This window comes from Thalassobacillus devorans (assembly GCF_900176565.1).
GTDB lineage: Bacteria > Bacillota > Bacilli > Bacillales > Halobacillaceae > Thalassobacillus > Thalassobacillus devorans_A.
Genome location: NZ_FXEH01000005.1, coordinates 57,672 through 115,342 on the forward strand (window position 1 = coordinate 57,672; position 57,671 = coordinate 115,342).

61 protein-coding genes and 1 riboswitch (2 of these 62 cut by a window edge) are annotated in these 57,671 nt (G+C 38.7%); of the genes, 11 read left to right on the forward strand and 50 right to left on the reverse strand.

Annotation, left to right across the window (positions count from 1 at the left end; all coding sequences use genetic code 11):
* Nucleotides 1-303 carry the end of a purine-nucleoside phosphorylase gene (deoD, locus tag B9Y67_RS05115; RefSeq protein WP_085505714.1) on the forward strand. Its footprint begins 408 nt before the window's first position, so only the last 303 of its 711 coding nucleotides appear in the window; the start codon falls outside the window, past its left edge; it ends in the stop codon at nt 301-303.
* Between the two features lie 39 nt (nt 304-342).
* Here deoD and B9Y67_RS05120 read toward each other — a convergent pair whose 3' ends face one another.
* Both B9Y67_RS05120 and B9Y67_RS05125 read right to left on the reverse strand, forming a co-directional pair.
* A complete protein-coding gene (locus tag B9Y67_RS05120; RefSeq protein WP_085505715.1) occupies nt 343-1,830 on the reverse strand; it encodes a leucyl aminopeptidase in 1,488 nt (495 codons plus the stop codon).
* A gap of 20 nt (nt 1,831-1,850) precedes the next feature.
* Nucleotides 1,851-2,246: a DUF309 domain-containing protein gene (locus B9Y67_RS05125; RefSeq protein ID WP_085505716.1), complete on the reverse strand. Its 396-nt coding sequence runs from the start codon at nt 2,244-2,246 to the stop codon at nt 1,851-1,853.
* 98 nt (nt 2,247-2,344) lie between these two features.
* On the opposite strand from B9Y67_RS05125, the gene B9Y67_RS05130 reads away from it, so the two are divergent.
* On the forward strand, nt 2,345-2,821 hold the full coding sequence (locus B9Y67_RS05130; protein ID WP_085505717.1) for a divergent PAP2 family protein: 477 nt from the start codon (nt 2,345-2,347) through the stop codon (nt 2,819-2,821).
* 53 nt (nt 2,822-2,874) lie between these two features.
* Here the strand turns inward: B9Y67_RS05130 and B9Y67_RS05135 are convergent, their stop codons facing one another.
* The 3 genes from B9Y67_RS05135 to B9Y67_RS05145 form a co-directional block, all read right to left on the reverse strand.
* The gene (locus B9Y67_RS05135) at nt 2,875-3,561 is read right to left on the reverse strand and encodes a 3D domain-containing protein (protein ID WP_085505718.1); all 687 of its coding nucleotides are present in this window, start codon (nt 3,559-3,561) and stop codon (nt 2,875-2,877) included.
* A 142-nt stretch (nt 3,562-3,703) separates the two neighbouring features.
* On the reverse strand, nt 3,704-4,021 hold the full coding sequence (locus B9Y67_RS05140; RefSeq protein ID WP_254901713.1) for a YuiB family protein: 318 nt from the start codon (nt 4,019-4,021) through the stop codon (nt 3,704-3,706).
* 222 nt (nt 4,022-4,243) lie between these two features.
* Entirely contained in the window at nt 4,244-5,464 is a 1,221-nt protein-coding gene (locus B9Y67_RS05145; protein ID WP_085505720.1) for an NAD(P)/FAD-dependent oxidoreductase, read from the reverse strand.
* Between the two features lie 322 nt (nt 5,465-5,786).
* Between B9Y67_RS05145 and B9Y67_RS05150 the strand changes: the two genes are divergently transcribed.
* Complete coding sequence (locus B9Y67_RS05150) at nt 5,787-6,776, forward strand: NAD(P)/FAD-dependent oxidoreductase (RefSeq protein ID WP_085505721.1); 990 nt, start codon at nt 5,787-5,789, stop codon at nt 6,774-6,776.
* Between the two features lie 73 nt (nt 6,777-6,849).
* Here B9Y67_RS05150 and B9Y67_RS05155 read toward each other — a convergent pair whose 3' ends face one another.
* The 5 genes from B9Y67_RS05155 to B9Y67_RS05175 all read right to left on the reverse strand — a co-directional run bounded on the left by B9Y67_RS05155 (nt 6,850) and on the right by B9Y67_RS05175 (nt 9,788).
* Nucleotides 6,850-7,461 (reverse strand): hypothetical protein, encoded by a 612-nt coding sequence (locus B9Y67_RS05155; protein ID WP_085505722.1) that lies wholly within the window; start codon nt 7,459-7,461, stop codon nt 6,850-6,852.
* A 226-nt stretch (nt 7,462-7,687) separates the two neighbouring features.
* A complete protein-coding gene (locus B9Y67_RS05160; protein WP_085505723.1) occupies nt 7,688-8,050 on the reverse strand; it encodes a HesB/IscA family protein in 363 nt (120 codons plus the stop codon).
* 70 nt (nt 8,051-8,120) lie between these two features.
* Complete coding sequence (gene dapF, locus B9Y67_RS05165; protein ID WP_085505724.1) at nt 8,121-8,972, reverse strand: diaminopimelate epimerase; 852 nt, start codon at nt 8,970-8,972, stop codon at nt 8,121-8,123.
* A 165-nt stretch (nt 8,973-9,137) separates the two neighbouring features.
* On the reverse strand, nt 9,138-9,374 hold the full coding sequence (locus B9Y67_RS05170) for a YuzB family protein (protein ID WP_085505725.1): 237 nt from the start codon (nt 9,372-9,374) through the stop codon (nt 9,138-9,140).
* Nucleotides 9,375-9,458: 84 nt separating this feature from the next.
* A complete protein-coding gene (locus B9Y67_RS05175; protein WP_085505726.1) occupies nt 9,459-9,788 on the reverse strand; it encodes a YuzD family protein in 330 nt (109 codons plus the stop codon).
* Between the two features lie 380 nt (nt 9,789-10,168).
* Between B9Y67_RS05175 and B9Y67_RS05180 the strand changes: the two genes are divergently transcribed.
* A complete protein-coding gene (locus B9Y67_RS05180) occupies nt 10,169-10,390 on the forward strand; it encodes a NifU family protein (protein WP_062440865.1) in 222 nt (73 codons plus the stop codon).
* Between the two features lie 96 nt (nt 10,391-10,486).
* Here the strand turns inward: B9Y67_RS05180 and B9Y67_RS05185 are convergent, their stop codons facing one another.
* Both B9Y67_RS05185 and B9Y67_RS05190 read right to left on the reverse strand, forming a co-directional pair.
* Nucleotides 10,487-11,452 carry a 2-hydroxyacid dehydrogenase gene (locus B9Y67_RS05185; RefSeq protein WP_085505727.1) on the reverse strand — a complete coding sequence of 322 codons (966 nt, stop codon included), beginning with the start codon at nt 11,450-11,452 and terminating at the stop codon, nt 10,487-10,489.
* A gap of 106 nt (nt 11,453-11,558) precedes the next feature.
* Nucleotides 11,559-12,524 (reverse strand): protein kinase family protein, encoded by a 966-nt coding sequence (locus B9Y67_RS05190; RefSeq protein WP_085505728.1) that lies wholly within the window; start codon nt 12,522-12,524, stop codon nt 11,559-11,561.
* A gap of 132 nt (nt 12,525-12,656) precedes the next feature.
* Between B9Y67_RS05190 and B9Y67_RS05195 the strand changes: the two genes are divergently transcribed.
* Nucleotides 12,657-13,157 (forward strand): phosphatidylglycerophosphatase A family protein, encoded by a 501-nt coding sequence (locus tag B9Y67_RS05195; RefSeq protein WP_441007549.1) that lies wholly within the window; start codon nt 12,657-12,659, stop codon nt 13,155-13,157.
* Nucleotides 13,158-13,270: 113 nt separating this feature from the next.
* Here the strand turns inward: B9Y67_RS05195 and B9Y67_RS05200 are convergent, their stop codons facing one another.
* From B9Y67_RS05200 to B9Y67_RS05210, 3 genes are all read right to left on the reverse strand, one after another.
* Nucleotides 13,271-14,041, reverse strand: coding sequence for a TIGR01457 family HAD-type hydrolase (locus tag B9Y67_RS05200; protein ID WP_085505730.1), 771 nt, complete (start codon nt 14,039-14,041; stop codon nt 13,271-13,273).
* Between the two features lie 61 nt (nt 14,042-14,102).
* Nucleotides 14,103-14,732 (reverse strand): helix-turn-helix transcriptional regulator, encoded by a 630-nt coding sequence (locus B9Y67_RS05205; protein ID WP_085505731.1) that lies wholly within the window; start codon nt 14,730-14,732, stop codon nt 14,103-14,105.
* Between the two features lie 87 nt (nt 14,733-14,819).
* Nucleotides 14,820-15,257, reverse strand: coding sequence for a DUF86 domain-containing protein (locus tag B9Y67_RS05210; protein WP_085505732.1), 438 nt, complete (start codon nt 15,255-15,257; stop codon nt 14,820-14,822).
* 149 nt (nt 15,258-15,406) lie between these two features.
* Here B9Y67_RS05210 and glpX point away from each other — a divergent pair, with 149 nt between their 5' ends.
* Nucleotides 15,407-16,381, forward strand: a complete 975-nt coding sequence (gene glpX / locus B9Y67_RS05215) for a class II fructose-bisphosphatase (protein WP_085505733.1) — start codon at nt 15,407-15,409, stop codon at nt 16,379-16,381.
* Nucleotides 16,382-16,394: 13 nt separating this feature from the next.
* Nucleotides 16,395-16,664 (forward strand): DUF3055 domain-containing protein, encoded by a 270-nt coding sequence (locus tag B9Y67_RS05220; RefSeq protein ID WP_139823736.1) that lies wholly within the window; start codon nt 16,395-16,397, stop codon nt 16,662-16,664.
* Between the two features lie 48 nt (nt 16,665-16,712).
* On the opposite strand, the gene B9Y67_RS05225 is transcribed toward B9Y67_RS05220, so the two are convergent.
* A complete protein-coding gene (locus tag B9Y67_RS05225) occupies nt 16,713-16,985 on the reverse strand; it encodes a YutD family protein (protein ID WP_062440890.1) in 273 nt (90 codons plus the stop codon).
* Between the two features lie 135 nt (nt 16,986-17,120).
* On the opposite strand from B9Y67_RS05225, the gene B9Y67_RS05230 reads away from it, so the two are divergent.
* Nucleotides 17,121-17,768, forward strand: a complete 648-nt coding sequence (locus tag B9Y67_RS05230; protein WP_085505735.1) for a YhcN/YlaJ family sporulation lipoprotein — start codon at nt 17,121-17,123, stop codon at nt 17,766-17,768.
* Nucleotides 17,769-17,891: 123 nt separating this feature from the next.
* Nucleotides 17,892-18,881, forward strand: coding sequence for a M23 family metallopeptidase (locus tag B9Y67_RS05235; protein ID WP_085505736.1), 990 nt, complete (start codon nt 17,892-17,894; stop codon nt 18,879-18,881).
* A 47-nt stretch (nt 18,882-18,928) separates the two neighbouring features.
* Here B9Y67_RS05235 and B9Y67_RS05240 read toward each other — a convergent pair whose 3' ends face one another.
* The 34 genes from B9Y67_RS05240 to B9Y67_RS05395 all read right to left on the reverse strand — a co-directional run bounded on the left by B9Y67_RS05240 (nt 18,929) and on the right by B9Y67_RS05395 (nt 55,875).
* Nucleotides 18,929-19,033, reverse strand: coding sequence for a methionine/alanine import family NSS transporter small subunit (locus B9Y67_RS05240; protein WP_085505737.1), 105 nt, complete (start codon nt 19,031-19,033; stop codon nt 18,929-18,931).
* Nucleotide 19,034: 1 nt separating this feature from the next.
* Nucleotides 19,035-20,570, reverse strand: a complete 1,536-nt coding sequence (locus tag B9Y67_RS05245) for a sodium-dependent transporter (RefSeq protein WP_085505738.1) — start codon at nt 20,568-20,570, stop codon at nt 19,035-19,037.
* 230 nt (nt 20,571-20,800) lie between these two features.
* Nucleotides 20,801-22,384, reverse strand: a complete 1,584-nt coding sequence (locus B9Y67_RS05250; protein ID WP_085505739.1) for a Na+/H+ antiporter NhaC family protein — start codon at nt 22,382-22,384, stop codon at nt 20,801-20,803.
* A gap of 170 nt (nt 22,385-22,554) precedes the next feature.
* Nucleotides 22,555-22,739: riboswitch (Lysine riboswitch) on the reverse strand.
* A gap of 81 nt (nt 22,740-22,820) precedes the next feature.
* The gene (yunB, locus tag B9Y67_RS05255) at nt 22,821-23,606 is read right to left on the reverse strand and encodes a sporulation protein YunB (protein WP_254901714.1); all 786 of its coding nucleotides are present in this window, start codon (nt 23,604-23,606) and stop codon (nt 22,821-22,823) included.
* A gap of 219 nt (nt 23,607-23,825) precedes the next feature.
* The gene (locus tag B9Y67_RS05260; RefSeq protein WP_085506696.1) at nt 23,826-24,137 is read right to left on the reverse strand and encodes a YunC family protein; all 312 of its coding nucleotides are present in this window, start codon (nt 24,135-24,137) and stop codon (nt 23,826-23,828) included.
* 100 nt (nt 24,138-24,237) lie between these two features.
* Nucleotides 24,238-25,629 (reverse strand): bifunctional metallophosphatase/5'-nucleotidase, encoded by a 1,392-nt coding sequence (locus B9Y67_RS05265; protein WP_176223916.1) that lies wholly within the window; start codon nt 25,627-25,629, stop codon nt 24,238-24,240.
* 12 nt (nt 25,630-25,641) lie between these two features.
* Nucleotides 25,642-26,469 carry a sulfite exporter TauE/SafE family protein gene (locus B9Y67_RS05270; RefSeq protein WP_085505741.1) on the reverse strand — a complete coding sequence of 276 codons (828 nt, stop codon included), beginning with the start codon at nt 26,467-26,469 and terminating at the stop codon, nt 25,642-25,644.
* A gap of 816 nt (nt 26,470-27,285) precedes the next feature.
* Nucleotides 27,286-27,813: a hypothetical protein gene (locus B9Y67_RS05275; RefSeq protein ID WP_254901715.1), complete on the reverse strand. Its 528-nt coding sequence runs from the start codon at nt 27,811-27,813 to the stop codon at nt 27,286-27,288.
* A 114-nt stretch (nt 27,814-27,927) separates the two neighbouring features.
* Entirely contained in the window at nt 27,928-28,803 is an 876-nt protein-coding gene (locus tag B9Y67_RS05280) for a hypothetical protein (protein ID WP_085505742.1), read from the reverse strand.
* Nucleotides 28,804-29,865: 1,062 nt separating this feature from the next.
* Nucleotides 29,866-30,618 carry a 2-phosphosulfolactate phosphatase gene (locus B9Y67_RS05285; RefSeq protein WP_085505743.1) on the reverse strand — a complete coding sequence of 251 codons (753 nt, stop codon included), beginning with the start codon at nt 30,616-30,618 and terminating at the stop codon, nt 29,866-29,868.
* A complete protein-coding gene (nagB, locus tag B9Y67_RS05290; RefSeq protein ID WP_369668741.1) occupies nt 30,611-31,405 on the reverse strand; it encodes a glucosamine-6-phosphate deaminase in 795 nt (264 codons plus the stop codon). The genes B9Y67_RS05285 and nagB overlap by 8 nt, the downstream gene beginning before the upstream one ends.
* A gap of 18 nt (nt 31,406-31,423) precedes the next feature.
* The gene (locus tag B9Y67_RS05295; protein ID WP_085505744.1) at nt 31,424-32,569 is read right to left on the reverse strand and encodes an alanine racemase; all 1,146 of its coding nucleotides are present in this window, start codon (nt 32,567-32,569) and stop codon (nt 31,424-31,426) included.
* A gap of 52 nt (nt 32,570-32,621) precedes the next feature.
* A complete protein-coding gene (locus tag B9Y67_RS05300) occupies nt 32,622-33,830 on the reverse strand; it encodes a phosphopentomutase (RefSeq protein ID WP_085505745.1) in 1,209 nt (402 codons plus the stop codon).
* Entirely contained in the window at nt 33,827-34,942 is a 1,116-nt protein-coding gene (locus B9Y67_RS20405) for an aminotransferase class V-fold PLP-dependent enzyme (protein WP_139823737.1), read from the reverse strand. The genes B9Y67_RS05300 and B9Y67_RS20405 overlap by 4 nt, the downstream gene beginning before the upstream one ends.
* 12 nt (nt 34,943-34,954) lie before the next feature.
* Nucleotides 34,955-35,869, reverse strand: a complete 915-nt coding sequence (locus tag B9Y67_RS20410) for a phosphotriesterase family protein (protein ID WP_139823738.1) — start codon at nt 35,867-35,869, stop codon at nt 34,955-34,957.
* A gap of 12 nt (nt 35,870-35,881) precedes the next feature.
* Nucleotides 35,882-37,201, reverse strand: coding sequence for a YhfT family protein (locus B9Y67_RS05310; protein ID WP_085505746.1), 1,320 nt, complete (start codon nt 37,199-37,201; stop codon nt 35,882-35,884).
* 11 nt (nt 37,202-37,212) lie between these two features.
* Nucleotides 37,213-37,578: a DUF2620 family protein gene (locus B9Y67_RS05315; RefSeq protein WP_085505747.1), complete on the reverse strand. Its 366-nt coding sequence runs from the start codon at nt 37,576-37,578 to the stop codon at nt 37,213-37,215.
* A gap of 67 nt (nt 37,579-37,645) precedes the next feature.
* Nucleotides 37,646-38,011 carry a PRD domain-containing protein gene (locus B9Y67_RS05320; protein WP_085505748.1) on the reverse strand — a complete coding sequence of 122 codons (366 nt, stop codon included), beginning with the start codon at nt 38,009-38,011 and terminating at the stop codon, nt 37,646-37,648.
* Between the two features lie 81 nt (nt 38,012-38,092).
* Nucleotides 38,093-39,025, reverse strand: coding sequence for a GntR family transcriptional regulator YhfZ (gene yhfZ / locus B9Y67_RS05325; RefSeq protein ID WP_085505749.1), 933 nt, complete (start codon nt 39,023-39,025; stop codon nt 38,093-38,095).
* Nucleotides 39,026-39,297: 272 nt separating this feature from the next.
* A complete protein-coding gene (locus B9Y67_RS20415) occupies nt 39,298-39,435 on the reverse strand; it encodes a SpoIIAA family protein (RefSeq protein ID WP_139823739.1) in 138 nt (45 codons plus the stop codon).
* Between the two features lie 760 nt (nt 39,436-40,195).
* Entirely contained in the window at nt 40,196-40,609 is a 414-nt protein-coding gene (locus B9Y67_RS05330; protein WP_254901716.1) for a phospholipase D-like domain-containing protein, read from the reverse strand.
* 397 nt (nt 40,610-41,006) lie between these two features.
* Nucleotides 41,007-41,969, reverse strand: coding sequence for a 2-hydroxyacid dehydrogenase (locus B9Y67_RS05335; protein WP_085505750.1), 963 nt, complete (start codon nt 41,967-41,969; stop codon nt 41,007-41,009).
* Nucleotides 41,966-42,682: an RraA family protein gene (locus B9Y67_RS05340; protein WP_085505751.1), complete on the reverse strand. Its 717-nt coding sequence runs from the start codon at nt 42,680-42,682 to the stop codon at nt 41,966-41,968. The genes B9Y67_RS05335 and B9Y67_RS05340 overlap by 4 nt, the downstream gene beginning before the upstream one ends.
* Nucleotides 42,683-42,709: 27 nt before the next feature.
* Complete coding sequence (locus B9Y67_RS05345; protein ID WP_085505752.1) at nt 42,710-43,477, reverse strand: enoyl-CoA hydratase/isomerase family protein; 768 nt, start codon at nt 43,475-43,477, stop codon at nt 42,710-42,712.
* Complete coding sequence (locus B9Y67_RS05350; protein ID WP_085505753.1) at nt 43,474-45,225, reverse strand: FAD-binding protein; 1,752 nt, start codon at nt 45,223-45,225, stop codon at nt 43,474-43,476. The genes B9Y67_RS05345 and B9Y67_RS05350 overlap by 4 nt, the downstream gene beginning before the upstream one ends.
* 3 nt (nt 45,226-45,228) lie before the next feature.
* Nucleotides 45,229-46,821: an acyl CoA:acetate/3-ketoacid CoA transferase gene (locus tag B9Y67_RS05355; RefSeq protein ID WP_176223917.1), complete on the reverse strand. Its 1,593-nt coding sequence runs from the start codon at nt 46,819-46,821 to the stop codon at nt 45,229-45,231.
* 28 nt (nt 46,822-46,849) lie between these two features.
* A complete protein-coding gene (locus B9Y67_RS05360) occupies nt 46,850-47,989 on the reverse strand; it encodes an acyl-CoA dehydrogenase family protein (protein ID WP_085505755.1) in 1,140 nt (379 codons plus the stop codon).
* Nucleotides 47,990-48,243: 254 nt separating this feature from the next.
* Nucleotides 48,244-48,579 (reverse strand): GntR family transcriptional regulator, encoded by a 336-nt coding sequence (locus B9Y67_RS05365; protein ID WP_085505756.1) that lies wholly within the window; start codon nt 48,577-48,579, stop codon nt 48,244-48,246.
* Between the two features lie 225 nt (nt 48,580-48,804).
* Nucleotides 48,805-50,316, reverse strand: coding sequence for a tripartite tricarboxylate transporter permease (locus B9Y67_RS05370; protein ID WP_085505757.1), 1,512 nt, complete (start codon nt 50,314-50,316; stop codon nt 48,805-48,807).
* Nucleotides 50,317-50,331: 15 nt separating this feature from the next.
* Complete coding sequence (locus tag B9Y67_RS05375) at nt 50,332-50,772, reverse strand: tripartite tricarboxylate transporter TctB family protein (protein ID WP_085505758.1); 441 nt, start codon at nt 50,770-50,772, stop codon at nt 50,332-50,334.
* Nucleotides 50,773-50,864: 92 nt separating this feature from the next.
* Nucleotides 50,865-51,872 carry a tripartite tricarboxylate transporter substrate binding protein gene (locus tag B9Y67_RS05380; protein WP_085505759.1) on the reverse strand — a complete coding sequence of 336 codons (1,008 nt, stop codon included), beginning with the start codon at nt 51,870-51,872 and terminating at the stop codon, nt 50,865-50,867.
* A 259-nt stretch (nt 51,873-52,131) separates the two neighbouring features.
* The gene (locus tag B9Y67_RS05385) at nt 52,132-53,592 is read right to left on the reverse strand and encodes an aldehyde dehydrogenase family protein (RefSeq protein ID WP_085505760.1); all 1,461 of its coding nucleotides are present in this window, start codon (nt 53,590-53,592) and stop codon (nt 52,132-52,134) included.
* 11 nt (nt 53,593-53,603) lie between these two features.
* A complete protein-coding gene (locus B9Y67_RS05390) occupies nt 53,604-54,773 on the reverse strand; it encodes an iron-containing alcohol dehydrogenase (RefSeq protein WP_085505761.1) in 1,170 nt (389 codons plus the stop codon).
* A gap of 64 nt (nt 54,774-54,837) precedes the next feature.
* Nucleotides 54,838-55,875 (reverse strand): TRAP transporter substrate-binding protein, encoded by a 1,038-nt coding sequence (locus B9Y67_RS05395; RefSeq protein ID WP_085505762.1) that lies wholly within the window; start codon nt 55,873-55,875, stop codon nt 54,838-54,840.
* Nucleotides 55,876-56,147: 272 nt separating this feature from the next.
* On the opposite strand from B9Y67_RS05395, the gene B9Y67_RS05400 reads away from it, so the two are divergent.
* Together B9Y67_RS05400 and B9Y67_RS05405 are read left to right on the forward strand one after the other, a co-directional pair.
* Nucleotides 56,148-56,720: a TRAP transporter small permease gene (locus tag B9Y67_RS05400; protein WP_085505763.1), complete on the forward strand. Its 573-nt coding sequence runs from the start codon at nt 56,148-56,150 to the stop codon at nt 56,718-56,720.
* Nucleotides 56,717-57,671: the 5' portion of a TRAP transporter large permease gene (locus tag B9Y67_RS05405; protein WP_085505764.1), read on the forward strand. Its footprint extends 326 nt past the window's final position; only the first 955 of its 1,281 coding nucleotides appear in the window; the start codon lies at nt 56,717-56,719; its stop codon lies off the right edge, out of view. Before B9Y67_RS05400 ends, B9Y67_RS05405 begins: the two co-directional genes overlap by 4 nt.

Sequence of the window (57,671 nt, forward strand, 5' to 3'; positions counted from 1 at the left end):
GCTTATGATACTGGTGAAGAAAAAGGCTTAAAGCTTCGTGTCGGTAATGTTTTCACAAGTGACAGTTTCTACCGTGACAATGCGATGGACCTTTTTAACCAATTGGCTGACTATAATGTGCTTGGGGTTGAAATGGAAACTACAGCCCTTTACACACTGGCAGCTAAGTATAATCGCCAGGCATTGTCCGTGTTGACTGTTAGCGACCACATCCTAACCGGAGAAGAAACTTCCGCAGAAGAAAGACAAACCACCTTCAACGATATGATTGAAGTAGCTCTTGAAGCTGCTATTAAGTCTTAAAAGAAAAAGATTGGTTCCATGACCGGAACCAATCTTTTTTTATGCCTTTAAAATATAATTTGCCAGTGTTCTAGCCATAACGCCGGTTGGCCCTTTTGGTCCTAAGTCATGATCGGACTCCGCCACGGATGTCCCGGCGATATCAATATGCACCCACGGAGTATCTTCCGCAAACTCTGCCACGAAAGCACCGCCCATGATTGGGTGAGCTTTTCTAGTTGGTGAGTTATTAAGATCAGCCACACTGCTTTTCCTGACTTGTGCTTGATAGTCTTTATTATAAGGGAGCAGCCACATAGGCTCGCCCACATCCTCCGAAGCTTTATTCAACTGGGCGAAAAAGCTTGGATCATTTGTCATTGCCCCTGTCATCCATTCACCGAGAGCCGTTACCATACCTCCAGTCAATGTGGCAACATCAATCAGTTTTTGGGCGCGGTGATGTTTGGCATAGGTAAGACCATCCGCTAAAGCCAAACGACCTTCTGCATCGGTATTCAATACTTCAATTGTTTTTCCACTTAAAGAAGTAATGACGTCATCTGGTTTGAACGCCCCGCCTGAAATCATATTATCTGTTGAGGGGATGACCGCCACTACATTTTGAGCAGGCTTCAGCCGCCCAATTATATCCATTGCCCCCAGGACAGCTGCTGCACCTCCCATATCACCCTTCATACCTGGCATACCTGTTTTCGATTTAATCGAATATCCTCCCGTATCATAAGTAATGCCCTTGCCTACCAGACCGATAACATCTGTCCACTCTGTACGTCCTTGATACTTTAGCACGATCATTTTAGGGGGTTCTTCAGAGCCTTGATTCACCGCAAGCAAAGCACCCATTCCGAGATTTTGCAAATCTTCTTTTTCCAGAATTTCTGCGTCAAATCCATGTTCTTCAGCTAATGTAAGGGAGAATTCAGCCATATCATTAGCTGTCAATAAGTTAGCCGGGAGATTGATCAAGTAACGTGATGTGTTGGCTCCTTTACCAAATGCTTCTCCAACAGTAAGCGATTGCAGCAGATCTTCTTCCTTTTCTTCCCTGGTGACCAACACTAAGTCATCGATTACCTTTTTTGGCTGGTAATTACTCGTTTTGTAATGAGGGAATTGATAGGTTGCCATAAGCATTGCTTCCGTTAATGCTTTTGCCGTCAGCTCCTCCTTTGTATCAGCAAATGAAAAGCTATCATAAGCAATCGCAGCTTGGGTCAGACCATCTTTTTGCAAATGTTGAAATAATTTCCCAAAAGCATGTTTTAGTTTCGTTTGTGTCAACTCTTTCTTCTTCCCAAGCCCTAGAAAATAAACGCGCTTAACCGGGATTTTTCCGTATGTAAGAATTTTAGATACAGATTTATAGTTGTTGGAAATATCTCCGCTTTTCACATAACTATCTAAGCTATCATCAAACTGTTCATTAAGTAATTGGTAGATCGGCTGCTGGTTTTTGTTTTCATGAAAAAGTCCTATGATTAGTGCTTCGTCTTGTTCTAACAGAGTCTTACGAATGGTATACAATATTTCCACCTCCATAGTTATTAAAAGATTTCTCCGTCTTCCCGGATGTTCAAATAAAGCCGAGGAAAATCGGGGAGTTCATCCCAGTCTTTGCAGTCATCCTCTGTTAAAAGTTGTGATATAATAGTCAAGCAATCATCTATATAGTCAACTACCTCAGAAACTGCTACCCCCCAATACACACCATCGTAATTCGACAGGTAGGTATGTGATGATAAGAGCATCGCGTGGGCACCTTTTACATTACCGTAACTGTAATGATATAATGCCACACTTAAATGAAGCAAACCTTTGATAAACAGATTTTGCCGATCTGTCAACCATATTTCCTCAAGCAGATCATGGCAGGTGTAAAAATCACCTTCATTGAAGGAAATGAAAAATTCATAATAAGACATTGGGTATAAGTTACACATCAGCAACCCCCGATGGAAGAATAGGATGTTACACCTATCATACCAAAGGGAAGTATAGAAATTATAGTCATACTAGCTGGAAAGGATGACAGGAAATCATGGAGTTATTGTATAACTTTCCATTGTGGTCTGCTATCATAGCGATTTTATTCGCTCAAGCAGTAAAAGTACCGATTCGAATGATTGCAACAAGAGATTTCAACCCCGGACTTGCTTTCAGCACTGGCGGCATGCCCAGCAGCCACTCCGCTGCAGTAACAGCCCTGGCGACAGCAGTAGGCTTGCAAGAGGGTTTTGATTCTTCTATGTTCGGCATTGCCACTGTGTTCAGTATCATTGTCATGTTCGATTCGACTGGTGTAAGGCGACAAAGCGGAGAACAAGCGATTGTTTTAAATTTATTGATCAATGATTTTCAGCGCTTTGTCGATGAAGCCAAACTTTGGAACAAGAAACAAGAATTTGAAAAGCGCGAGGAAATAAGAGAATTGCTTGGTCATCAACCGATTGAGGTGTTTTTCGGTGGTGTGACTGGAATTCTATTGAGCATTATTCTTTACTATGCGATTTTTTAAATCATCTATTAACAAAAATACCCGCCTGCATAAGATACAGGCGGGTATTTACATTAGTTCTTTATGATATCTTTCCGAAACACTTGTAAGGCTTCATCATTGTTCCACTCATGAAATTGCTCTTCCGTGAGCGTACCATTTCCTTCTTCGATTACGTAAACATCAACTGTTTGTTTACCCCATTCGTTATAAACATCATCTACAGTGTGGTAGTAAAGGTCGATCTTATTCCCTTTAATAGCAGACCCTATATCAGCCACTACCCCGTAACCATATCCCGGGATAAATAAAATGGTTCCAATCGGGAATACATCTAAATCTGCAGCAATCGTGGAATATAAATCTCTTTTTACTTCGATACCAGAATAAGTGATTCCATAGCCAGGATGCTCTGGCGTTTTTCCAGTTGACTCAGCACCTGCTGTATAACCGGTCGCTATAACAGTAGTAGTGGGATACTTTGTGACATCTATGGTTTCTTCTAATGTGGCTGCTGCCCCAGTCGAGGCATTACTGATATACTGCTGATCTGGCTGCTGCTCATTCAGGGATTTTTGATTTAATACTGTTTTTCTGATTTCCAGACTATTACTTTTCAATGATACCGCTTCATGATCCTCTGTTAACCATAATTTCAAGTCATTTGCAGAAACGTTGGATATGTTCGTTGCTGTTGTGTACAGTGCCCCCACAAACAATAGATTAAAAACAACGCGAAATATCCATTTTTTCCATTTCATTGTTAACACCTCTCTCGGTGTCAGCTTGTCCAAGGAGACCATGAATTATTCATTTCTGCATAAAATGTAGGGCAACATACAATTGATATACAAGAAAAAAACCACCTCAGCGCCCTTTTTTTGGCAAGAAGGTGGGTGAATATTAAAACATCTGATAACCACTTTTTCTTAACATACGTATGACGATTCCCGCAGCAATCGTACCGGCAAAGCCCCCGGATAAAATTAAAATATCAAAAAGCTTCAAGTCAGTAATCATACTGAACACCCTTGGGAAAGCCCAGGAGGGGTCAGTGAAATAGTTACCAAATGAAAAATCATCGACGATTAAGAATATGATCACTGGGTAGACAAAAGCCATAAACCAGGTCGACCTCAACAGCATATTCAAAAGAAAAGCAATGGAAAAAAACAGCACAAAATACAATAATATCCCTATCACTAGTTGAACAATATCCAACATGCTCCCCCTCTATGTATGTAAACTTGTTATACAAGAATTCCAAACTACATTTTATTATGAGTGTAAGAAAAGCGCAAGCGCCCTGAAACACACGACATGCATTAGCGATACGGCTGGAGAAAGGTGTTCTTCCCTTACGCAAAACGGATTGCTTATTTCACGAGTGTCTGGCCAATAAGAAAAAAAGCAAAGGCGGAATAACGCCTTTGCCTTGTATGATTAATGAAAAATATTGAATTTACCTTTTTTAAGCAGTAGTCCGATGCCGCCAAGCTTCAATAGATAACGATTATCAATCACTTTCTTCATAACGGAAGCAGACCATCCGAATAACTTTTTGCCATTGAAAACCACACCAATAGCATCATCATGCCCTAGAGAAGCAACCGTTCCCTGAATATTAGGCTCAAATGGTTCCAGTTCTTTTTCTCCTCTGGCTAATACTTTTACGTTATGAGCTACTGTATCAGCCTGTTGAATAGCCATTTGTGCGGTTGGCGGGTAGGGGCGATCTGTTTCTTCATTAATAATCAGCGCACAATCCCCTACAACGAATACGTCATCATAATCAGGGGTACGCATGTCTTCGCGTACTTTGACACGACCGCGCATAGCTTCAAAACCGGACTCTTCTACGATAGAGTTACCACGTACACCAGCAGCCCAAACGACCGTATTGGAAGGAATTTCGACTCGTTCTTCATCTTTTTCATAGACGAGCCCTTTTGGAGTAACTTCTTTAATCATAGCACCGATTTTAAATTCTACACCGCGTGATTCCAAGGAATTCATCGCATACTCTACTAGAGCAGGGTCAAAACCTGGAAGTGCTGTAGGTGCCGCTTCAACGTTAATGATTCTTACCTTTTCACGCGGAATGTCGTATTCCTTGCAAAGTTCTGGAACTCGGTTCGCTAATTCTCCAACAAACTCAATTCCAGTAAAGCCAGCTCCGCCTACTACGATGTTAAGCAGCTCTTCCCCTGGATCTTTGATATTATTGTATTTAGCAAAGTTGTATTCAATATGCTGACGGATCAAACGGGAACTGTTGATGTTACTGATTCCAAATGCATGCTCTTTCAATCCTGGAATTCCAAACGTCTCCGCTTCAAAACCTAGTCCAATAACCAGGTAGTCATAGTCCAGAGTTGTATTCTCAAGCGTAACCTTTTTCTCATCAGGCTGAATCGAGAGCACTGTATCCTGGATGAAGTCAACTTTGCTTGTATCGACCACATCTTTGATTTGGATACGCGTACGGTCATGATGCAATGTACCGGCAGCATTTTCATGAAGCCAAGTAGTCTGGTAATGATAGCTGTGCTTATTGACTAGCTTGATGTTTGCTTCATTTACACCTAAACTCTTTTGCAATTTGACTGCAGTCATAATCCCGCCATAACCGGCACCGAGAATGACAATATTAGGTTTCTTCATCATAATCACTTCCAATTAGTATTTTTCTGCATGTTTTCCTACGCTGCTTCATAGAGATATACAATGTATGTGACAGTTTTCACACATGATTCCATAAAAAAAGAGCAGAATCATCTGTTATTTTGTCACAAAATCGTAATAACTTTTTCTAGTCACCATCTTAGACTCTTTTAAAATAATTTTCAACCCTTTCTTTATTAATCCGAATGTTAAGAATTTTCCTTTTTGCGTAATTGGAATAATTCCACAAGAGCCCATAAGGTTTTGTTTTATGATAAAATGGAAAAGGCTGCACAATTTAGTTGGAATAGGGGGAAGAGTTATGAGTAAAAAAGTACATGACATTACGGTCATCGGGGGAGGACCGGTCGGCTTATTTACTGCATTTTATGGTGGAATGAGGCAAGCAAGTGTAAATATTATAGAAAGTCTGCCAGAACTTGGCGGACAATTGACTGCCTTATATCCGGAGAAGTATATCTATGATGTCGCAGGCTTTCCTAAGGTAAGAGCTCAGGAGCTTGTTGATAATCTAAAACAACAAGCGATGGCTTTCAATCCTACTGTTTCTCTGGATCAAGCTGTGGAGAAAATAGAAAGATTAGAGGATGAAACGTTCAAGCTGACTACGACAAAGGGAGAGCATTATTCCAGAACTATTATTATTACAGCTGGTAATGGCGCGTTCAGCCCGCGTAAACTGGAGCTTCCTAATTGTTCCGATTACGAAGGAGTAAACCTTCATTACCACGTGCCCGATATGAATAAATTCGCAGGGAAGAAAGTAATGGTTTGCGGGGGTGGAGATTCTGCTGTCGACTGGGCTTTAATGCTGGAACCCATTGCAGATGAAGTTACACTCGTACACCGGCGCGATAAATTCCGCGCTCATGAACATAGTGTGGAGAAATTGATGGCATCATCTGTCAATGTCAAGACACCATTTGCCCCGGAAGAAGTAATTGGCGAGGACTGCATCAGACAGGTTGTCCTTAAAGAGACGAAGGGTGACCGTGTGGAAACTACTGATGTTGATGACCTCATCATCAACTACGGATTCATATCTTCCTTAGGTCCGATTAAAGAATGGGATCTCGAAATAGAAAAAAACAGCATTGTCGTCAATTCAAAAATGGAAACGAACATCCCTGGCATTTATGCAGCGGGTGATATTTGTACCTACCCTGGCAAAGTAAAACTTATTGCCTCCGGCTTCGGTGAAGGTCCAACCGCTGTGAACAATGCAAAAGCATATATGGATCCTGACGCAAGAGTACAACCGAAACACTCAACCAGTATGTTCGGACAATAAATTGAAATGACAGAAGCCGCGATTCTTTGGAGTCGCGGCTTTATTATAAAGAAACACTCTTGGTTTATTTCGGTTATTTCAGCTCAATTTTGACCTTATGGCTACCATCTTCAGTGGAGTTTTCGTTTTCAGCTATACTTGATTTCCAATTTAACTCAATCCACTCTATATCAGCGGCTTTACCATTCTCAGGATAGAAAATAAGCTGCCCTTCTTTTTTCTCTTCTTCATGGAGATCTCCTCCTATATCATCAGAAAAAATCTCATCAGCCTCTACTTTTTCACCTGTTGAAGTGACTAAAATAGATTCATCTATATTTGTAGAATAGACGTTAGAGGCCGAATTGTTTTCCACCTTTATAGTCATACCCAGAACCGATGTGGACACTCGTTCTCCTTCATCATTAATCATAGGAGCATCATCGCTTACACCGATATCCTGAATCGTATAGCTTACCTCTTCAAATTCTTCGGATGCTCTTACCTCTTCATAGTAAGTCCATGTATCCCCTGGTGCCTCTTCTTTTGTTTCTTCACGATGACTATTTTCCTCCTGCGTATCTTCATTCATTTCCGTCGTTTTATTGTTATTATCATCTGTTTTATCTACTTTTTCGTCTATATTGCAGGCAGATAATATCAGCATAATAGCTAAAATATAAAATGTTTGAAAAAAGAGATTCATTCTTTAACTCCTTTAGTCTTGTTTTGATAAAGTAACACCTAACCCTATTTTAATAAAGGAGGCATTTACATAGTTACTATAAATTATTAAAACTGTTTTAATCCATAACAAAAGCCCCCTTACAATGAAGTTTATCACTCACTGTTAAGAGGGCCTTCAGGAAGAGCTGTTTTATATTGCCATGACCATATATCAATTAAAAAGGATTTTCCTCGATTACTTAAGTTCAGCAGTTTTCATCAGGGGTCCCGGCATTTGTGGCAGTTTTGAATGACGAACCACAGCCGCATGAAACGATAGCGTTCGGATTATCTATCGTAAAACCTCCGCCCATCATATTCTGCTTAAAATCGATGGTGGTACCTTCGATAATCGGCACATCTTGACGATGGATGACGACAGGAATGCCATTAGCATCTTCTAATACATCCAGCTCTTCGTTGATATCCTCTTCAAAACCCATCGCGTAGGATAACCCACTGCAGCCTCCACCTTTGACACCAAAGCGTAGACGAATATTTTCTGTTTCTTCTTCTTTCATCATTTCTTTAATCTGCGAGCTGGCAGCATCCGTAATATTGAGAATCATCCGTGTCTCCCCTTTCGTTTCGTTATAATCAGTATACTAAACAATTCCATCCACATTCAAATGTGCGGAATTAATAATGGTAAGTTCCTTCTGCGATGATTGCTGCCGGGCCAGTCATCCATACCCGGTCTTCTTCATCCCAGCGGATGACCAGATCGCCTCCACTTAGATGCACGAGGATCTCGGAATTTTTTTGCGCATAGCCATTCAGGACGGCTGCTACCCCGGCTGCACATGCCCCTGTACCACAGGCCTGAGTAACACCAGAACCTCTTTCCCATACACGGAAATGCATTTCCTGTTCTGAAACGACTTCAACAAATTCAACATTAACTCCTTCGGGAAAACGCTGGTCTTCCGTGATTATTGGTCCTAACTCATAAAGTGGTGCAGTTTGAATATCTTCAACAAAGAAAACAGCATGGGGATTTCCCATCGACACAGCTGTCAATTCGAGAGGGTGGTGACTGACTTCAAATTGTTCCGCTACTACTTGTTCCGTTTCTGGACCTGCCATTGGAATGAGGGAACGCTCTAGCATCGGTTTCCCCATATCGATAGTAATACCCGTAACTTCCTTAGCTTCCACCGAAACAGAAGCCTCTACAATCCCAGATCTTGCTTCAATTTTAAAAGAAGTTTCTTCGACCAGCCCATATTCATAAGCATATTTCGCCACACAACGAAGCCCGTTTCCACAATTTCTGCCTTCGGAGCCATCTTTATTGAAGATACGCATACCGACCTCTGCCTGGTCGCTCGGATGAATGAGAATAAGACCATCGGAGCCGAGGCCTGTATGGATATCCGAGACCTTTCTGGCCAGCGCCGGCAAAATATCTTCTTCTAAATTAAATTTAAATGTATCAATGAATATGTAGTTATTGCCCAACCCATGCATTTTAATAAATGGTATTTCCATCTCTGCCACATCCCTGATTCATTATGATGAGAAAGGCTCTGCTTGAGCCTTCCTTTTTATAGCGAAAAAACTTGTGTTAGAACAGTCAAACTCTCGATGAAGTAAAAAATAAGCCGTACAACTGGTGCACGGCTTTCCGCTGCTTTTCACCATGAGAACAGGCACTTAAAAAAGGGGATTCTCTTCTAGGTGCTGATAAATGTTTTCCACAAGCTCTTCAGCACTATCTGCCGTAACCCGTTCTCCATTGACTAAAGCAAACAAACTCTGGGCGCATAGCCCACAATGGCTTAAACAGCCATACTCTATAACATCAAGATCCGGATCCTTTTCCAGCTCTTCCATAGCCTTTTGGGAACCACTTGCTAAGTTGTTAATACAAAATTCAATAATCGGATTCATCTGCGTCACCTCTTCATCCTAGATGAATCCCCCACTAATCATCAATATTATCATATCCAGTTTTATTCGGACAACACTGATGTTTTAAGAAACAGGCTGAAAACCTTTTTCATCGAGTACCTGATAAATAGTTTTCAACCTGGGGTTCCCTTCCCCGACAATTTCCCCATCCAAAACCACCAATGGATAAAATAATTCATCATCCAGCAACTGCTGAATATAATGCTGGTGTTCTTCATTTTTAGGATTCGAATAAATATCAATATATTTATAATGAATGCCATCTTCGCCATACTTTCTTGAGATAGCCGCTTGCAGCCATTCATACGTTTCTTTTGAACCAGGTGAGTTGACACAACTGGCACACACCTGATCCGCCCCATACACAACAAGCTGTACAGAATCTTTCTTCATGTAACCGCCTCCACAATTGTTCTGAACCTATATTTCCATTTTACAAAATAACCAAAAAAAGATAAAATGAAAATAGTTCTCAATACACTCAAAAGCGGAGGCGACCGCTCAGCGGCGATTGGACTGGACTGAACCGTAGGAGATAAAGAAGACACAAAGAGCGTAGCGATTTGATGTCGCCTTATCGTACGGAGGTGAAGGAAGTACACGAGACGCTGGGAGCCGTAGCTAGATGCCATTATGTCAAAAGCGGAGGCGACCGCTCCGTGACAGTCGTGCCGTACACAAGAGAACATGGCTATAGAGATATTAAAACCAATAGATAGATTTTTATTTCTATCCGTTTTATAATGTGAATATGAGAAAGGGGAAGATTGCTTATGCAAACGCAGGTCCAAGAAGTACTGAATAAGCTACGTCCATTTTTACTTCGTGACGGTGGGGATGTGGAATTAGTGGATGTGGAAGAAGGAATTGTCCGTCTACGTCTAATGGGTGCATGCGGAAGCTGCCCAAGTTCTACCATCACATTGAAAGCTGGTATTGAACGCGCACTTGTCGAAGAAGTACCTGGTATCCGTGAGGTAGAACAGGTATTCTAAGCACATAATTTAAATACTCAGGGGCTGTCCCACAAGGATAGCCCCTTTCTTTTATGCTCATCTGCTTCACTTCTAAATAACCTCTATTATTACGAATCAGTTCACGGGCGTTTTTGGCATTTCGCCATTGAGAACCTTCCAGGTATTCTCCAGGCACAGTTCCATCATAGCTGTTCGAGTTTCCGTACTTGCCGATCCAATATGAGGAAGACACACCACTTGATCCAGCTCTAAAAGCGGATGATCCGCATCGATTGGCTCTTTTTCAAATACATCCAATCCCGCAGACTTCACTTCTCCACTAACCAGAGCTTCGTATAAGGCACGTTCATCCACTAGCGCTCCCCGGGAAGCATTAACAAAAATAGCACTGCTTTTCATTTTTTTAAAGGCTTCCTGATTAAACATGCCTCTTGTTTCTTCCGTCAATGGTGCCAAGCAAACCACATAATCAGCTTTCTCTAGTAAATCATCAAAGCTATGATAAGAAGCTCCAAGCTCTCTTTCCGCATCTTCTTTGCGGGAGCGGTTATGATAAAGAATTTCCATGCCGAAACCCTTAGCCCTGCGTGCTACTGCCTGGCCTATTCTCCCCATACCTACAATACCGATCGATTTATGATGGACATCGGTACCAGCCATAAATAACGGCGACCAGTTCTCCCATTTACCTTCTTTAATATGCTTGTTCGCTTCAACAATCCTGCGTGCGGACGCCATCAACAAGGCAAATGTCAAGTCGGCTGTTGTTTCCGTTAGAACATCAGGAGTATTGGTTATCTGAATTGCATGTTTATCAGCAGCCTGAATGTCTACATTGTCATATCCTACTGCCATATTGGCGATAATTTTCAGGTGTTTCCCCTGGTCCATCAACTCATCGTCAACTTGATCGGTGAGCATGGTAATCAGCCCATCACACTGCCCAGCCTCCTGTAAAAGCCTTGTCCGGTCTACTGGCTCCTCTTCACTGCCCCACATGGTTATCTCCATGTTTTCTCTGAACTTATCCACAACCTCGTCTGGCAGCTTGCGAGCTATAAACACCTTAGGTTTTTCCATTACTAATCCCCTTCCCTCATTTAAGAAAATCTTACCACTGATTTTAGCATAAGCTCCTCAGTAAAAGAAAAGACTTCCCATCATCCTAGGTGGATGTGGGAAGTTTTTACCAATCAAGCACAGGAATTTTCAATGGCGCCGGATTAATCCCTAACGAATGGAAGAAATGGCGGAGTTGTTTTTCATATCGCTTCTGCCGCTTGAAAAGGATCCTTGTTTCTTTTAATAACGCTTCATCAAAAGGATTCTGATAGACTTCATCAAACTTATCGAGGATATGAACCGGGAATAGCAGCCGGGCATATACTAATCGCAAACCAAATATGGAAAACGGAGACCTCGTGTGGTAATTGTAAAAAAATGAAGTTAAATGTTCAGGAGAACGTTCCCTCAGCATATAATTTCTCAATGCTTCCGCCAAATCCCGGGCCGGATGATCATATCTTAATTCATCAAACCATAATAGCTGCTTCTTATCAGATAGATATCTGTCAAAAGTAAATGTTGCCTGGTCCTTTCTTTGGTGGCGGGTTTCCTGTTCACTTTCTTGCACATACTGGATAGCATTTTCTCCTAAGCCAATAATATAAGGGGCAGTATCGACCCACAATCGATGCATTTCACCTACCGGCCTCTGTGCATGCCAATGACGGATTCCAGCTTCAAACTGGTCGATTCGGTTCCCCCATAATGTTTTCCATTGTCCATAGGTTGATATGCCAGGAAGATGATAAGGATAAGAAGAGCCGAGTTCATGAAAATCCGCTAACCTCTGGGCAGAAAACGGCAGCTGCCAGGAGGAATCAGGTTTAGCTTTAGCAATCACATAGTGACGTTGATTTTTGTTAATTTGATAACGGCTTTCCTCGATAGGAATTGGACTTACGATATTTTTAAACCCACCCTGCTGCAAAAACTCACAGGCATGCTGCAATTCTTGGTATATTCCTTCTCGGCCATGTGCTGGAATGACAAAATACACCTCCCCATTATGAAAATAACCGGGGGTCTGATCAAACTCCACAATGGCGGCGTTTGAGATGTCGATATAATCTGCTATAATTTCTTCCACAGCATATACACTCCTATCCATCATGCTATAATAGACCAATACACCTAGCACCATGTTTTAAATTTTACCGGTCAGGGAAGCTTATTTTATAAAAGGGAGGTCAATAGAGTATATATGAATGAGGTTAGAAAAATGAGTCAATTAGAAAAAAAAGCACGTGAATGGTTAGTCGAACGTGGCGTAACCATAAATGATATTTCAGAGCTTGTCTATTACCTACAATCCAAATACCATGAGGATCTTACCATTGATGAATGTCGCTATAATGTAGAAAAGGTGCTTACGAAACGAGAGGTACAAAACGCAATACTCACAGGGATTCAATTAGATGTATTAGCCGAAAAAAAACAACTGGAAGAACCGTTGCAAGGGACAATCGATAAAGATGAAGGCTTGTATGGTGTCGATGAGATCATAGCGCTATCCATTGTCAATGTATACGGATCTATTGGTTTTACCAATTATGGTTTTATCGATAAACAAAAACCAGGGATTCTCAAAAAGCTGAATGATAAATCTACTGGAGAATGTCATACTTTCCTGGATGATATTGTAGGGGCCATTGCTGCTGCAGCTTCAAGCCGCCTTGCGCATAGTGCAGTCGGTGAAGAAGAAGCAGAAGATGATGAATAATAGTCTTTCAAGAGGGCTTGACGCCTTACGATAGATCTTTGGTATTTTTATGCTATAACTGTTCAATACAGACAAAATGCCGTCTTTCCTTCTGGAATAGACGGCATTTTCATTTATAAATGAGAGAACCAATCCTCAAGAGAAGCAATAGTATAAGTCGGCTGTTCTTCATATGCTTCCAAATCTTCTTTTGATGTGACGCCAGTGAAAACCATCAAAGTATCCAGGCTTGCATTCATCCCGGCTTTAATATCCGTGTGATAATTATCCCCGACCATTAAAACTTCTTTTTTGTCATACCCTAATGTTTGCATCGCCTGCTCCATAATGATGGGCTCGGGTTTCCCAATAAATTTAGGCTCGACTCCAGTGCTAACCGTTATAACAGACGTCAATGATCCGTTTCCTGGCAGCATGCCTCGCTCTGTCGGAATCGCTACATCGCCATTTGTAGAAAGGAAGACAGCACCATTTCTCACATTCAAACAAGCGCTTGCCAATTTTTCATAAGTGATTCCTCGATCAATACCGATTACGACAAAATCGGCACCCTCATCCACTAGTTCCAGCCCTGATTCCTTTAATGCTGTCAATAATCCCTCTTCGCCAATTGCATATACTTTAGCACCTGGGTGCTGATCTTTGATATATTGAGCAGTAGCCATGCTCGTCGTGTATACTTGTTCTTTGGCAGCTGGTATATCCATGTGGTTCAGTTTATCTGCCACCTGCTCTGGTCTTCTTGATGAATTATTGGTTACAAAAAGATGAGGCAGCTTTTTTTCATTTAGTTTTTTAATAAAATCTGATGCAGCTTCAATTCGTTCTGTCCCCCGATACATGGTTCCATCCAAATCAATCAGATATGCTTGATATTTTTTCATACGTACACCTGCTTTCTATTGTTAACAGAAAAACTTCCCGCACCATACATGCGAGAAGCTGTCATTCACTCTTATGGATGATTTGAAAAGCACAGCAGGCTTCCCCGCTTAACATGCTCTTCTCAGCCACTACTTTACTGTCTTCCAAAAGATTTGAAAAAACTTTCACTTCCTGACCACACATACCTTTATAGTTACGAGCGATATTCCAAATCGGACAATTATATTGCTTTAACGTATAAGTATGATCGTTCTTTTTTTCCAACTCTACCATATAACCATTCTGTTCTTGTATATGAGCCAGCTTTTCCACCCGTTGATGAAAATCTTCCTCGGGCATTTGGGTTTGGAGTTCTTTTTCCATCCGTCCTGCCCGTTGTTTTAACAAATCGTACACCATAGATTTTCCATAGAGTGCTTCCATATCATTCAACAATTCCAATGAAAAGGATTCATAATGGCTTGTAAATGTATGCTGGCCTCTTTCGGTCAATTCATAATAATTCAACGGCCGGCCGACAGATTGTCGAACTTGTCTTGCCTGGACCAGTTTCTTTCTCTCAAGGTCATGAATATGCTTCCTTACAGCAATTTCAGAAATTCCAACTTCTTCGGCAAGCTCTGATATGGTAAGACTGTTATTCTTTTTTAATAAAAGTAACAGCGACTCTTTCGTAGAGGATTGCTTCATCACCCATCACCTCTTCTTTCTTTCATTATAAAGAAGAGAAAGAAGAGAGTAAATTTATAATCCCTATGTTATTAATATTGTCACAGTTTAGGAATTTGAAAATGCAGAGACAGGTCCTAGCTCTTCATCCAGGTATCTTCTGACGGACGACGGGAAGGTTTCAAGCACTTCCTGTGTGTTTTTCCAGCTCTTTTCGATGACTGGATGTTCGATTTCCAAATAATCCTGAATCAGCATCTTGCGTAACCGGATGAAATTTTTGAATGGCTCCTGGTGAGATTCTGGTATGACTTTTTCATCTGTAAGTATATCGATTATATCCTCATAGCTCCCTGGATCCCTCATAATAAACCCATCAATCATCATATTTCCGACATCAATCACCGCTTCAATCGTCATATGCGTAATCCGCTCCAGGCTTAACTTCTCTAATAAAGACTCAAAGTCATGATTTTGGTATTCCTGCATCAGACCTTCCATGTAAAGCAAGGTACTTTCAATTTTTTTTCGATCGACAAAATACATAACTCCACCTCCATACAATTGCATCATAACCTAATTCTTTCATCATGATATCACATTTACATGCATAACAGGAAAAGGATGCATATTTACGGATTTGTGTAAACTCTGCTATCATATATAAGAACTTCATTGTATCGGAGGAGAAATGATTGGATAGAGAACTCGCATTAGAACTTGTACGTGTAACAGAAGCAGCTGCTATTGCCTCAGCTCAATGGATGGGCCGTGGCGATAAAATAAATGCAGATGATGCAGCTACATCAGCCATGAGAGCAATGTTCGATTCGGTTGCTATGGAAGGTGTCGTGGTTATCGGTGAAGGTGAATTAGATGAAGCACCAATGCTTTATATCGGAGAGGAACTCGGTAACAAGACCGGGCCTGCTGTTGATATTGCTGTCGATCCATTAGAAGGAACGAACATCGTTGCAAAAGGTCATAATAATGCCATGGCTGTCATTGCAGCAGCAGAACGAGGCGCCTTGCTTCATGCTCCTGACATGTATATGGAAAAAATCGCAGTCGGTAAAAACGCCAAAGGGCTAATCCATCTGGATGATCCGATCGAACGAACGATCGACATTGTCGCTCGTGCCAACAATAAACGTGTAAGAGACCTGACTGTAATCATTCAGGAACGTGACCGCCACGAGGACCTTATCCAACGAGTCATCAAAAAAGGTGCCCGAGTAAAACTGTTTGGTGACGGAGATGTAGGAGCTTCCATCGCCACTTGTTTAAGTCACACTGGTGTCGATCTGTTTGTTGGTACTGGAGGCGCTCCTGAAGGTGTCATTTCAGCCGCAGCGATTAAGAGCCTTGAAGGGGATATGCAAGCCCGTCTGCTTCCACAAAATGAAGCAGAAGCTGAACGCTGTAAGTCCATGGGGTTGGATGACCCAAATCAATTGTTAACGATGGACGATTTAGTAAAAAGTGATGATGCTATTTTTGCTGCAACAGGAGTAACAGAGGGAGAACTGTTGAATGGAGTTAAATTTCTCGGGGGCGATTTAACCGAAACAGATTCGATTGTCATGCGGGCGAAAACGAAAACCGTACGATTTGTGAAAGCTCATCACCATCTTGCCCATAAACCTCATCTCGTAATGAATGAAGAATAAGGAGGTACTTAATATGGAAGAGGAACGTTTCTTTCTCTATGATGAAAAAGAAAAAAGCGACACCCGATTTGTAAGCTTCATGGGAGAAACCCACCGACATGATCTGGCTCTGGTGAAGACCAGTCGTTATTATGGCAAGACTTTAGTGCTTGACATCCAAGGCACTCGTTTTGCCATTATCGGCCACGATGATATCGAAGAACCTGGGTACCTGGAACATGCTTTTAATTTAAACGAGATAGATGCTGAGGAACTTAGGGAGTTCTTACGAGAAGCTATTTAAATCATAAAAAAGCAATCCTTCCCGATGATTTGGGAAGGATTGCTTTTTTTAATCAATTTTCTTCAATAAAAAATAGGCACAGCCAAAATTACAATACTCATATAAATAATCTTCTAAGGTACTGATTTTGGTATCAAAGGCAGCCTTAGGATTCTGATCATCGTAAAATCCCCGCAAGCGAAGCTGACCATACCCCCAGTCGCCCACAATATAATCATACTTGCTCAGAATATCACTAAACCGCTGCTCCAACGCTTCTGCTTGATACCCATTTCTATAATCTTTTACGATCTCATACTTCTTGCCAAACAATTCAATCATTACCATCACCTCTTACAGTAACTAAATTTTATCATACTTGACGGCAGGTAGTCACAAAATATTTATTTCGTATGTATTCTCCGGTTTCGACAAAAATAATGGAAAGGGGAGAATTGATATTAAGGAGGTATTTTAATGCGATATACGTTTGCAGCTTCTATCCTGATGAGTGGGATATTGTTAGCCGGGTGTACCGCTAAAGAAGAGGAAAGTACAATGGAACGTTACGGAGACCAGAACCAGGACCGTGGTGCTTTAAACGGAAATGCTATGGATAATTATCAGGATCCAATCGATCAGGATGGCGACGGGGATTTGAATGATCAATTAGGCTATGTGCGTTATGACAAGAGCCAGATAGACCCTGAAGGTGATTATCGTATCGAAATAAACCGGGAAGAAACCGCCGATATGATTACTAAAATGGTTCTCACCATGGATGCCATCAATGATGCAGGTACATTAGTTACCGATGATGAGGTTCTTGTAGCCTATAAGAAAGCCGACGATGCAGACAGGAACCAGGCGGCTGATATGGTGAAGAAAACAGTACTGTCACTGGTGCCGCGTTATTATGAAGTGTATGTTTCAGACCAGGAAAGTTCGTTTAAGGATATTCAAAGCTTAAGCAATACCAATATTTCGGATGAAAATTACGATAATGTACTTGAGAATGTGATTACCCGGATGCGGGAGGCCCCTCAAGGAGAAGACACGTACAATGATGAAACAAGATCAACCAAAGACCCACGTGACTCTACTGCTGAAGATATGAATCGATGACTATCTGACAGGAAAGTAACCTTACACTTTCCTGTCTTTTTTAAACTTTCACTAAATTTTCCATTAATAGTTGCGGCCTGCCTTTCATAAGCTAAGGTCATCAATTGGTTGGAGTGACGTATTATGAAACGAATTTGGATACTTCTCTTCCTCACACTTATACTAACAGGGGCAATTTTCCCTACTGTTACGTATGGAGCAGAGAAAAGTGAAGAAGAAATAAAAAAAGAAGAAAACCAGACCCGTATGGACTTATATAAAAAGACAGAAGCTACTACATTAATCCCGTGGTATTATTTAGCAGCGGTCGATCAGTTTGAACGCCAGATACATGAAGACTTTCCTGAGGAAAGAGTTACTGCTATTCAACCTGACCGGCTATTTTGGAACGGATTGGACAACCCGGATTCATCCGATCAGCAGTCCCCTTCTATAACAAAAATGTTTAATGGATGGGGAGATGATGGTAATGGAGATGAAGTAGCGGATAAGAACAATGATGAAGATGTACTTTACAGTATCGCTTCCTATCTCTCTTCATTTGGGCATAATCCAGACGATATCAAAATTGCATTATGGAAATATTATAAACGGGATCTTACCGTACAGACAATTATAAACAATGCGCGTGTATTTAAGCATTTTGGCACCATCCATCTGACAGACCGAGACTTCCCCCTCCCTCTTAGCGCAAATTATAGTTATAGAAGTACATGGGGGGATGCGAGAGGTTTTGGAGGAAGAAGAATTCATGAAGGAACAGATATATTCGCCAATTATGGTGTTCAGGTACGTTCCACCACTTACGGCGTGATTGAAATGAAAGGCTGGAACAGATATGGAGGATGGAGAATCGGGATCCGTGATATCTTCAACATATATCACTATTACGCTCATTTAAACGGGTTTGAAGATGGAGTAAAAGTTGGAGATGTGGTAAAACCCGGTGATGTCATAGGTTCGGTCGGTGCTACCGGTTATGGGCCACCAGGAACCTCCGGGAAATTCCCACCTCACTTACACTATGGCATGTACAAAGATAATGGATACAGTGAATGGTCTTTTGATCCGTACCCTTATTTAAGAAGATGGGAGCGAATGGCAAGAGATTAAAGATAAATTAAAAGCGTCGTACTGCTGAGAGTACGACGCTTACTCAATTATTGTTGTTTAGACTTCCGGACAGCATTCGTAATACTCGCTGTCAGACCTCCCCATATCACGACCATTCCAATAACCATCATGAAAATTGCACTTCCTGTCATATTAAATGACCTCCTCTTTGGAGTGTTTTTCTTCTGACAAAGCACTCGAATGCCAACGTTTAAAGGAGAGCAAGATGCCAATTACCAGGGCACCTGCCGCTACTGACCATCCACCAAATGTAATGAAGGCATCTGTATATCCTTCATAGTTTCCTGTTTCAGTATCAAACTCTTTTAAAATATTTTGCTTAAACAAATCAAACATCATATAACCGAGCACGATCGGTGTAATAATTCCTAAGCTAACTTTCCACCAGCTGCCTAGGCGGATATCTGATATAGCGTTCGCATGATCCTGAAAATCGGTAAGCTTGCGAAGGAACCATGCAATAATAACTACTTCAACCAACCCTACAAACGCTACACCAAATTGGTTGATGAAATAGTCTGCGGCATCGAGGAAGAATAATCCACCCTGGGTAGCAAACAGGATAGAAATAAGAGCCGCTAAGCCACCACCAATTCCTACAGCGGCAGTACGGGAAATTCCAAGTTTTTCTTTTAGCCCGGCAATATAAGTCTCTGAAATTGAAATTAATGAGGAGAGACCAGCCAAAACTAATGACAAGAAGAATAAGAAACCAAATAATCCATTGAGAGCAGGCAACTCGTTAATAATTTGTGGAAAGACTACAAATGCAAGACCTACGCCGCCACTTACTACTTCAGAGACACCAACTCCACTTTGCTGTGCCATGAAACCAAGTGCACCGAAGACACCAATACCTGCAAGCAATTCAAAACTTGAGTTACCAAATCCGGTAATGAAGGCATTATTCGTAATATCCGATTTCTTAGGCAGATAGCTCGAATACGTAATCATGATGGCAAAGGCAATCGATAAACTGAAGAAAATCTGCCCATACGCGGCTACCCATACACTACCATTTGTTATTGTTTCAAAGTTAGGCGCAAAGAATGTCTGCAGGCCTTCTGCTGCACCAGGAAGCGTGATTGCTCGTAGTACAATGATAAGGAATAAGACAATAAGGGTAGGAATGAAAATTTTGTTAGCCATTTCAATACCTTTCTTAACCCCTTTGAACAATACTCCAAGAGCAATCAGCCATACGATAAGAAGCGGGAAAAAGACTCCAGGTACAAGGCTTCCTGTTTGACCAGGATCTACGGATAAGTTCAAATAATCACTAAACAAGAAAGCCTCTGTATCTTGTCCCCAGCTTAAATTAAATGCGAAGAAACTGTAAGAAATAGCCCAGGCGATAATTACTGCGTAGTAGGTTGATATCACAAAGGATACCAGCACAGCCCACCAGCCAAGCCACTCTGTTTTCTTGTTCATTCGGAAAAATGAAAGCGGAGCTGAACCACGATATTTATGACCAATGGTAAATTCCATAATCAACAAAGGAATACCAGCGGTCAGTAAAGCAAATAAATAAGGAATAAAGAATGCTCCTCCACCATTCTCATAAGCTACTGCAGGGAATCGCCAAATATTACCCAATCCAATTGCAGAACCCATAGCTGCCAGAATAAAACCAGCCCGAGTTCCCCACTGTGAACGTTTTTCCATTTTTGCAAGACCTCCCTTTTGTTTTGATTCTCCCTCACTCTTCTATTATGCTTGTATCTAAGAGAGAATGTTATAAAAATTCACTTTTTTCAGATAATTCGCATTATCTGCTTGTATTATACCGTGACCAAAGAAGGGTGTCAAAGAAATATTATATTATTCAGATTTTCCTATCACAGGAAAATAAATGCAAAAGAAGCGCGTCATGACTTTGACGCGCTTCTTTCCTGTTATTGTTTATTTACTTTAAATGATGGTGAAATCAAATGAATCAAAAGACCTATGACAGCTACAATTACTAATGTCAAAATCAATGGAAGCAGAACTTGACCGCTGAATCCTAACACTAGATAACCAATACCTGCTGCGGAAGCAGCAATCAATGCATAAGGAAGCTGGGTGAGTACATGATCGATATGGTTAGAACCAGCACCGGTCGAGGATAATATGGTCGTGTCAGATATCGGAGAACAATGATCTCCAAATACAGCCCCTGCCAGCACTGCTGATAATGCTGGTAGTATCAGGCTTACATCTGATATTGCAGCAATTTCACCGGCTATTGGCAGCATGATTCCGAATGTTCCCCAGGAAGTACCAGTTCCAAGGGCCATGAAGCCCGATACCAAGAAAATCAAAAATGGCAGATATGCAGGACTTATGGAAGCTTTTTCCACAAGGCCAGCTAAATATTCACCTGTAGCCAATTGATCGATAACGGAACCGATGATCCAGGCAAAAACTAAAATATAAATAGCTGGAAGCATAGCTTTTGTCCCTTCCCAAAGCACATTACCCATGTGCGATTTCGGAGCCGGCTGAAGCCCATAGAAAATTGCCGCAGTAATGACTGACAGTAATCCTCCTGTGAATAATGAGATATTCACATTCGTATTTTCAAAAATGGCCAACAAGGTGGCCGTTCCCTCTGTATTTTGAATACCTGTAACTACCATGGCCCCTATGGTTCCGATAATCAACACAGCAATCGGAATTAATAAATGATATATTCTCCCGTTATTATGCGGCTTGAATTCATCATTCAGATCTCCCGGGATATCCCCGCGTGATGGGTCAGTTACTTCTCCTGTTTCCAATGCTCTTTTTTCATGTTTTCTCATCGGGCCAATATCAAGCTTCATATATGCTGCCATGAACACTAATAATAAAGCAGCAAATACGTAAAGGTTGGCAGGTATCATTTTAACGAAAGCTTCCAGAGGCTGAAAGTCAGATATTTCATTCGCCACGAGAATACTGCCGATTGTACCAATGATGTAAGCGCCCCAACTGGAAATGGGGGAGATAACTGTAACCGGAGCAGATGTAGAATCGATGAAATATGCAAGTTTGGCCCGTGATATTTTATACCGGTCCGTTAATGGACGAGCTACCTGTCCCACTGCCAAAGCATTGAAGTAGTCATCAATGAAAATGATGATTCCCAAATATGCCGGTACCGCCTGTGCACCCGTGCGAGTTTTAATACGATTGATGGCCCATTCACCAAATGCCTTGCTGCCCCCAGAGGCTGTCATGAAAGCAGTCGCCATCCCTAGCAGGATTAAGAATAAGAACAGATAAATATTGCCCATATTCCATCCTTCCAATGATAAAAGATTTGTTGTGCCGGCAATGAATATTTCATAGAACATCGTCCAAATTGCTGCCATCGTATCAATAACATTAAAATTATAAAGAAGCAAAGCACCTATAACGATTCCGATGCCCAGAGACAAGATAACCTTGCGTGTAACAATAACCAATATAAGCATTAAAATTGCAGGTATCAAAGAGTAGATTGTACCTTCCATGCTAGTTCCCCTCCATATCTGTGATTCTTAAGGTAGTCACATTCATTTGAATGTGGGGATGCCATGGGTATGTGGATATACTACTGGGGTAAATGAGGAATAAAAAAAGAACAATGAAAGAAAAATAATCCTTCATTGCTCTTTGACAGCAAGTTTGATTATCCTTCATTTCGATCAGTAGCGCACCATGCATCCATTTCCTTAGTATGCATGACAGTGCCTTTCCTATTAGGAAAAGCACCAGCATTTCCGTATTTGACCATACTTCATGCTTCGGCAGACAGCCCTTTCACCAACCATCATCGTTGTCATTCTCCAGTTGATTACTCATGCAGCCTGCGCCTCTACCTCACCGATCTGATAAGGTCACGCAATATTAAAATTTCCTAACGTATTGTATCAATTGTTCATGAGTTATGCAAGATATTTTTAATGATTACTGGGATGGATCAACTTGAAAGCCGTCCATAGGGACAGAGAATGACGGTGATTTTTCTCCACCGGAACCATTATAAAAATCAGGAACTGGTCCCATGATCGTACTGTGGGCAACCGGTATATCCGCTGTAACGGTAGAGGTCTTTGTAGAAAAAGGAATCACAATCCTTACTTCTGCCTTGATATGAATTACCAGTTCAAACAGCGCTGAATTAATCCCGTATTCAGTAATATTATTCTCTACATTGGACTCTACATAACCGATTACCTGGAATCTTACTGGAACTTTTGGACCTAGATTGGCAAGCAATGTATTTTTAGTTGCCTGGCCGATAGGGATTCGCACCAGGATAGGTGATTCTTCAATTTCATCTACATCATTCTCTTCATCTAATGGAACATCCAAAGGAGCTCCAGGATCAGGCAAATTGCCCTTTTCTATTTGTCTTAAGTAATTCTGTACACGGAAAGTAGTATTCCTTAATACACGATTGACCACGACTGAATTCCAACCCATATACACGATGTTGCCGTTATTATCCTTTTGAATATCCATTAAATCTTCATAGGTAAGATCATCAGCGATTCGTTTTCCAACAGCATCCACAATCGCATCTCTTCCAAACTGCTTTGTTCTGGTTTCAGCGATTTCAATCAGTGTAGGGGTAATGCCTTTGTTGATGATCCATAGACCAAGAATAGTGAAGAATATAAAGAATATGAAAGTAACTAAGAATATTTTTCCCATCGATGGAGGTGCATGATTTTTAGAATACTTGCTCACCTGATTCCCCCCTTGGGACATCATATGTATCTTTTTCATTAATTAGTATAAGCTTCTTGAAGCATCTGAAATATAACCTACAGGAAATGCAGTAATATCAGGATAGTAACTGGTCAGTTGATTTTGAACGAACGAAAGTTTGGCATAAATTCAAATAGCTATTCTCTTTTTACACATAAAATAAAGCCGTCAAAGATGACGGCTTCTTTGTATATTATCTTATTCTCTTGAAACAAGCTTTAGAAGGGCTTCTTTACCTGTCATTCCAGGAGACCACCCTTTTTCTTTACTTGCGTCAGTCACTTTCTCAAGAGGTGCGTCAAGCAGCTGTTCAATGGTACGGACACCGACAGCCCGACCGGCAATCACCTTACGATCTGCTAACTTTTCACTTAATAAATCTACATCGAGAGCAGCACACATGATATAGCCCTCATCATTAGATACAATCAGCAAGTTGGTTTTAGGAAGTGCCACACTAATAGCAGTAAAGGGGTATTCTTCTATGAAAATCGGTTTCACATCAATGATGGTCCCCACATCCTTTTTGTTTTACCCTATGAGGAAGGAGGTAAACGTGTGAAAAGAATATAAAAAAACTCTAACGTTTGTTCTAACGTTAGAGTTTATATTAATTTTCGCGTTTCAATGTCGCTACAAGCAAATCCCTCAACAGTTCAGGCATATAATATTTTTTCTTCTTTGCATACGCTACTTCAGGAAGCAGCCGCCCAAAGGTGAATGTATCTGCGGTAGCTACCTGATAAACAGCGTCATGCTCTAACGGTTCTCCTTTGAAAAGAACTTTTTCTACCCGTTCATTTCCATGGTCATCTTTTTTTGTATGGATTTTAATTCCGGAGAATACCATACGCCCAATGACCTCACCGCGAAAGCCAAACCCTTTCAACTTGATTTCAGTAAACTCTTTAGTATGTGCTGCCCGGATTACTTCAAGTAGCTCATCTCCAGTCAGTTCTACTTTACAAGGGTTCATCGGATGGGGGCAGATACGATGGACATCTTCATAACAAACTTCTCCGGCAGCCAAATGATCGAGTAATACGCCGGCATTAAGCATCGCGATATCCGCTTCCGTCCATTCTTGAAGCGTTTCTACAAGCTCTTTCATCAATTTTGTTTCATGAAACCAGCCTATTTCTTCAGTTGCAGGTAATTCCGTCACATGCTCTTTCAAATTAGCTATCGCTTCTTCCCTGATCGTTTGTAAAGTTTCGGCAGTGACCTGGTCTTTTGCCATATCCTCTGTAGGGATGGCATAGGCTTCTTTTCGTGTTAACTCCCCTGTCTCATGATCCCACTCCACCATAAGTTCTCCCAGGTGTGTACCATGTTTGCCTGCAGCAGTAAGTAACGTATTCCCAATAAACTCACCACTCCTGAACAAGTGGTGGGTATGACCTCCAATGATGATATCTATTTCTTTAAACCGGCGCGCGATTTCTTCATCATCATTGATGCCAAGATGGGACAGCAGCACGATGATATCTGTTTGCTCGGATAATGCCGACAGTTCTCGTTCTAAGGTTTCATACGGAGGTTCGACACTCCAGCCAAGCATGCTATAAAACAATTGGAAGGGAGCAGTCAAACCAATGACCCCGATTTTCACTCCTTGCTTGCTCTCGACCACTTTATGAGCTTTAAGCCATGTAGGCTGTGGTTCCTTCTCTCTTTTCAAATTGGCACATAACACTTCGAAGTCAGCGTCATTATACAATTCATACAATCCTTCACGCGATAAGGTAATGCCTTCATTATTTCCAAGGTTGGCAAAATGGTATCCTGCCTGATTCAATAGCTCCACATTGCCTTTTCCCATCAGTCCTTCAGCAATCGGATGGAACCTGTCTACATGATCCCCATTATCCAACAGCCAATAACTCTGCCCCTGTCTTTCCCGTTTAACTTTTTGTTGATTAAAATATCCAATGATTTGTGGCCAATTTTCAAAATGGCTGTGAAGATCATTTGTATAATATAAGAATATTTTTTCCTTCATCATCAAATCTCCTTATCCTATACCCTTCAAGATCAATCGAATCGCTACAATTATCAGCATCACTCTAAGAAACCATTCGACGTATTGTCCTTTCAACACTTTATTCACTTTTGCCCCTAACATGCCACCTAAATATGCTCCTGGAATAAACGCCAGTGTGTATAACCATTCTACATTACCTAATAGGATGTGGGTAACAGAATTGGATATGCTCATAAAGAAAATCATAAACATCGATGTAGCTGTTGCAACATGGGCTGGAAAACCAAATAATAAAATCATGGCCGGGACCATCAAGGACCCACCGCCGATTCCGAATAATCCGGACATCATCCCCACTGAAAATGCCAGCAAACCACCAGCAATCGAAGAATAAGCATACCGGTGTATCTCTCCATCGAGTTCCATTTCCCGTTGGATCCCACCCCGTTTTTTTTCTAACGGGGCCTTCTTACTTTTTCTTGGCAGGAAAAACACACCGAATACAAATAACATTAAAATCCCAAATAATAGCGAAAATTTTCCAGCAGAAAAAAACTGATTCAAAAAGGACCCCAGGATTCCTCCAGGAACACTTCCTATAAGAAAAATCCATCCGCTTTTAAAATCTACCCGGTTACTTTTCATATAGGATAAAGCGGAGGACATACCTGTGAAAATCATCGTAATTATAGATATTCCTACTATTTTTTGAGGCGTCGCCCAACTGAACGCCTCGAAAGTCTGGCTCAAGAACAACATGACAGGGACGAGAATAATTCCTCCGCCAAGACCGGCAATACTCCCAAAAAAAGCCGAAACCAATCCGATAAGTGCGGAGATGGTTAAAACGAATACCATTTATTTCACATCCATATTTACATTCTCATACTAACATATCATTGTTTATGTATAGCATGGAAGAGATTATAAACTCTTTTCCATACCCATACCCGTTAAAAAACAAGAAAAACCGTGCTGCTGATTCATATCAACAGCACGGTTCATTTCAAATTGAAAGTTATCGGGGATTAACCGATGGAACCTTCCATTTCGAATTTAATTAATTCACTTTTTCAAAGACTTTTTAAACCTTGCAAAAACCTTGGTATAACAAGGTTTTGCAAAATTGCCTTTTAAAACGCTTTTATGTTTTTCAAACTCAATCGGCACGAAATCGGCACGTCTATAAAACGAGATTCTATTAACGATTAGAGGTACAAGTACATACTAAAAATATCAGTAATAATAAAGAAAACCCAGGCTGAATTCCTCTCTTACTCTCAATGCATACCATGTAACAACTTCCCCCCGTCAAGGTGGCCAACGGAAGGAATGGTTGTGATGGCCTTAGATAAAAAATATTTTATACAATAGAGATAGGTTAGAATGGGATTGACTTGAAGGATTTTTATTAATTTGGGCAACAACTTGGCTACAATAGATTTTCACCATTTAACCCTATCCTCACAAATTTTTGTTCTCTTAATTTAAAGGATGAATATTTTATTAAAAAAGTAAGCTAAGATCTTTAATCGTTACTAGCACTATTTTTTGATGGAAGAACTCCTGTTAAAAATATATAGGAACAGCCAAAAATTCCAGCCGATAAAACAAGCACCACAGGCAAGTTTATTGATCTATCATCGTATAGTTAGCCATGCCTTCTAAGGGGTGCTAATTATTTAAAATTATTATATCATTATAAATATCTTTATCTTGGTAAGTCTCATAGAATATATTCTCTGCAACAGCACATATATTTTTGCAAAAATCTACTACACTGATTCTTATATAAATATCGGGATTCGTGCTTTTGTCTCCGTCACTCCACGCCTTACTATAACTAGTTATGCTATCTGATAATACAAACTTAAGACTTTGAGAATTTTTTACACCTAGTTCTTTCCGTATATCCTCTGTCGCATCTAGGGATCCCTCATGAAGTAATAAATTACGTAATGCATATACTATCTTCCCACTAATAGTTAATGAGTCTAAATCGTCTAGTCCAACTTTAGGCTTGTCATATTTATAAATATATTCATTATACCAACATTTATATCTTTTTCCAGACCCCTTCATATTAGGATATGAAATTTTTGCACATATATCTGGTAATGTTAGCGTTAATGCCAAAGCTGATAAATAATTTTTGTTTTCTAAATTACTTTTTATTTCATTTATAAGATGTTTCAGGAGCAATCTCCTCCTTTTACCCAGTTAAACTGCCCTTATATGGAACAAAGCTGCTGCTCAAAATATGAATAAATAAATCGAATATTCCTTTTAAGAGCGATTTATTTTCTTTTTATACCATTAATCGCTTAAATCAATAATTCTCATATTAGATACATAATTTCCCCTTGGGGCTGCCCAAGGATGATTAGGGTATAATTCTTTGAGCAAAAATTTAATTGCATCCTCCACTTCCATTACCTTGTTGTAGGCCTTTGTAAAAGAGATTTCTGTTTTCTTCGGATTATGAATAAGTTTATTTCTCATAGTAGCTATCTCCTGCATTGCATTAGCACGATATTTTTTTCCATGATATTTTTTGAGTATGGACCCATATAACTTACTTAGTGGAGGTGATGGAAGATCTTCCAATAATCCATCTAAATGAGGGTATTTCCTGCTTAAAAACTCTTTTATAGCTAATTCGGCAGCGATTGCAGCCTCAATAATCATATATCTCGGACTTGTTTCCTCTTTTGCTCGGTGTAAATGTTTTAAAGCCAGAAAAGGTTCTTCGTTATTATTTAAAAAATTCTGGATAACCACCGAACTTTCTTCATTTAAATTGGTACCTATAGAAAATTTTATATTAGTTTCACTAAAAGGTTCATAAGGAACCCACTGACTATTATTTATAGCCAAAAAAGCATTATTTAGAATTGTTCTGGGTTCTCCAAACTGTTGCCCTAGATTATATTGAATGTGCTCCATCAGCTTTTCTAATGCTTTATGCATTTCTAATGACTTTTCCATTATTATACTTTTATTTTCTTCAATTGATTCAAGGGTAATTTCCTCTTTAGTAGTGAAATTAGCTAGAGCGACTATGTCTTTCTCTAAAAGGTTTAACTTGAATAAATATGTACCATTGGGCATTGGAACATTAAATTCGAACAAGTGATTTCCACGATAAGCAATCTCTACTCTATACGTTTCTTTCAAATAAATTAAACTCATACACACCACTCCTTTTTAATTGAGTGTGATTCTCTTAATCATTAACTTTATCTTATCACCCATTACCATTTATTACTATAAGTGCACAAAATGTCATATTTGATATAAATAATAACTATCCAGATTGAACCAAAATAATTTTTTCCCCAATTTTCCCCCATTTATTCTGTACCAGTAAATTTACAAGCACCTGTCGTGTAACATAGAAAAAGCCCCTGACCGTTGCAGCATCAACAATCAGAGACTTTTAGAACTTAGTGATTCCGATTGAGCTCGAACCAGCGACCTCCACCCTGTCAAGGTAGACAACTGAATAGGAATTGTTGTGATGATATTAGATAAAAGCCTATTTTATCAGTTCTTTTTCCAATAGAGTTAGGTTTAAATAGGATTGATTTGCAGGTTTTTCAACCAATTTGGGCAACAACTTGGCAACAACAGGACTCTCACACAAATATACATCCTCTTAAGTTAAATGATGTATATTTCTCTATTAGTAATAAATATTTTTTTCAATCCTAGTACTTATTTTTGAATTCCATTACCTACATTTTTACTTATCAAATACAATTAAAAGAACACCAGCATACGAAATGCCGAAACATTCACTTTTAAAACGTTATTTTTTAATGATTCCGAGTATATTAAATTGTCATAAAAACGGAAGTAATAGACGAAACAAAAGCTATTGAAATTAGTAGTTTTTTTGACTCTTATTATAAGGTGGGATGTAGCGATGATAAGGCAAAAAAGTATCGTTCTATTACAGAAGAAGACACAACTAAGGAAACTACAGTTACAGGACCTTAAGAAGAGGAAATGGTCGCAATTGCACAAGAAGAGAAATTGAGTTATGCTGAATACATCCAGAGTTAACAAGAGGTCGTAGACACATTTAATTTACACCTTTTTGTATTGGCTTTTTACAATTGTTGACGCATATTCGTTTTAATGTTTCCGATATCGGCCTCTTTTTTGAGATCTTTGATCCTCTTAACGAATAACCATCTTCATCATACGTAACCATAAACAGGATCGTCTTTAAAGTTTAAAGCTAATCTATTAAACTCTGGGTTTTGTTATTGAGACATTTCTGAACGAACCATTCCTATACTCAAGAATAGTAGATGAAATATCATATTTACAAGCATAAATCATATCTTTCTCAAGCCCCATACTTACAAGTTGTTTGCCAACTTTTGAATCAGTGAGTATTCTCCTTAGGTTATCTTTTTGCCCTCTATAAAAGTTCAGTGCCGCAACTGCACTATCGGTCATCTTTACTCCACCACTAAAATAAGTAAGATAATGTTCTATAAATAAACCGGCTCCAATAAAGTCCTCCAAACAGAATTGGCCAGTATCCCCCGCACAGACCAGGGTTATATCAAATGTACCTGTATGCTGTTCCGCTATGTACTGGGCAACCGCTTTAGAATTAATTAAAGAAGCTGCATATAAATGTGAGGCCGCAACTGACCTATCAATAGCAACAGTTCCATTCGTTGAGGCCAGAATTACGCTTTTCCCCTTAACATTAACTTTCAAATGAAGAGGCCATGGATATTCGAACCCATCTATCGTATTGCCATCCAGTTCCCCCGCCATAATAAATGTACCGTCTTTCATTTTTGCTGATATTTTTTTTGCCATTTCAGCATCCTTAACAGCAATAACTTCCTCTGCTCCTTCATCCAATACAGCAGACAAAGTTGTAGTTGCTAAAAACACATCTAACACAACAACAATTTCACCTGCTAAATCTCCTGTTTGAACATCTTCTTTTTTTAATATAACATCAAGTTGATTAACCATACTGCTCCATCCTATCAGAAGAAAATAATATACAATTGTTTGAGGCTCGGATTCTGTCAGCTATAAGAAAAGACGCTTCCTTATCTGCAATAATCTTTACATTTGGATGTATCTGCAAAATTGTAGAAGGACAGTGCGTTTCCACTATACCCTTTACGGTCTGTGCAAGTGCCTTCGCCTTTTCCTTTCCCGAGGCTAGTAATAGTATTTCTTTCGCCTCCATAATTTTTCCCATTCCCATTGTAATTGCCTTTTTTGGCACTTCATCTTTATTCTCAAAAAACCGGGAGTTAGCCTTGATTGTCTCACTTTTCAGCTCCACTATGTGAGTAGAGACAGATAAGGATTCACCTGGTTCGTTGAAACCAATATGACCATTTGCCCCAATGCCCAGGACTTGAAGGTCAATACCACCAGCTTGAACAATTGCCTCCTCATAATCATCTATAACCTTTTGCTCGTTTGCAAAAATCCCAGGAGGTATATGGATATTTTCTTTCCTGATATTGATATGAGAAAAGAAGTGTTTCCACATATAATAAGAGTAGGAGTTTGGATTATAGGGGGATAACCCGATATATTCATCTAAGTTGAATGTCCTGGTATGTTCAAAATCTAAATTTCCGTTTGCATATTCTGTTACTAATTCCTTATACAAACCAACGGGGGTACTACCAGTTGCTAATCCTAAATTTAAAGGGATAGTATCTTTTATTCGTGATATGAGTAGTTTGGAGGCTTTTTTACTCATATCCTCATAATTATTGGCTATAATAAGTTGAATCATTGGATTACCCCCTTTACTTTAACGGCGCCCCCCGGAATTAAACACTCCAAGAATCTTCGGATTGCTCTCAAGGTTCTCTACAATCACCACTTGTGAATTTTTTACAAAGACCTGTGTTCTAAAAGAAAATAGTGCGGTATCTCCAACCTGCAAATCTGTCGATTGCAACGTTCCATAGTAATCAATATTTTCAGGGTTCGCTGGAATTACGTTTACTTTTGCCATTTCGGTAATTCTTTTCCCTACAAGTGCATGCTGAACATGTGATCGAGCATAAAAGCCACCACCAAATACATAGGAAAGATCGTTGAATTTATGAGAAACTTCAGATACATAAATCATCGCAGGTCTTTCAGGATGATGAGTTGAGATATGAAGCGGAGTAGTTCCGGTGAACGCGTGGCCTGGTTCCCCCTGGGTACCACCATTCTCTTTAATTAGTTGTAAGGTGTTGGTCGTACTTACGCTTGGAGCGTTCACTTCAACCCTCTCATACCCCTTATCTCTAAGAACGGCAGCCGCTTTATTTATGGTATGAAAATTTGGGGTTGGACTTACTTCTCCATCTTTAGCCAGAAGACAGGGAAAACTGGTTACTCCTCTTATGATAACCCCCGGAAGCTTTTCTATTTTCTCCACTTCATTTTCGAATTTTTCAAAGGGAATGCCTCCCTCCTGACCGGGATAGACAAAGTCATTCCTTCCAACAACACGCAGTATTATCGACTGTTTTCTGTTCCTTTTTAATGCCTTTTCTGAGATGAATTTAGCATTCTCATAACTGAAGACCGTAATTTGATCCGGATTCAAATCCAATATCTGATCAAGCATAACCGATGGGACTTGTACCAAATGGCCAACATGACCTATATCTATTCCACTTTCCGCAAGAGTGATTGCTTCCCAGGGGTCTACCGCCACCGCTTTAGAGATTCCTGCCTCCACAATAGCTTTTGAAACCAGAGGGTTTCTGCCGAATTGTTTTGTCATAAAATACAATTCCAGGTTTTGAGACTTAGCCTCTAAAGCCAAGCTTCTTGCATTGTTACGAACAGTATCCAAATCAATAACATAAGTGTTTGGCGCTATTAAACCTTTTTGGTGCAAATAAAGACCTGCTTCCAAAAGGTTTGGATTTCTTTGATTCGTTATATCCAAAAACATATAGTGTCCCCCTTAAACACGTAACCACTCACCTTAAAGAATCGATATGAGTTTACTTCCTAACTTCGGAGTAAAAACTCCTCCCGTTCTGAGGTGGGGCGAGCTCAAAAAAATCTGTTACCGTTGCAGCGATATCTGATAATGTTTTTCTTTCTTCTAAATTAATAGATGGTAACTCTTTCCCATAGCACAGCAAAAAGGTCTTCTCTCTTGTGTGCTGGCTCCTTCCAATAGTAGGGTCATTCCCATGATCAGCGCTTATAATCAACAAATCTTTCTCTGTCATGAGTTCAAGAATATTTGATAAATAATAATCAACAACGTTTATTCTATCTGCGTATAGGTTTACATCCTCCGCATGGCCAGCTATATCAGTTTCCTGAACAGTTGCAGAAATAAGACCTGATTTCATTTCATTTAATTCTTTAATCACCGATTCCATTACCTTCTCCGTTTCCACCGCCGGATAGAGCCTAGCTCCTTCACAAGTAATTACATCTTGCATCTTACCAATCAAGGCAACTTCTTTACCATTTTCCTTTAATATGGTGCTCGCTTGGGTGTTTGGATCGATCCCATAACCTAAATGTCTTACCTGGTATCCTTTTTTATAAACTTCGGACTTTGGAGAATTTACTCCGACCAGGCCATCCTCTCTTTTTTCCACTGATGCTAAAAGCTTTTCTAATGAGACACCTTCCCCACCTAAAGCTATGACGCGATTAACTTCAACATTTTCCCTCACCGTTTTACCAATCTCTAAAACCTCATCAAAAGTAATCTCGTCAAGTGGTGCTGTCACGTTATAAATTTGACCATAATCCGTCTCAATGTTATCTGCCACTACAACCAGGCCATTAATTAACAAGTAGGGATAATCAGAGTCAGGAATTTCTACTTCATATCCAGCCCTCTCCATGGCGTATTTAACATGGTCAATTACACTTGAAAATGGTCCAGTGTACGGTTTTTTTGGCTTCGTTCCCATAATCTCATTATGGCCAACAAAACTATCGGCACCATAATGTTCAAGATTTATAGCTCCATATGAGGCTAGTCCCGGTTGATTGGTCAATCTTGGATGCTCCACAATTTGGTTGATTCCCAGTTTCTCTAGGACTGGGATGTTTATCTCTTTTGCCTTATCAAGAATATGGTAAAAGGTATTTGCACCCACATCTTCAGGGCGAACTTCAGGAGTGTCATCCATATAACCGACCCCTAAACTGTCCAATATAAGTACAATTGCTCTTTTCCTCATCTGTACGCCCCCTCGTTTGTTGAAATGGCGATTGCTTGCTTTAAAATCTCAATTACTAACTCTGCCCCGGAACGCATGGGGTTTATTCTAATCCCAGTATGCTTTAACTCTGGTTTTTCATCCAAAAATGACCCCGATAAACGGTAGATCATTGGGAGGATTTCAAATTTCGATTCTGCTCCAACCGGATATACTGCTCCGCCAAATTTCTCACTGGCAGCGATAACCTGCTCTGCAATGGGCTTTTTCAATTCAATAATGACATTTTTGGACTGTGAGTTAGTTATATAAGACTTTTCTATTTCTGGTATGACTCCACTATTTAAAAGACTGTTAAGTTTTTCTGTTTGCTCATTTTGTACCGCAATCAGTATCGGGGCGGTAACTAACGAACGGAGTAAGTCCATTGCTTCATATCCCTGTACCTGCCCGCCACCGGAATAATTCCGTTGACGAAATTTATCAATTCCAGCTTGTTTACCCAAAATTATACCGATACCAACAGGCCCCAGTAACTTGAAGCCTGAAAAACAAGAATAGTGAGCACCTAATTCTGTTCCAATTTCATCCACTTTAAACACCGTGTAATTATCATCAACAACTATCGGCAAATCAGGCCGTACTTCCTTGACAAGGTTGATAACTGTTTCCAGATCATAGGTATCATCCGGCTTTTGCCTTGAATGCTGAACATAAAATAATTTACTGGATGGGTGTTCTGCCAATGCCCGTCTTAACTTCTTTAAGTCATTGTAATCTGTAAATATCGGTTGAAGCCCCAGAACACTCATTGATGCATTAGTAGTTTTATAAATTGGACTTGAGTGGACAAACAGAGAATCTCCAGCAGATAAGAGAGAAGCCAGTGTTTCCCTAATTGCTCCTGTACCAGCTCCACGAACTAACGCACAAGACTCTGCCTTAAAAAAGGAGGCTAACACTTTCTCAACTTTATCTGTCTGCACAGGACGTCCCAACTCCGGAAATACACCCAGGTCTCCCTGATTAAAAAAAGCATTGCCAGTAAATTCGCTTGCAATTGCGTTTACTAGGTCAAATTGTTTTTCCTTTGCTTTATCTATACTAATTGTTGGTAATATAGCAGATTCCATGAAACACCCCTCCTAATATGCAAGAAAACGCCTGGGATTATCGGTCGTCATTATATGAATTTCCTTTTCAGAGATTCCTTTTTCTTGTAACGAGGGGATGAAATTGTCCAACAGATACACATACCCAAACCCACCATTAACTCTTAAATATGATTTCTTCGTAACATCAGTAGAGAGCATTATTTGATTTAAATACCCTTTATCCAATAAAAATAATAAGTCTTCAATTCTTTCTTGTTCCGGTCGGTAATTATTTTTTCCGATGGTATCAAACTGAATATAAAGACCTGCCTCAAGCAATCGAACATATTCTTCCCGATTTCCGTTTAAGTCCTGGTGACCAATTGAGATTTTCGACAAGTCACTTCCCGCTTTAGCAAATAATTTTAATTGGGCCGTGCCCATAGTGCCTAATTCACAATGAGTACTTAGTGGAGCACCTGTTTGCTTCTGTGCTTGAATGGCAGCACGAAAAACTTTCTCCTCGGCTCTGGTAATTTCATTTAAGCTACTGCCAATTTCTGATATAATCCCAGCTTTAATTCCAGTGTCCTCAATTTCCTCTGTTAATTCTTTAAGGAAAAGATCCGTAATTTCCTCTTCACTCATTGTAAAGACTTCTGACGGATAGTATTCCTCCTTATAAAATCCGGTAGCAGCAACAATTGGTATATTATTCTTTTTGGAAACCGATAGCAGTGACAAAACGTCTCTCCCCATCCCACGATTGGTTACTTCAACGATTCCACCACAGCCTGCTTTTGCTAAATGACTCAATTCATTGTTTAACATCTCACTATCAGACAGGATAGGATCGCTATCCTGTCTGATATGAGAGAGGTCTAAAATGACATGTTCATGAATTAACGTTTGCCCTAAAACAGAAGGATCAACTTTCCCTGAAACCGTTTGAATCATTTTTGTCATACCTTACACCTCTTATCCAGCTATTGGAGTAAATAAATTAGCGAAATATAGTATGTTTAGCAAAATACCTGTTGCAATAGCTGCTAATGGTGCAGCTGCAAGACGAATAACAGGTCTACCTGTCCCTTCATTAATTAACCATAGTATTACAAAAATAGTAAACCCTGTGACACCACCCATTTTCAGTACAGCTAAGAATGAACCAATTAATAACGCAATTTCCATTACAGTACTAATGGAAGTCCGAATGTTATCAGAAGCCTCCCTTAAGGAAGGGAATTTCTCCAATACGCTTCCAAGTTTAGATAGAATTAATACCTCAATAATAAGAACGAGTGCACCACCAATGGCAGCCAAAATTGGATTAGGCATTAAATAACCAACCGGGAACACAAACGTTAGACCTACAACTCCATAAACCCCTGTGGTTAGAGCTGTGGTGGCAATCAATGGAATAAAACCAATTCCTCTCAAGAAGTCAGATAAAGCGGCCTGTTGAATAAGTGCTTGTGCCTCACTAGCACTTTCTGAGTTATAAGCTTCATTTAATGTAAAAATAGAAACTTCGGAGCCAGCAAAATATCCAAGGTTGGATATTAGTGCAACCAAAGCGCCAACCACAGCAAAGAATGGTAGCCCTTTATAAATCCGTCGAGTCCGCTCCTGGAAGATGGATTCCCCAGGTTCTATATCTGTTTCCACCGGATTCTTCTTATCATAAGATACAGCGAAAAAGATTAATAGAATAGTACCAACGAACAACTCTCCAGCTTCAGGTAAAAGAGAGATTTGTTCCGGTAAGAAACCTTGTTCAATAATTACTCGTGTTAAAAGAACAATAACAGCAGTAACTACCCCTTTTTTCCATCCAAATTGATAAAGAATAGCGAGAACCGGGAACAGTGCAAACCCGGCAAGTACCGGGGAACTAAGTTCTCCCAATGCCCCTATGAAATCAACAGGGAAAGCAGTTAATGCCGTCTGGACTGCACCCAGCCCAAGTACAACTGCCAGGCCCCACGCTGCCCCTAACACACCTGCCAGCAAAGCTGATCCAGCAAATACACCTAGAATATCAGTTGGTAAGAAGAGTAACCACGGATTTAACAGTCCGGTAGATAGTGTAAAAGAAATACCAACCGAAGCAATGAACCCAACACTCAACCCAAAAGCAACAGAAGACATTTCCGGACGGTTCATCCGTCCTTCAATGTATTCAGGCATGATTGGTCTTAATCCATCGTGAAAAACTGCTCGGCCGTAATAAGATAGCAAGGCTGTACCTGAGGTTAATAGCGTTACCAAAATTAACTTAGTAATAGAAAAATCCATTATTTATCCCCCTACCCTTTGTTTTCTAATAAACCCTCAACAATCATTGGGACTGCAGTATCAATGGATTCTACAGCCATTCCAAATGCGACCTTCCCTTCCTTTATCAACTTCTCAATATTATCCTTTTTGGGCCTTCCTCCCGCTTTGGCTACTGTCGCACAATTACCGTAACCTAGAATCCCAATAGGTACAGACAATGCAGCTCCACCTCCACTATTGCATGCACCGATATAGTAATCTGCCTTATTTGCTTTCACCAGTTTTGCAGCTTCAAAATCAGTTGATATCACCGCTTCAACCTGGACACCTCCTGCTGCCTCGACAGCCCTTTTGATTTGATCTTTCTGCAATCCTCCGATGACAATCTTAATCATTCAAATCATCCTCCTTAACAAATTTTAAAAAAGCAATTGCTGTTTCTATATAAAACTAATATCTCTCTTATTTTTGTTGAAACATTGCTAAATAAAGCGTAATGAAGCCGGTTTCAGCACGTGTGATCTCAGCTCCACTTTGCCAAATACAATCCTTTAATATCTGATTGGCTTTTTCATATAAATCAGGGTTCTGATTAATCAGTTCCTCTGTTTCTTTAGAAACATCCTTTAACGCTTCTTGTCTATTCACCCTTTCGACCGCAATAGCCAAATGGTTTGTAAAAGGACCACTACTGGGATGATCTGCATCTAACGTATGCGCTTTCAATAAATTTTCTAATTTTTCCTTTACAACAGCAAACGACTTTTCACTAATTTGGTTGCTATCCAATAGCAATTGAAGTCGGAAGACCATTTCTTCTGATAACATTATAAATCCCCCCCCTTTCGGTAAAATCTATTATTCAATATTCTGTATTTAGTATATTGATGGGTAGAAAACCTCTCTCTATTAATAGAGAGGAATACGGCTCCCTTCCTCTACCTTTTTTTGCTCCTTGGTAATAACGGAAATATCAATTGAATCGAGTTGTTCAAGAACTTCTGCTCTTGCTTCATCTATAACAATAACTGCTTCTGAGGTTAGCCTGGTCAGTTCCCTAGCTTTTTCCGACTGAAATCCAGCTGAGGAGAGCGTCTCAACTGATCTTATTTCATCTTGATTCCACACTGCTGCATCAATCTTGTTATCTTTTAATGTTTGGAAAAGCTGCATATAATTAAGGTTAATTAATTCTACTTTTTTCCCTTCACACTCCAAATTCGTGATTTTTAATTGGTCAGGGGAGGATTTGTCAATACCTACTCTCATCCCATCCTCAATTTTTGTAGCTTTTTTATCTGCAAAAAAGATTTTATGGCCTGTAACATAGGACTGCTCGCCTAATCTTTTCACAATCTTCAAACCCTTATGATACCTTAAACCCTCCAAAGCAGCTAAATGGGATACAATCGCGAAGTCATATCTTCTTGTTTTAAGCGCTTCCAAGCGATTGCTTGCACCTCTCATGTAAGTCATGCTTACTCTTTTATTCACTTTTTCAAAGGCTTCCACAATCCCAGTTGCCAATCCCTCATATTTAATGGAATAAGGAAGGGGCATGGCTCCCATTAAAGGTCCTATATCTGCGATTTCCATTAGCACACTAACATCTTTATTTTTTAGATAGGTCCCCATGTGCCCTTTAGATTCCAATTCAATAGCACCCAATTCTTCCAGTACTTTAATTGCACCCTGTACTGTGCCTCTTCCTAAGGATATCTTTTCACAAAAGTCAGAGATCCTTGGAATTCTCTCCCCCTCTTCTACCGATAACAGCTCCTTAGCAATATGTTTAGCTGCTAGTCCATTTTTAGAGTATAAATTTTCCCAAATTCGTGTCATAGGCAACTTTCCCTCTTCATTATTCAATATATTATATTCTGTATTTTAATGTTAACACTATTGAGAAAATTCAGCAAGTCCTTTAAATACTACATGCTTTTTTACATGTGGAAAATTTATGACAATGAAACTAGGTACTTAGAGTCGTCATACATGTATCGGGTTATTACACAACTAAAACCCCGAAAGTCGCTTTAACCTCTGGGGGTACATATCATTAAACTTTATGTCTCTCTTTGTAACTAACCCTTCACCCACTCCCAGGATTCTTCCTACTCATCCTTATCAAAATGCTTGGTCTCAAATCCTGGTAAATAGTAACCAAGGTATTCTGCCTTCTGGACTGACTTCTTATCAGTAATCACAGCAATTTTATTATATTGCTTCCAATGCTTGGCATCTGTCTTCATTCATGCCCTTAATCAATCAAATCTCAGAATTTGCTTCGCTTTTAGAATATGAGTAATTCTATATTTAAATCTTTTTGGGTTTGAAGGACTAACACCTTTCCCTTTTTATTGAACTAAACTGAGAGAGTTTAGGGGAGGTTATTACATCATGCCACCCGTTTCATCTAATTAAATAGGATTTAATATATACAGAAACACTTGCCGATTCAAGGTGATCCCAAGATCAACAACAAATTCTGGAATAATATTGCGTAACCATAAATGCATTAAAGTATGTCATCAAGTATGTCAATTACACTAAGTTTAACTTTTTCATAATTCTAAGCTGACTATTAGGTGCTTCAACATTTACTGAATAATCCTTTTGGACCCAAATCTGTATAAGTTGCAATTTTCCCAGTGATTTTTTTACTTTTTGAACTCTTTGTCTAATTCTAGATATATCCGGGTTAGCTTTTTCGACCTTCCTTTAATATCTCCCCGAATAGGTTCAAACTATAATCTTTCCATTCGCCTGTCACGGTGAGATTGGTTAGATAAAATGTTATGACCTTCATCACTCAGCAAATGGCATGTTTTATTAATAGACACTTGATCTGTTGTTTGTTTATGATTATCAAACATTAGGTTGGACTTATTTCGCCCAGCTATCCTGTAATAAACCTTAATACAAAAGGATTTGTGGAATCAAAAGATAAAAAGTACCAGTGTAAAGAGTGAACAAGGAATGGACATAAAAAAAGACCCTAACAGTTTAGGGTTAATATCTTTCATAATTGTTCACGAATAAATTCATAAACTCATCAGTAAAGTTCTTTACAAAGTCTCGGTCCAGTGCAGTTGCCCAAGTCTCATTATTGTTTGGTGCAGTATTACTCCAATTATAAGAACCATGCATTACATACTCTAAATCAATTATGCAGAATTTATTGTGAAGTCTGTTAAATCCTTTTTTCGGTACTTTTACGAGTTCAAAATTACGTTCAAAATCTGCTATTAAAGTTTGATTTGTTGGTTCATCTGAGGTGATTATTCGGACATTTACACCATCAATTTTTCTTAGTATCAATTCTATATATATATCTATATCGGTAAACCAAGCTACCGCTATCCATATAGTATATTCAGCCCTTCGGATGCCTTGGATTATCTTATCCTTTATCTCGTCAAACACAACATCATGTTCCGCTTGTGGTGGGATATTTTCAAGTTCTACTGGTTTAGGTTTAATATTTAATCCGGCATATTCATAATTTCTGGTGACCTATATACTAATGCTGTCAATTTTTCTAAATCGTCTATTAAAAATTCAGCCTGTTCTAACATAGGCACTGGAACTCTTAAATTTATATATTCCTCGAAATGTCGATATTTACTTGCGAAAACACCAGTTTTATCAAAATCTCAGAGTTTCTTTTCCTTTAGAATATCCAATGTTACTGGTGCAGGGACTGGACAAAATGTGATCGATATGAATTTTCCTGCACCTACGGGGATGAACAAAAACCCCCTTAATATATATCAAGAGGGTAGGAATTTTAATATTCAGATAGTTGTTAACTAACTTAATATTAATTAACTTGGTTTGGAGGTACTCGACCACTAACTCCCTCTACGAGATTTGTTGCAGCCAAGATACCCATTTCTATTCTTGTTTTTATACTTGCACTTCCCACGTGGGGGAGAGATACTACATTGGATAACTTAAGCAGAGGGTGATTTGTGTCTACTGGTTCATTTTCAAAAACGTCTAAACCAGCAGCCCAAATTTCTTTAGCGATTAATGCTTGATATAATGCTTCCTCATTCACAATACCGCCTCTAGCCGTGTTAATTAAAATGGCAGTTGGTTTCATTAACGAAAATTCTCTAGAGCCAAATAAATTTCTCGTCTCATGGGTATATGGAGTCATAATACAAATAAAGTCGGATTCGCTAAGTAGAGATTCAAAGTCCACATACTTTACACCTAATTTGTTTTCTGTTTCAATCTTTCTACTTCTATTATAATAAAGAATATTCATGTCAAAACCTTTTGCCCTTTTCGCTAAAGCTTCGCCAATCCTCCCCATTCCAACAATACCAAGTGTTGCTCCATAAATATCTTGACCCGTATAAGCCATCGGGGACCAAGTTTTCCATTCTCCATTTCTCACTACCTCAGATACTTCTACTAAACGGCGAGCAGTAGTCATTAATAATGCAAAAGTTAAATCGGCTGTTGTTTCTGTTAACACTTCAGGTGTATTTGTAACCTTTATACCCCTTTCACTTGCGTATTTGATATCGATGTTATTATAGCCTACAGCCATGTTAGAAACGATTTTTAAATGTTTAGCCTGATCTAATAAAGACTTATCAATATTTTCAGTTAATAAACAATATAAGCCATCCACATCTTTAATCTCTCTCTCTAATATATTACGCGGAACAGGAACATCTTCTTTCTCCCACATTTTCACGTCACAATGCTCTTGCAGATAATTTACAATTTCCTCTGGTAGTTTTCGAGTAATATAAATTTTTGGTTTCATTTAAGATTGCCTCGTCCAGTCAAAATCGGTTCATGATCTTTTTCAAATTTGCACCCTTTTTCTTTTAAAACCTCATCAACCCAACTTCTACTAATTTTTCCATCTTCAATTAAGCGAAAAATCTCCTTTTCTTTCTTTTCTTGCTCCTTCGCTTTTAGAAGAACTCCTTCTACTTCTTCAGCAGGAACGGCAACCAATCCATCTTCGTCACCAACGATTAAATCCCCCGAATTGATAATCATTCCCCCCAAAGAAATAGGTCCATTAACTTCCCCTGGCCCATCTTTATAAGGACCTCGATGTGTAACACCCTTAGCATACACAGGAAAAGTATCTTCCATGAAAGCTAGTGAATCGCGAATAGCTCCATTTATAACAAAGCCGGCAATTCCTTTTTTCTTCGCTATTCTCTGCATGATTTCACCTACAATAGCATTTGTAGTATCCCCACCTGCATCAACAACAATTACATCACCAGGAAGAGCAAGGTCGAGTGCTTTGTGTACCATTAAATTATCACCTGGTCTTGTTTTCACTGTAATCGCTGTTCCAAGCAACTTCCCTTCCTTATGGAAAGGTTGCAATTCTGTTCCTCCTGCGTGCAGACGGTTCATATTATCACTAATATGAGGAGTGACTATATTTCTAAACTGTTTAACTACTCCTTTATTAATTCTTTGTTTGACTGGAAGGATACGAAATCCAATATTCACGATAACTACCTCCTATATTTCATTAAGTCATCTATGTTTATATACTGGCTGCCTTTTTTCCAAGAAGGCATTAACTGATTCATTGATATCTTCTGTAAGATGAAGTTCTTCAAAATACTTTATACCTCTTTCATAAAAACTTTCTTTTTTTCGATAATCGATAATTGCTCTTTTTATTGTTCGTATAGTTGGAGCTGAGTACGAAGCAAGCCGTTCTGCTAATTTCACAGCTTCCTCTCTAAAAACATCGGTCGATTTAACCTTGTTGGCAACTCCTAATCGCAGTGCTTCTTTGGCCGAAACCTTTTCACCACTGAGAAATAAATAACCCGCATGAGCCTCACCTGTTAGCTGAATAAAGCGCTCAAATCCGCCATTACCTGGATAGACCGTTCGAGATACCTCTGGGTAACCGAATGTAATATCCTCAGCAAATATACGAATGTCAAAGGCAGTTGCTAATTCTGCACCTCCACCAAGCACATTGCCTTGCACACAAGCAATTGTCGGCTGAGATACATTCATAATCGCCGTTAACATTTCATGACCATCTATCCAAGCATCTCTTGCTTTATTATGGTAAATTCGTTCAGGGAACTCCTTTAAATTTGCTCCACAACAAAAGTGATCGCCTTCACTTTCAAATAATATCACTCTAACGTCATTATTTTTTGATAGTGATTGAAAGACTGACGTAATTTCACTTTTCACATCATTAGATAAAATATTTAAGGGTGGGGTTTTCATTATGACATTTGCAATCCCTTTGGAAACTTTTACATCAACCTTCTTCATATAGTGCCTTTCTTTTCGAGCTCACGGTGACTGGGCCATTTTCTTGTGTGAACGTCCATGGTTTCACCTTGTTTACTAATAACAACGCTTTTCACCCATTTAACGTTATCTTTATTTGGAAAATCCTCTCTATAATGACAACTGCGACTTTCTTTACGAGTTAATGCTGATAAAACAATAGAGCGAGAGACCAGTAGCATATGTTTTAAATCAATAGCATCAAATACATTCTCGTTCGTTATGTTAAACTCTCCTGTTTCTAACTCGTAATGAAGAGAATCAATTTTTTTTAACACTTCATCCAAACGTTCTTTATTACGCATCACTAAGCAATTTCTATACATAGATTCTTTTAAAGATTGTATGGCATTGTCTAAATCTTTTTCACCATTCCCGTTTTTAATAAGCTTATTAAGCTCATCTAATCCCTCCTGTAAATCCTGCTCCTCATTAAACACACTCTCTGTGAGTGACTTTGCATAACTTGCTGCTGCTTTTCCGGTACGATTTCCAAACACCTGTCCTTCGGCTAATGAGTTTCCACCAGGGCGATCAGGGCCTCTCACACCACCGGCGGTTTCACCAGCAGCATATAATCCTTTCACCTTCGTTTCACCATTTGGGGTTTCAATTAAAGCGCCCCCATTCATACATTGAGCGACAAGTGCTACCTCAAATTTATCTTCAAAAATATTAATCCCTTTTGATTTCAAGATTCCTTTTGTTTTTGGCATCTTCTCTTCTACAATTTCTTTTGTTTCTTCTGACATCGTGCACCATACCCCTCCATTTCGAGATGGATTCGTTTCTAGCTCCCTTTGTATGGCAGTATCTAAGTAGAAAGCTGGTGAAGAAATCGTAAACGGAAACACTTTTGAACGATAGACTTCTTCTAGTGAAATATTTTTAGGAATATAATTTTCAAGTATTTGCTTTCCTTTATTATTTGTTAAGATTGGTTTTGCTTTCCATACTGGACCGGATAATAACGTAATGGAAGGTTGAATAGCAGCTGGACCAATCTGAACAAACTCCATATTCACAAGTGGCACACCTAATTCATATGCCATTGCATATCCATTCCCTGTCATGTCAGGAGTTCCCACTGCGTATTTATAAATATGATGTGCACCTCCACAGGCTAAAATGATTGTAGGTGTTTTGTATAAAACTATTTCATTAGTCTGTTTGTGTACACCTAATGCCCCTAAAACTTCCCCCTCTTTTCCTGTTAATATTTTATATATCATTGTATACTCATCAACTGGAGTTTGATATTTTTTCAATTGCTTAGACAGTGTAGTTAATATATGTCGAGCGGTCACACCATTTACACGACAAGTACGTGGGTAGGTTGCAAAATCACTCATACCTTGGACAAGCTTTCCATTTTCTTGTTTATCAAAATTTAATCCCATGTTGATTAAATCTTGAATTCGGTCAGGCATTTCTGATGCCAACGTCCATACAAGTTCAGGATCGATAAAACCTCTCCCTGCATCTAATGTATCTTCATAGTGAACTTCTGGTTCATCACGTTCATCTTCATGGCCAATCGCTGCGGCAATCGCTAACAATTCCGAAAATGCTGTAGCAGTTGATCCGCTTCTTAACCATTTCGACTTCACTGCCATTCGTACACTTGCACCCATTTGAGCAGCTGATAATGCAGCTCTTGTAGCTGCACCTCCGCCCCCAACAACTAATACATCTGTTTCAATAATTTGACTTACTGATAATTTACTCACCTTCTACACCCTCTCTAACACATCTCGTTCTGATGATTCAGAAAATAAGGCAACATCCATTTCTTTCACGTCTGCAGCTACTGTTACCTTACATTCCACTTTATTTAAAATATCCTTCTCGATATCTATTCCAGGAGCATACTCGACAAGCTCTAAGCCATCTTCATTTAAACGGAATACACACCTTTCAGTAATATATAAAACTTCTTGACCTTTTTTCAATGCTTGTTTAGCATTGAATGTCATATGTTCAATTGTTTGTATGAATTTTTTATGTCTACCTTCTTTTTTAATTTCTACCTTTTTATTTTTAAAAGAGATATCTAAGCCGCCACTTGTTAATGTGCCACAAAACATAATCTTCGGTGTTTTATGCGTTATATCAATAAACCCGCCTGATCCACGGTAGATCCCATTAAACTTACTAACATTTACATTTCCACTACCATCAATTTGGGCAAAACCTAATAACGTTGCAGATAAGCCTCCTGCTTGATAAAAGTCAAAGATTTGCGGAGAGGTTACGAATGCCTCAGGATTGATATGCGCCCCGAAGACTTCAACTCCCATCGGCACACCTCCAATCGCCCCATGTTCTAGGGAAAACGTAATGTCATCAAAGAAGCCATCTTCAAGGGCAAGCTGAGGTAAGTTAACAGGTATCCCTACACCCAAGTTTACAATTGATTTAGGTGTAATTTCATGCCCTGCTCGACGCAATATTACTTTCTTTGCATCCAATGGAATCGATTGTTTCAACTTATTTCTAGGCTTACGTACTTCACCAGTCCAACTTGGATTATAGTCTGGTAGTAAGCTTTGTTGTTGCTCCTCATCAATAACAACCGCATCCACCAATATGCCAGGAATTTCTACTGAACGAGGGTGTAGTGTATGATTTTCAGTTACTCTTTTTACTTGTGCAATCACATAGCCGCCACTTGCTTTTGCAGCCATCGCCATTTCTAAGCCACTTAATGTTGCAGGTTCTTCCTCTAATGTAATATTTCCATTTTCATCTGCTGTCGTTCCCCGGATAATAGCAACATCAATTGGAAAAGATGGATAAAATAAATGATCTTCTCCCTTAATGTTTAGAAGCTGAACTACGTCATCACATGTGTGCTCATTCAACTTTCCTCCATCTTGGCGAGGATCAACGTACGTATTCAATCCATTTGTTGTCAATAACCCAGGTTGTCCCCCGGCGATAGAGCGAATAAGCTGAAAGATGGTGCCCATTGAAAAGTTATAAGCTTCACACTCATTATTACGAATCATATCTGTTAAGTGAGGGCTTTCTTTGATATTAAAGCTGCCACTAATTAATCTTTTTAACATTCCTTTATAAGCAAAATGCTCCAAGCCTGTTCTTTTTTGCTTATCCCACCCTACTCGCACAGGTGTAATAACAGTCAAATCTTTTGGCTCGCCTGTTTCAATAAACCGATTCCCTAATGCTTTGAGAACTTTCTCTGGACATAAAATAGAGATAAGACCGCCAATTGTAATCGTTGTATTACTGTGAATGTTTGAAATGGCTTCTTCTACAGTGACTACTTTTGAATGCGAGTTACTTTTCACTTGACTACTCACGATAACCTTCCTCCTTATCCCTCTCTTATTATTTTCGTTGGTTAAATTTTCGTTCAAGAACGCTAGCTGCGAGCATGGTTTTATGAACTTGAAGCGTGCCACCTGCAATCGATGCAGAACGTACACAACGGTAATACCATTCAAGTGGGTACTGTTTTGAAAAACCATAACCACCATGCAACTGAATACATGTATCTGTTATTTCTTGTGCTGCCTCAGCCACGAAGATTTTTGCTACACTTACTGCATTTTTATCTGGTTTATTATCAGATGCAGCTTCCCCAGCACGATATAGAAGTGTGCGAGCTGCTTCAAGTTGCACATACATATTTGAAATCATCCATTGAACTCCTTGGAATTCACAAATTTCTTTTCCAAATTGCTTGCGTTGCTTTACATGCTCAATTGTTCGATCAAATGCTGCTTGCGTGATTCCCATTGTTTGCGCTAAATATCCTAAACGAACTCCATTGTAAACACCCATTAATTTTTTAAAAGCATTGTTTGTGGCTAATACATTTTTTTTGGGTACAATTGCATCTTCAAAATATAAAGTACACTGAATTTCCCCACTCATATTTTCTTCATCTGGCCCTACTGTAAATCCAGGTGTATCTCTTTCAACTAAAATTGCACCAATGTCAGAAGTACGGCCGGAATTCCCAAATCGCGCATATACTACAAACACATCCGCTAAATGAGCATCACTAATAAATACTTTGGATCCGTTCAAACGATAGTAATCGCCTTCATCTACAGCACTTGTTTTCATATCTGTTGCTGCACTTCCAGCTTCGGGTTCACTCATACCAAGTGCAATAAACAATTCTCCTGATGTTACTTTTGTTAAATATTTTTGCTTTTGTTCCTCCGTTCCAAGCGTATTAATAAAAGATGCAATCCCCATACTTGCATGATATGCATGTCTACCGCTCGTTGGACAAACTCGACACAATTCTTCAATCATAAGTAATGCATCAAACAGGGCTAAATTCATTCCGCCATATTCTTCGGGAAGTGTTAAGCCTAAAAATCCATGATTAGCTAAGTTTTTAGCATTTGCCCAGAACTTTTCTCCCTCTAACCATTCTGTAGCGGGCTCTATTTTGCGCTTGGCAAAATCTCTCGCAACCTCTCTCCAACTTTGTTGTGTTTCAGTTAATGCCATCTCAATTCTCCTTTCACATGAGTAAATGTTAGAAACCTGCAACTTATCAATTATCAATTATCGATAATATTAAATATTATCGTATCAGTATCACTTGTAATTGTCAAAACTATTAGAAAACTTTATGAAAATAAAACAGTTATTCTTCTACTCTTAATTGCTTTTTTATCTGTTTTTTACTGTAATTAAGATGTATTCGAAATGCAGCTAAAGCTGCTTCTGTGTCTTTCTTTCTTATTGCATCTACAATAGGTTTATGTAATTCCGCAACATCTATAAGGTTTGGAAAGTGCAAACTCTTCAATCACTTCTCGTAGTTCATAAATATCACGTGTATCTTGCCGTGAGAGATTAGATACAAAAGTTCCTTTATTACGATGACGTATCACAAATCCTTCCTTCTGTAATTGCGACAAAGCTTCACGTACTGGTCCTTGACTAACACCAAACTTTTTCGCTACATCCATTTCAATGATTCTATATCCAGGTTTCAGCTCTCCTTTGATAATTAAATCTCTTAGTAAGGGATAAACTTGATCCATTAAGGAATGATTAACGACTCGTGTTTTCATATATTCTCCTTTTTCCATTTATTTCGTAATACTTCTGACTTGTTTTTTGATATTTAAATAAGGAGTTGACAAACAACCGAAATATCTAACTTCCTTTACTCACTAGCTGCACCCTTATAAACTTGAGATATTATATTTGTTAATGGTAATTACTAATCTTTACTTTCTTACAGTGGTAAATTTATATCTTTTTTTATTTAACACATATTATCTCGCTTTAAAAATCATTAATTTAAGATTTCATTACTTCAATTGCTCCTTAAAGATTTTCTTCTTTCTAATAAAAGGCATTAATAAAGTTATGAGTGTTATTAATAAAACAACTCCAGCTATTGGTCTTTCCACAAATGCAAATATAAATTGACTTAAATCATCTTGGGCTAGAGATAGTGAACGTCTTAAATTCATTTCCATTAAAGGCCCTAATATAAAAGCTAATACCAACGGAGCACGAGGAATGTCAGCTTTCACCATTAAATATCCTAAAATTGAAAAAACAAGCATAGTAGCTACATCAAAAAAACTATTTTGAACAGCAAAACTTCCTAAAAAACAAAACGCAAGTATGGTACTATTTAAAATTGGATCTGGGATAGATAGTAACCTTGCAAAATACCTTGCTCCTTTTAGCCCGATAATTAATATGAAAATATTAGCAATAACCATCCCCAAAAAAATGGCAGATACTAAATCAATATTTTCTTGAAACATAGTTGGACCCGGTTGAATACCATGCACCATAAAAGCACCAATTAAGATAGCTGTAACTGCATCTCCAGGAATACCTAGTGAAAGTAATGTTATCATTGTGCCACCGGTACATGCATTATTAGCTGATTCTGCTGCTGAAACACCCTCTAATGAACCTTTTCCCATTTCGCTTGCATTTTTCGATAGCTTTTTTTGTTGGGCATATGAAACAATTGAAGCAATTGTCCCTCCTGCACCTGGAATGGCACCAATTACTACGCCAATAACACTTGAACGCGCAATTACCCCCCAAAGTTTTCTTATATCTAACCAACTGGGAATGGCTCTTGTCGCTTTCACAACTTCAATCTTTTTCTCAGGTTCTTGTATTTTCTTTTCAATATTTAAAATAACTTCTGTGACACCATAAAGTCCTACCATTGAAGCAATGAATTGCACACCTGAGAATAAATGAATACTACCAAACGTAAAACGAGCTTGTCCTGTCATTGGGTCAGCACCAATCATGGCGATTAATAACCCTATACAACCCGAGATTAACCCTTTTACCATTGAACCTGGAGAAATGTAAGCCATAATGCTTAATCCAAAAAAAGCGATTGCAAAAATTTCATATGATGTAAATTCAAGTGCTAAATTTGCTATAAGTGGAGCAAATAAAACTAGAGTTATAACACTAAATAAACCACCTAATGAGGAAGCAACCGTGCTAATTCCAAGTGCACGCCCTGCTTGCCCCTTTTTAGCCAAAGGATAAGCGTCTAATGCAGTCATTACTGCTGAGGGCGTACCTGGAATATTTACTAAAGTTGCTGAGATTGCCCCCCCGTATACTGCCCCTAAATACACCCCAATTAACATTAGAATACCTGCGGTGGAAGATAAGCTGTAGGTTAGTGGAATTAATATAGAAACTCCCATCATTGCAGAAAGGCCTGGAATTGATCCAGTTAATATACCTAGAAGAGTGCCAATGAAAATAAAAAAAATAACATCTATTTGTAATATTTGTTCCAATCCAGCAGTATATAAATTTAAATCCAAAGCTACCTCTCCCTTCTACCACAAAATTCCTTGAGGCAATGAAACATGAAAAAATTCCGCAAAAATGATATATAAAGATCCAGAAATTACTAACGTGTGAAGTGAAGATTTCAAGATAGGATATCCTAGAAAGGTCATAATGGTTATTAGAAAAAGAATCGTAGCAACTAAATATCCAAAAAAGTATAATGCAGGGATGTAAGCAATTAATAATGCAACAAGAAGTAACAACTTAATAAGTGTTTTAACATAAATGCTTGATTGTTCTTTTTCATTTCTTTTTAACCTTTGGAATAGATTTACCACACTTAAAATTGCTAGAGTTCCACTAATAAGTTGTGGTAATAATGCAGAATTACTTGATAAGTTAGTAGCTTCTTTTCCATACGAGCTAGCAAGCACAAAGATCATGATACTTATTATGAGGAGTATTATAGAGGTTATATAATCCTTCAAACTAAAACTCCTTTCCTTCAGAATAAAGAGGGTAAAGGATCGTGTTATATTAACACGATTCCCTATACCCGTTCATTAGGTTAGCTTGTAAGCTACTCTACTAATTCCTTATACATCTCAACTTGATTATTAAAAAATTCCGTGAATTCCTTATGCCCCCTAAACTTACCATTCATTCCTTTGTTATCTAAAAATTCTTTAAATTTTTTCCTTTCCCAAGATTGCTTAATACTTTGTTCTAATTGATCTAAAACAACTTCATCTGTCTCTTTTACAGTAAATACACCACGCCATACTGGAAATACTGATTCGACACCCGCCTCAGTTGTCGTTGGAACATCTGGCAATAAACTATGTCGTTCATCACTCTGAACAGCTAACACTTTAATTTTCCCTGCATCTACAAGTGGCTTCACCTCACTAGGGCTATTTGCTGAAATATCAACTTCTCCAGCAGCTACAGCCTTTGACATTTCTGACCCACCTGAAGAGTATGGAATATATTGAAGTTCTATACCTGCTTCCTTTGCAAAGGTTTTTGCAGAAAAATCCCATAACGCCCCTTTTCCATTGGTAGCGATCTTTAATTTCCCTGGGTTTTTCTTTGCAGCTTCAACTAATTCTTCTAACGTATTATAGGGAGAATCCTTTGGAACTGAAATTGCTGAAGTATCTTCCACCACTTGGGCTAAAGGTTGAATTTTAGATAAATCAATGCTTTTTTCCTGGAGAGATAATAATATGAGAGTCTGAGAATTGAAATATAATGTTTGTCCATTTGGCTTAGAACGTGACACATCAACAGCAGCTACAATACCCTTGGAGGCTGGCTGATTTTTAGGGATAATTTCTGCTCCCAATTCTGATTCCATTTCAGGGATTAAGCCTCTTACAGAAAGGTCATTTGCCCCCCCTGGCCCATTTGGGATAAGAAATGTAATTTCCTCACCAGAAAATGATGTATTAAGTTTGCCTTCTTCATCCTTTGATTGACTATTTTCATTATTTTTGGATAAACTACTTTCCTTTGCATTACATCCCACCAACAATATAGAAAATAAGAATAAAATAGTTAGCAATACAGAAGTAACTTTTTTCATTACATCACCCTCATAAAATATTTTAAGTATTGATATCCAGAATTTAACTTTCAAGGTTTAAAAATTTTTTTACTATGGAACCGTTCCTTATTAAAGTCTAGTAATTACTTCTATCATTAAATAGAATAATAATTTAACTTAAAATTATTATTGAGTTGAATGTTCGTTTTTAGGAGAAGGTTTAAACACCCTTCACCATAGCGGTGAAGGATATATCATAGTTTTCCATTTATATATTTTCGATTATCGATAATTTTGATTAATAAGCATCATAGATAACCTTTAAGTTAGTAAAGAAGTCTTTTGCTGTACTTCCAATTGAGTATGGTCCTATTGCTGAATTTTTTAACCCGCCAAATGGAACATGGGACTCACTAATTGTCCCGTTATTCAAATGGACCATTCCTGTCTCTACTTCGTTGACAAATCGTTCTAAATAATCTTTGTTTTGTGAAAAGCAGGATGCTGCTAGACCATATTCTGTATTATTGCAAACATCAATTGCCTCATTAAAACTATTAACACTAATAATAACTAATACAGGACCAAAGATTTCTTCTTTTGCTACTCTCATATCTGGTGTAACTCCGGCAAAAATAGTCGGTTCATAAAAATAGCCTTCGGTTGTTTGTTTAGATGCTTTTCCTCCCGTAACGAGATCTGCTCCTTCCTCCAAGGCTATCTTTACATAATCCTCAGTAGTATCAAATTGATCTTTGGATACTAGCGGTCCCATTGTTGTCTCTTCATGAATACCCTCACCAATTTTATACATCTGTACTTTTTGTTTTAAGGCTTCAATTACTTGTTGCTCACTTTCTTTACTTACAACAATTCGACTAATTGATGTGCACCTTTGTCCTGTAGCTGCAAATGCAGCTTTTAAGATTTGGTCAAGGGAATCATCAATATCAGGGTGATCATAGATAACAGCGGCATTTTTTCCACCCATTTCAAGCTGAACTTCAACCATTCGCTTTGAAGCAAGTTCATAAATATTAGAACCAATATTCGTTGAACCTGTAAATGTAATCCCTTTTACTTTTGGATTTTTAACCAATTGATTTCCAACTCGCCTACCTGAACCTACTACGACGTTTAAAACACCTGCTGGCAAGCCTGCTTTTTCAAATAATTGAGCAATTTTAGCCCCCATAGCTGCTGTTAAGCTAGCTGGTTTAAAAACAACTGTATTTCCTGAAACAAGAGCGGGTGCAATTTTTCTTAATGGTGTTACTAGTGGAAAGTTCCATGGTGAAATTGCAACTATTACTCCTTTCGGAATACGAACCGTACGTACTTGAACATTCTCACGTTCACTAGGTAATGTTTCACCATTTAGCCTTGATGCCTCTCCTGCTATATAGCGTACTTCATTAATTGTCTTATTAATTTCCCCAAGAGATTCATTTAATGGTTTACCTTGTTCCCTTGTTAGTAACAGTGCAACTTCTTCTTTATCCGTTTCAAGTATTTCAGCAAAACGATATAAAAATTTTCCTCGATTAATTGCAGAAAGACCTGACCATGACTTTAAGGCTTTAGCTGCTGCTTCTACAGCCTTATCTGCATCCTTTTCTGTTGAATCTGGTGTAATTGCTACAATCTCTTCTATATTTGCTGGGTTTTCACGTTGTATTGTACCTTTTTCTGAAGCTGCTACCCATTGCCCTCCAATAAAGTTATTTACTGTAACAGGAGAATTTTTTGTAGTAACCATTTTTTCACCCCTTATTTTATTACTTGTACCATTGTTTCTAAATCTTTAACCGTTACCTGTCTGGGATTAGCTGTTGCAATCCCACTATCAAACGCTTCCTGGGCCACGAGTTGAATTTCCTCTTCCGACAAATTAACATTAAGGTTAATTAAGTTTGTTGGAATTTCTAAATCGGCTACTAATTCTTTAACTGACTTAACAGCTTTTTGAGCGGCGTGTCGCTCATTTAAGCCATCTACTTCTTCGCCAAGTGCAAGCGCAATACGTTTGAATTTTCCGAAATTTGAACTTAGGTTATATTCCATTACGACAGGTAATAGCATGGAATTTGCCATTCCATGAGCGATTTTATAACGCCCACCTAATGGATGTGATAAGGCATGAACTGCTGCAACCCTTCCCCAAATAAAAGCGGCACCAGCGATTGTACTTGCTAGCATCATATTCGAGGCGGCCTCAATATTTGTACGATCAGCAACGAATGGACGAAGCCATTTGCCGATAAGTTCAATAGCATAAAGTCCCAACGCTTCTGTAATTGGGTGCGCTTGATTTGAGGTGTACGACTCTACTGCATGACTTAACGCATCCATACCCGTAATTGAAGCGAGACCTTTCGGCAATGTAGTGAGTAACTCAGGGTCTAGTATTGCTGCCCTTGGATGAAGATGCTCACTTAAGATTCCCATTTTGTATCTTCTCTCTTCGTCTTTTAACACTGTTGCATGTGTTATTTCAGAACCAGTTCCTGCAGTAGTTGGAATAGCAATAATATCTGGACCACGATTTGGGACTTGATTTTTCCCTTCATAATCATTTATGTCTCCTGGGTTGGCAACAGCAATCGATACGCCTTTAGCAGTATCAATAGAACTTCCACCGCCTAGTCCAATGATGGCATCACAATTACTTTCTTGAAACAACGCTTCTACTTTTTTGATCACCCGTAATGTAGGATCCGGCTCAACCCCAGTAAACACTTCATAGTTTATACCAGCCGTCATTAGAGACTTCTCAATAAGCTCTAAGCCACCAGAATTCTTTATTCCTTCGTCCGTACAAATAAAGACCTTTTTATAGTTGTATTTGTCTATGACCTCTGGTAATTGTTTCACTCTACCTACCCCAAAATGAAGTTGAGTATGTAGACCGAATTCAAATGTATCTAATAGTAAATTCATTTGACCCCTCCTGTATTAAATCATCTTTATAAATTTAGATTATCTTCAAGTAAGTAGATCGCTCTCAATACTTCTCCACTTCTGAAAGAAATTCAGTTATATTTTCCTCACCAAGCTCACCTTCATACTCTGAATAGACACTTTGCACTGACTCTAAGAAATTTTGGTGTTGGCCCTCCGTCAATTCAGTAATTTGCATTCCATTATCAATTAAAGTTTTCTTATATTCTTTTGTTTTTTCTTCATTTAAATCTCGCTGATAATTACTAGCGGTTATCGCAGCTTCCTTAATTACTTTTTGTTGTTCTTCACTTAACCCTCCAAAGAAATCTTTTGAAATTACAAGCCCCATTGGATTATAGACATGATTCGTTTCTGTTAAATACTTCTGAACTTCGTAAAACTTATCAACTGAGATATTACCATATGGATTTTCTTGTCCATCAATAACTCCTTGCTGCATAGCCGTAAAAAGTTCGGTATACGCCATTGGTGTTGGATTGGCTCCCAATGCCTTCCACGTATCAATATGCATTGGCGTTTGCATCGTACGTATCTTTAATCCTTCTATATCGCTAGGAGATTTTACTTCTTTAACATCATTTGTTAAATGTCTGAAACCGTTTTCCATATAAGAAAGCAAAACAATACCTTCACTTTCTAATGTCTTACCAGCCTTTTGACCATATGGACCATCTAAAACCTTGTAGGCTACTTCTCTATTAGGAAATGCAAATGGTAAATCATAAGCTAGCATTTGTGGTGCCCAATTTGCCAACATTGATGTTGAAACACCAACAGCCTCTAATGTACCAAGTTGTAAGCCTTCAATCATTGTACGGTCGTCACCAAGTTGTCCATTAGGATAAATCTCTACTTTTACACTACCACCTGTTTCTTTCTCTACGATTTCTTGAAATTTTTTGTAACCCTTATATAGAGTATGCTTGTCTGAGTTAACCGATCCAATTTTCAAAACAACTTCTCCACCGTTACTCCCAGAGTCTGATTGAGCAGATGTGCTCTGATTATCGTTATTAGAACATGCAGCTAACAAACCAATCAACAACGCAAGACCTAATACTTGAATAAAAATTTTCATCTTAGTTTGTATTCCCTCCTAATAGCTTAATAGTAAATATTATCCTTCCTGAGATTTTGATCCTCCTTTAAGTACTTTTTCGGATTATCGATAATCTATAATTTATAGGTTACCAACCTTTTTTGGAATTGTCAAAATAATTTTAAAATTAATTTTAAAGACTTAAAAAAGGACTTTTTTGATTGAAACTCTTTACTTTTCGATTATCGATAAAATATAATGGAAGTCAAATAAATTAAAAAAATCTGAAAATTAGAAGGGAGAATATTGTGATGAGAATCATAAATAAGATTGACCAACATTTAGAAGAATACTTATCTCTAATACTATTCAGTGTTATGGTTTTACTCGTAAGTGCTCAAATATTTTCAAGGTTTATTTTCAACTTTTCATTAGGATGGTCAGAAGAACTGGCACGCTACACTTTTATATGGTTTGTCTATATTTCAATTTCTTTAGCTGCTAAGCATAATCGTCACCTTCGAATTGAAGTTGGTTTAAACTTTCTTACTAAACGGTTCGGAAATGCCGTGCTGCATTTCACTGACCTGTGCTGGTTATCTTTTAATCTCCTAATGGTAGTATACGGGGCGAAAATGGTCCAACAATTAATGAACTCAATTCAAGTTTCAGCTGTTACGGAAATTAATATGGGTTATGTATACCTTATTATACCTATCGGTTTCGGATTGATGTCACTTCGCATTATACAAAACATGTGGAAAAGAAGTAATACTACCATAGGTAGAAAATCTAATGAAGAAAAAATGTCTATTTCTAAAAACCAAGAAAATGAAAATTATAAACTTCAGAAAGTTCAACTTAAGGAGAGTGTTGATAAATGACAGCTGGTGTTGCGTTAGGATCTGTATTATTATTTTGCCTTTTGTTTGGAATTCCTATTGCTATTTCTATCGGAATTGCAGTCGTTGTTTCATTAATTCTATCTGGATTTCCAATTTCTTTTTTAACTCAAAGCGCTTTTACAGCCTTAGACTCCTTTCCTCTAATGGCCATTCCATTCTTTATACTTGCAGGAGCCCTAATGGAAAATGGCGGCCTATCCCATCGGCTGATTAACTTTGCAAACTCTCTAATGAAATCGTTTACAGGTGGGTTAGCTCTTGTAACAATGATTTCTTGTCTCTTTTTTGCTGCTTTATCTGGGTCATCTCCTGCAACAGTAGCAGCAATTGGTACAATCATGTTCCCTGCTATGGTGAAAAAAGGTTACGATCCTGAATTTTCAGCTGCAGTTTCTGCTTCTGGCGGTGGCTTAGGAATCTTAATCCCCCCCTCTATTCCTTTAATTATTTATGGTATTATCGCCAATGTGTCAATCAGTGATATGTTCTTAGCTGGAATTGGACCAGGTTTTGTATCTGTAATATTTTTAGCTGGTGCTGTCATTCTGATTGCAAAAAAACGAAATTATACTGGCACTAAGGAAAAAATTAATTGGAAAGAAGTAAGAAGCTCATCTTGGGAAGCTAAATGGGCTTTATTGGCCCCATTTATTATTCTTGGAGGTGTATATGGAGGTGTATTCACTCCAACAGAATCAGCTGTAATTGCAGTTATATACGCATTTATTATCGGGATTTTTATCTATAAAGAACTTAATATAAATCAAATAAAAAAAGCATTTATCACATCTTCAATAACCACAGGTGCGATTCTTATTATCTTAAGTACAGCTGCAGCATTTGCAAGGCTAATAAACATCTATCACATACCAACAACTATCTCAAAATATATCTTAAGTTTATCTGATAATGCACTGATTACATTACTAT

Excerpts from the sequence above, each read along its gene's own strand:
- B9Y67_RS05155 (WP_085505722.1), bottom strand. The coding sequence starts at position 7,461 with ATGAATCTCTTTTTTCAAACATTTTATATTTTAGCTATTATGCTGATA.
- B9Y67_RS05390 (WP_085505761.1), bottom strand. The coding sequence starts at position 54,773 with ATGAATTTACTATTAGATACATTTGAATTCGGTCTACATACTCAACTT.
- nagB (WP_369668741.1), bottom strand. The coding sequence starts at position 31,405 with ATGATTCAACTTATTATAGCCAATAATTATGAGGATATGAGTAAAAAA.
- B9Y67_RS05245 (WP_085505738.1), bottom strand. The coding sequence starts at position 20,570 with ATGGAAAAACGTTCACAGTGGGGAACTCGGGCTGGTTTTATTCTGGCA.
- B9Y67_RS05315 (WP_085505747.1), bottom strand. The coding sequence starts at position 37,578 with ATGATTAAGATTGTCATCGGAGGATTGCAGAAAGATCAAATCAAAAGG.
- B9Y67_RS05205 (WP_085505731.1), bottom strand. The coding sequence starts at position 14,732 with ATGAAGCAATCCTCTACGAAAGAGTCGCTGTTACTTTTATTAAAAAAG.
- B9Y67_RS05250 (WP_085505739.1), bottom strand. The coding sequence starts at position 22,384 with ATGGAAGGTACAATCTACTCTTTGATACCTGCAATTTTAATGCTTATA.
- B9Y67_RS05230 (WP_085505735.1), top strand. The coding sequence starts at position 17,121 with ATGCGATATACGTTTGCAGCTTCTATCCTGATGAGTGGGATATTGTTA.
- B9Y67_RS05385 (WP_085505760.1), bottom strand. The coding sequence starts at position 53,592 with ATGGTTACTACAAAAAATTCTCCTGTTACAGTAAATAACTTTATTGGA.
- B9Y67_RS05240 (WP_085505737.1), bottom strand. The coding sequence starts at position 19,033 with ATGACAGGAAGTGCAATTTTCATGATGGTTATTGGAATGGTCGTGATA.
- B9Y67_RS05300 (WP_085505745.1), bottom strand. The coding sequence starts at position 33,830 with ATGAGGAAAAGAGCAATTGTACTTATATTGGACAGTTTAGGGGTCGGT.
- B9Y67_RS05200 (WP_085505730.1), bottom strand. The coding sequence starts at position 14,041 with ATGAAAAAATATCAAGCATATCTGATTGATTTGGATGGAACCATGTAT.
- B9Y67_RS05380 (WP_085505759.1), bottom strand. The coding sequence starts at position 51,872 with ATGAAAAAAGTTACTTCTGTATTGCTAACTATTTTATTCTTATTTTCT.
- B9Y67_RS05130 (WP_085505717.1), top strand. The coding sequence starts at position 2,345 with ATGGAGTTATTGTATAACTTTCCATTGTGGTCTGCTATCATAGCGATT.
- B9Y67_RS20410 (WP_139823738.1), bottom strand. The coding sequence starts at position 35,869 with ATGACAAAAATGATTCAAACGGTTTCAGGGAAAGTTGATCCTTCTGTT.
- B9Y67_RS05185 (WP_085505727.1), bottom strand. The coding sequence starts at position 11,452 with ATGGAAAAACCTAAGGTGTTTATAGCTCGCAAGCTGCCAGACGAGGTT.
- B9Y67_RS05225 (WP_062440890.1), bottom strand. The coding sequence starts at position 16,985 with ATGATTGAATTGTTTGGCAAGAAGTATGAGATCGTAAAAGATTATAGA.
- B9Y67_RS05160 (WP_085505723.1), bottom strand. The coding sequence starts at position 8,050 with ATGATTCTCAATATTACGGATGCTGCCAGCTCGCAGATTAAAGAAATG.
- B9Y67_RS05265 (WP_176223916.1), bottom strand. The coding sequence starts at position 25,629 with ATGAAGGAAAAAATATTCTTATATTATACAAATGATCTTCACAGCCAT.
- B9Y67_RS05135 (WP_085505718.1), bottom strand. The coding sequence starts at position 3,561 with ATGAAATGGAAAAAATGGATATTTCGCGTTGTTTTTAATCTATTGTTT.
- B9Y67_RS05125 (WP_085505716.1), bottom strand. The coding sequence starts at position 2,246 with ATGTGTAACTTATACCCAATGTCTTATTATGAATTTTTCATTTCCTTC.
- B9Y67_RS05295 (WP_085505744.1), bottom strand. The coding sequence starts at position 32,569 with ATGTTTTTGGATATAACGAATCAAAGAAATCCAAACCTTTTGGAAGCA.
- B9Y67_RS05270 (WP_085505741.1), bottom strand. The coding sequence starts at position 26,469 with ATGGTATTCGTTTTAACCATCTCCGCACTTATCGGATTGGTTTCGGCT.
- B9Y67_RS05345 (WP_085505752.1), bottom strand. The coding sequence starts at position 43,477 with ATGAAGAAGGTTGATGTAAAAGTTTCCAAAGGGATTGCAAATGTCATA.
- B9Y67_RS05170 (WP_085505725.1), bottom strand. The coding sequence starts at position 9,374 with ATGAATCCGATTATTGAATTTTGTATTAACAACTTAGCAAGTGGTTCC.
- B9Y67_RS20405 (WP_139823737.1), bottom strand. The coding sequence starts at position 34,942 with ATGGAATCTGCTATATTACCAACAATTAGTATAGATAAAGCAAAGGAA.
- B9Y67_RS05180 (WP_062440865.1), top strand. The coding sequence starts at position 10,169 with ATGCAAACGCAGGTCCAAGAAGTACTGAATAAGCTACGTCCATTTTTA.
- B9Y67_RS05395 (WP_085505762.1), bottom strand. The coding sequence starts at position 55,875 with ATGAAAATTTTTATTCAAGTATTAGGTCTTGCGTTGTTGATTGGTTTG.
- B9Y67_RS05150 (WP_085505721.1), top strand. The coding sequence starts at position 5,787 with ATGAGTAAAAAAGTACATGACATTACGGTCATCGGGGGAGGACCGGTC.
- B9Y67_RS20415 (WP_139823739.1), bottom strand. The coding sequence starts at position 39,435 with ATGAAGACAGATGCCAAGCATTGGAAGCAATATAATAAAATTGCTGTG.
- B9Y67_RS05335 (WP_085505750.1), bottom strand. The coding sequence starts at position 41,969 with ATGAAACCAAAAATTTATATTACTCGAAAACTACCAGAGGAAATTGTA.
- B9Y67_RS05195 (WP_441007549.1), top strand. The coding sequence starts at position 12,657 with ATGAGTCAATTAGAAAAAAAAGCACGTGAATGGTTAGTCGAACGTGGC.
- B9Y67_RS05175 (WP_085505726.1), bottom strand. The coding sequence starts at position 9,788 with ATGAAGAAAGATTCTGTACAGCTTGTTGTGTATGGGGCGGATCAGGTG.
- B9Y67_RS05320 (WP_085505748.1), bottom strand. The coding sequence starts at position 38,011 with ATGTTATCAGAAGAAATGGTCTTCCGACTTCAATTGCTATTGGATAGC.
- B9Y67_RS05220 (WP_139823736.1), top strand. The coding sequence starts at position 16,395 with ATGGAAGAGGAACGTTTCTTTCTCTATGATGAAAAAGAAAAAAGCGAC.
- B9Y67_RS05285 (WP_085505743.1), bottom strand. The coding sequence starts at position 30,618 with ATGGTTAATCAACTTGATGTTATATTAAAAAAAGAAGATGTTCAAACA.
- B9Y67_RS05210 (WP_085505732.1), bottom strand. The coding sequence starts at position 15,257 with ATGTATTTTGTCGATCGAAAAAAAATTGAAAGTACCTTGCTTTACATG.
- yhfZ (WP_085505749.1), bottom strand. The coding sequence starts at position 39,025 with ATGACACGAATTTGGGAAAATTTATACTCTAAAAATGGACTAGCAGCT.
- dapF (WP_085505724.1), bottom strand. The coding sequence starts at position 8,972 with ATGGAAATACCATTTATTAAAATGCATGGGTTGGGCAATAACTACATA.
- B9Y67_RS05235 (WP_085505736.1), top strand. The coding sequence starts at position 17,892 with ATGAAACGAATTTGGATACTTCTCTTCCTCACACTTATACTAACAGGG.
- B9Y67_RS05145 (WP_085505720.1), bottom strand. The coding sequence starts at position 5,464 with ATGAAGAAACCTAATATTGTCATTCTCGGTGCCGGTTATGGCGGGATT.
- B9Y67_RS05365 (WP_085505756.1), bottom strand. The coding sequence starts at position 48,579 with ATGGAAAAAGGAGAATATATGAAAACACGAGTCGTTAATCATTCCTTA.
- B9Y67_RS05400 (WP_085505763.1), top strand. The coding sequence starts at position 56,148 with ATGAGAATCATAAATAAGATTGACCAACATTTAGAAGAATACTTATCT.
- B9Y67_RS05310 (WP_085505746.1), bottom strand. The coding sequence starts at position 37,201 with ATGGATTTTTCTATTACTAAGTTAATTTTGGTAACGCTATTAACCTCA.
- B9Y67_RS05280 (WP_085505742.1), bottom strand. The coding sequence starts at position 28,803 with ATGAGTTTAATTTATTTGAAAGAAACGTATAGAGTAGAGATTGCTTAT.
- B9Y67_RS05360 (WP_085505755.1), bottom strand. The coding sequence starts at position 47,989 with ATGGCATTAACTGAAACACAACAAAGTTGGAGAGAGGTTGCGAGAGAT.